At 62.6% G+C, this 55,754-nt stretch carries 56 protein-coding genes, 1 tRNA gene and 1 pseudogene (2 of these 58 running past the window's edge); 31 read left to right on the forward strand and 27 right to left on the reverse strand.

The window, feature by feature from the left end:
• Positions 1-1,366, reverse strand: the 5' portion of a protein-coding gene (gene pnp, locus AXA74_RS03100) for a polyribonucleotide nucleotidyltransferase (RefSeq protein WP_029579091.1). 794 nt of this gene lie to the left of the window's left edge; 1,366 of the gene's 2,160 nt are visible here — the first part of the coding sequence; its start codon is at positions 1,364-1,366; its stop codon lies off the left edge, out of view.
• Positions 1,367-1,455: 89 nt separating this feature from the next.
• Entirely contained in the window at positions 1,456-1,725 is a 270-nt protein-coding gene (rpsO, locus tag AXA74_RS03105; RefSeq protein ID WP_012418311.1) for a 30S ribosomal protein S15, read from the reverse strand.
• Positions 1,726-1,975: 250 nt separating this feature from the next.
• On the opposite strand from rpsO, the gene AXA74_RS03110 reads away from it, so the two are divergent.
• Positions 1,976-2,494 (forward strand): hypothetical protein, encoded by a 519-nt coding sequence (locus AXA74_RS03110; RefSeq protein WP_029579090.1) that lies wholly within the window; start codon positions 1,976-1,978, stop codon positions 2,492-2,494.
• A 49-nt stretch (positions 2,495-2,543) separates the two neighbouring features.
• Here AXA74_RS03110 and pssA read toward each other — a convergent pair whose 3' ends face one another.
• The 4 genes from pssA to AXA74_RS03130 all read right to left on the reverse strand — a co-directional run bounded on the left by pssA (position 2,544) and on the right by AXA74_RS03130 (position 7,164).
• Positions 2,544-3,311, reverse strand: a complete 768-nt coding sequence (pssA, locus tag AXA74_RS03115) for a CDP-diacylglycerol--serine O-phosphatidyltransferase (protein ID WP_029579089.1) — start codon at positions 3,309-3,311, stop codon at positions 2,544-2,546.
• Positions 3,312-3,477: 166 nt separating this feature from the next.
• Complete coding sequence (gene ilvC / locus AXA74_RS03120) at positions 3,478-4,494, reverse strand: ketol-acid reductoisomerase (RefSeq protein ID WP_029579088.1); 1,017 nt, start codon at positions 4,492-4,494, stop codon at positions 3,478-3,480.
• A 65-nt stretch (positions 4,495-4,559) separates the two neighbouring features.
• On the reverse strand, positions 4,560-5,051 hold the full coding sequence (gene ilvN / locus AXA74_RS03125; RefSeq protein WP_029579087.1) for an acetolactate synthase small subunit: 492 nt from the start codon (positions 5,049-5,051) through the stop codon (positions 4,560-4,562).
• 10 nt (positions 5,052-5,061) lie between these two features.
• The gene (locus tag AXA74_RS03130; RefSeq protein WP_267461115.1) at positions 5,062-7,164 is read right to left on the reverse strand and encodes an acetolactate synthase 3 catalytic subunit; all 2,103 of its coding nucleotides are present in this window, start codon (positions 7,162-7,164) and stop codon (positions 5,062-5,064) included.
• Between the two features lie 106 nt (positions 7,165-7,270).
• Here AXA74_RS03130 and AXA74_RS03135 point away from each other — a divergent pair, with 106 nt between their 5' ends.
• Positions 7,271-9,478 (forward strand): FUSC family protein, encoded by a 2,208-nt coding sequence (locus AXA74_RS03135; RefSeq protein WP_032978773.1) that lies wholly within the window; start codon positions 7,271-7,273, stop codon positions 9,476-9,478.
• On the opposite strand, the gene yaaA is transcribed toward AXA74_RS03135, so the two are convergent.
• The 3 genes from yaaA to AXA74_RS03150 form a co-directional block, all read right to left on the reverse strand.
• A complete protein-coding gene (gene yaaA / locus AXA74_RS03140; RefSeq protein ID WP_032978775.1) occupies positions 9,475-10,248 on the reverse strand; it encodes a peroxide stress protein YaaA in 774 nt (257 codons plus the stop codon). The genes AXA74_RS03135 and yaaA overlap by 4 nt on opposite strands.
• A 19-nt stretch (positions 10,249-10,267) precedes the next feature.
• On the reverse strand, positions 10,268-11,050 hold the full coding sequence (locus tag AXA74_RS03145) for a 3-hydroxybutyrate dehydrogenase (protein ID WP_032978778.1): 783 nt from the start codon (positions 11,048-11,050) through the stop codon (positions 10,268-10,270).
• A 72-nt stretch (positions 11,051-11,122) separates the two neighbouring features.
• Positions 11,123-12,319, reverse strand: coding sequence for a cation:proton antiporter domain-containing protein (locus AXA74_RS03150; RefSeq protein WP_029579082.1), 1,197 nt, complete (start codon positions 12,317-12,319; stop codon positions 11,123-11,125).
• 213 nt (positions 12,320-12,532) lie between these two features.
• Here AXA74_RS03150 and AXA74_RS03155 point away from each other — a divergent pair.
• Positions 12,533-12,622: transfer RNA gene (locus tag AXA74_RS03155), tRNA-Ser, on the forward strand.
• A 389-nt stretch (positions 12,623-13,011) separates the two neighbouring features.
• Complete coding sequence (locus tag AXA74_RS03160; RefSeq protein ID WP_032978781.1) at positions 13,012-13,230, forward strand: helix-turn-helix domain-containing protein; 219 nt, start codon at positions 13,012-13,014, stop codon at positions 13,228-13,230.
• A gap of 407 nt (positions 13,231-13,637) precedes the next feature.
• Here the strand turns inward: AXA74_RS03160 and AXA74_RS03165 are convergent, their stop codons facing one another.
• Positions 13,638-14,114 (reverse strand): hypothetical protein, encoded by a 477-nt coding sequence (locus AXA74_RS03165; RefSeq protein ID WP_032978784.1) that lies wholly within the window; start codon positions 14,112-14,114, stop codon positions 13,638-13,640.
• Positions 14,115-14,380: 266 nt separating this feature from the next.
• On the opposite strand from AXA74_RS03165, the gene AXA74_RS03170 reads away from it, so the two are divergent.
• Positions 14,381-15,103 (forward strand): hypothetical protein, encoded by a 723-nt coding sequence (locus AXA74_RS03170; protein ID WP_126623670.1) that lies wholly within the window; start codon positions 14,381-14,383, stop codon positions 15,101-15,103.
• A 112-nt stretch (positions 15,104-15,215) separates the two neighbouring features.
• Here AXA74_RS03170 and AXA74_RS23750 read toward each other — a convergent pair whose 3' ends face one another.
• The 6 genes from AXA74_RS23750 to AXA74_RS23765 form a co-directional block, all read right to left on the reverse strand.
• A complete protein-coding gene (locus tag AXA74_RS23750; protein WP_080700938.1) occupies positions 15,216-16,592 on the reverse strand; it encodes a Fic family protein in 1,377 nt (458 codons plus the stop codon).
• 104 nt (positions 16,593-16,696) lie between these two features.
• Complete coding sequence (locus tag AXA74_RS23755) at positions 16,697-17,158, reverse strand: ankyrin repeat domain-containing protein (protein WP_221772250.1); 462 nt, start codon at positions 17,156-17,158, stop codon at positions 16,697-16,699.
• Between the two features lie 505 nt (positions 17,159-17,663).
• Positions 17,664-18,641: a replication initiation protein gene (locus AXA74_RS03180; protein ID WP_051593939.1), complete on the reverse strand. Its 978-nt coding sequence runs from the start codon at positions 18,639-18,641 to the stop codon at positions 17,664-17,666.
• A 620-nt stretch (positions 18,642-19,261) separates the two neighbouring features.
• On the reverse strand, positions 19,262-19,561 hold the full coding sequence (locus AXA74_RS03185) for an H-NS histone family protein (RefSeq protein ID WP_032978790.1): 300 nt from the start codon (positions 19,559-19,561) through the stop codon (positions 19,262-19,264).
• Positions 19,562-19,601: 40 nt separating this feature from the next.
• Positions 19,602-21,266 carry a TIGR02391 family protein gene (locus AXA74_RS23760; RefSeq protein ID WP_197723097.1) on the reverse strand — a complete coding sequence of 555 codons (1,665 nt, stop codon included), beginning with the start codon at positions 21,264-21,266 and terminating at the stop codon, positions 19,602-19,604.
• Positions 21,241-22,308, reverse strand: coding sequence for a DNA cytosine methyltransferase (locus AXA74_RS23765; protein WP_032978793.1), 1,068 nt, complete (start codon positions 22,306-22,308; stop codon positions 21,241-21,243). Before AXA74_RS23765 ends, AXA74_RS23760 begins: the two co-directional genes overlap by 26 nt.
• A 247-nt stretch (positions 22,309-22,555) precedes the next feature.
• Here AXA74_RS23765 and AXA74_RS23770 point away from each other — a divergent pair, with 247 nt between their 5' ends.
• Positions 22,556-22,972, forward strand: a complete 417-nt coding sequence (locus tag AXA74_RS23770; protein ID WP_080700941.1) for a very short patch repair endonuclease — start codon at positions 22,556-22,558, stop codon at positions 22,970-22,972.
• Positions 22,973-23,362: 390 nt separating this feature from the next.
• On the opposite strand, the gene AXA74_RS03190 is transcribed toward AXA74_RS23770, so the two are convergent.
• The gene (locus tag AXA74_RS03190) at positions 23,363-23,719 is read right to left on the reverse strand and encodes a hypothetical protein (protein ID WP_032978808.1); all 357 of its coding nucleotides are present in this window, start codon (positions 23,717-23,719) and stop codon (positions 23,363-23,365) included.
• A gap of 82 nt (positions 23,720-23,801) precedes the next feature.
• Positions 23,802-24,821 (reverse strand): NADP-dependent oxidoreductase, encoded by a 1,020-nt coding sequence (locus AXA74_RS03195; RefSeq protein ID WP_032978811.1) that lies wholly within the window; start codon positions 24,819-24,821, stop codon positions 23,802-23,804.
• Positions 24,822-24,908: 87 nt separating this feature from the next.
• Here AXA74_RS03195 and AXA74_RS03200 point away from each other — a divergent pair, with 87 nt between their 5' ends.
• The gene (locus AXA74_RS03200; RefSeq protein WP_032960831.1) at positions 24,909-25,463 is read left to right on the forward strand and encodes a TetR/AcrR family transcriptional regulator; all 555 of its coding nucleotides are present in this window, start codon (positions 24,909-24,911) and stop codon (positions 25,461-25,463) included.
• 129 nt (positions 25,464-25,592) lie between these two features.
• Here AXA74_RS03200 and AXA74_RS03205 read toward each other — a convergent pair whose 3' ends face one another.
• Positions 25,593-26,021, reverse strand: coding sequence for a Rid family hydrolase (locus AXA74_RS03205; RefSeq protein WP_029579078.1), 429 nt, complete (start codon positions 26,019-26,021; stop codon positions 25,593-25,595).
• Positions 26,022-26,102: 81 nt separating this feature from the next.
• Here AXA74_RS03205 and AXA74_RS03210 point away from each other — a divergent pair, with 81 nt between their 5' ends.
• From AXA74_RS03210 to fauA, 12 genes are all read left to right on the forward strand, one after another.
• Positions 26,103-26,861 carry a nitroreductase family protein gene (locus tag AXA74_RS03210; protein WP_029579077.1) on the forward strand — a complete coding sequence of 253 codons (759 nt, stop codon included), beginning with the start codon at positions 26,103-26,105 and terminating at the stop codon, positions 26,859-26,861.
• Between the two features lie 35 nt (positions 26,862-26,896).
• Complete coding sequence (locus AXA74_RS03215) at positions 26,897-27,637, forward strand: FadR/GntR family transcriptional regulator (RefSeq protein ID WP_048939895.1); 741 nt, start codon at positions 26,897-26,899, stop codon at positions 27,635-27,637.
• A 34-nt stretch (positions 27,638-27,671) separates the two neighbouring features.
• Positions 27,672-29,012: an aromatic ring-hydroxylating oxygenase subunit alpha gene (locus AXA74_RS03220; RefSeq protein ID WP_029579075.1), complete on the forward strand. Its 1,341-nt coding sequence runs from the start codon at positions 27,672-27,674 to the stop codon at positions 29,010-29,012.
• Between the two features lie 13 nt (positions 29,013-29,025).
• Positions 29,026-29,565 (forward strand): aromatic-ring-hydroxylating dioxygenase subunit beta, encoded by a 540-nt coding sequence (locus tag AXA74_RS03225; RefSeq protein WP_032954882.1) that lies wholly within the window; start codon positions 29,026-29,028, stop codon positions 29,563-29,565.
• Positions 29,566-29,692: 127 nt separating this feature from the next.
• Positions 29,693-30,688 (forward strand): Bug family tripartite tricarboxylate transporter substrate binding protein, encoded by a 996-nt coding sequence (locus AXA74_RS03230; RefSeq protein WP_032954881.1) that lies wholly within the window; start codon positions 29,693-29,695, stop codon positions 30,686-30,688.
• A gap of 3 nt (positions 30,689-30,691) precedes the next feature.
• Positions 30,692-31,858: an NAD(P)/FAD-dependent oxidoreductase gene (locus tag AXA74_RS03235; protein ID WP_032977770.1), complete on the forward strand. Its 1,167-nt coding sequence runs from the start codon at positions 30,692-30,694 to the stop codon at positions 31,856-31,858.
• A gap of 1 nt (position 31,859) precedes the next feature.
• Positions 31,860-32,186, forward strand: a complete 327-nt coding sequence (locus tag AXA74_RS03240; protein WP_032954880.1) for a 2Fe-2S iron-sulfur cluster-binding protein — start codon at positions 31,860-31,862, stop codon at positions 32,184-32,186.
• A gap of 11 nt (positions 32,187-32,197) precedes the next feature.
• On the forward strand, positions 32,198-32,407 hold the full coding sequence (locus AXA74_RS03245; protein ID WP_029579070.1) for a hypothetical protein: 210 nt from the start codon (positions 32,198-32,200) through the stop codon (positions 32,405-32,407).
• A 31-nt stretch (positions 32,408-32,438) separates the two neighbouring features.
• The gene (locus tag AXA74_RS03250) at positions 32,439-33,437 is read left to right on the forward strand and encodes a 2-hydroxyacid dehydrogenase (RefSeq protein ID WP_032977773.1); all 999 of its coding nucleotides are present in this window, start codon (positions 32,439-32,441) and stop codon (positions 33,435-33,437) included.
• Positions 33,438-33,447: 10 nt separating this feature from the next.
• Complete coding sequence (locus AXA74_RS03255; RefSeq protein WP_032954878.1) at positions 33,448-33,954, forward strand: 2,4'-dihydroxyacetophenone dioxygenase family protein; 507 nt, start codon at positions 33,448-33,450, stop codon at positions 33,952-33,954.
• A gap of 98 nt (positions 33,955-34,052) precedes the next feature.
• Entirely contained in the window at positions 34,053-35,009 is a 957-nt protein-coding gene (locus tag AXA74_RS03260; RefSeq protein WP_032954877.1) for a helix-turn-helix transcriptional regulator, read from the forward strand.
• 115 nt (positions 35,010-35,124) lie between these two features.
• Entirely contained in the window at positions 35,125-37,323 is a 2,199-nt protein-coding gene (gene fauA, locus AXA74_RS03265; protein WP_051593902.1) for a TonB-dependent alcaligin siderophore receptor FauA, read from the forward strand.
• 11 nt (positions 37,324-37,334) lie between these two features.
• Here the strand turns inward: fauA and ppk2 are convergent, their stop codons facing one another.
• Complete coding sequence (gene ppk2 / locus AXA74_RS03270; protein WP_029579065.1) at positions 37,335-38,393, reverse strand: polyphosphate kinase 2; 1,059 nt, start codon at positions 38,391-38,393, stop codon at positions 37,335-37,337.
• A 76-nt stretch (positions 38,394-38,469) separates the two neighbouring features.
• Positions 38,470-39,609: pseudogene (locus tag AXA74_RS23775) on the reverse strand (MFS transporter).
• A 102-nt stretch (positions 39,610-39,711) separates the two neighbouring features.
• Between AXA74_RS23775 and AXA74_RS03285 the strand changes: the two are divergent.
• Positions 39,712-40,635 carry a LysR family transcriptional regulator gene (locus AXA74_RS03285; protein WP_029579063.1) on the forward strand — a complete coding sequence of 308 codons (924 nt, stop codon included), beginning with the start codon at positions 39,712-39,714 and terminating at the stop codon, positions 40,633-40,635.
• Positions 40,636-40,742: 107 nt separating this feature from the next.
• Positions 40,743-41,405 (forward strand): MarC family protein, encoded by a 663-nt coding sequence (locus AXA74_RS03290; protein WP_029579062.1) that lies wholly within the window; start codon positions 40,743-40,745, stop codon positions 41,403-41,405.
• A gap of 108 nt (positions 41,406-41,513) precedes the next feature.
• On the opposite strand, the gene AXA74_RS03295 is transcribed toward AXA74_RS03290, so the two are convergent.
• Positions 41,514-41,759 carry a hypothetical protein gene (locus tag AXA74_RS03295; RefSeq protein WP_029579061.1) on the reverse strand — a complete coding sequence of 82 codons (246 nt, stop codon included), beginning with the start codon at positions 41,757-41,759 and terminating at the stop codon, positions 41,514-41,516.
• 290 nt (positions 41,760-42,049) lie between these two features.
• Between AXA74_RS03295 and AXA74_RS03300 the strand changes: the two genes are divergently transcribed.
• Positions 42,050-42,733, forward strand: a complete 684-nt coding sequence (locus tag AXA74_RS03300) for a GGDEF domain-containing protein (RefSeq protein WP_080666544.1) — start codon at positions 42,050-42,052, stop codon at positions 42,731-42,733.
• Between the two features lie 7 nt (positions 42,734-42,740).
• On the opposite strand, the gene AXA74_RS24085 is transcribed toward AXA74_RS03300, so the two are convergent.
• Positions 42,741-42,944 carry a hypothetical protein gene (locus tag AXA74_RS24085; RefSeq protein ID WP_162230775.1) on the reverse strand — a complete coding sequence of 68 codons (204 nt, stop codon included), beginning with the start codon at positions 42,942-42,944 and terminating at the stop codon, positions 42,741-42,743.
• Between the two features lie 282 nt (positions 42,945-43,226).
• Here AXA74_RS24085 and AXA74_RS03305 point away from each other — a divergent pair, with 282 nt between their 5' ends.
• A complete protein-coding gene (locus tag AXA74_RS03305; protein ID WP_032954875.1) occupies positions 43,227-43,550 on the forward strand; it encodes a hypothetical protein in 324 nt (107 codons plus the stop codon).
• A gap of 63 nt (positions 43,551-43,613) precedes the next feature.
• Here the strand turns inward: AXA74_RS03305 and AXA74_RS24090 are convergent, their stop codons facing one another.
• The 3 genes from AXA74_RS24090 to serS form a co-directional block, all read right to left on the reverse strand.
• Positions 43,614-43,754, reverse strand: coding sequence for a hypothetical protein (locus AXA74_RS24090; RefSeq protein WP_155271596.1), 141 nt, complete (start codon positions 43,752-43,754; stop codon positions 43,614-43,616).
• A complete protein-coding gene (locus AXA74_RS23780) occupies positions 43,741-43,989 on the reverse strand; it encodes a hypothetical protein (RefSeq protein ID WP_080666543.1) in 249 nt (82 codons plus the stop codon). Before AXA74_RS23780 ends, AXA74_RS24090 begins: the two co-directional genes overlap by 14 nt.
• 244 nt (positions 43,990-44,233) lie before the next feature.
• The gene (gene serS, locus AXA74_RS03310) at positions 44,234-45,583 is read right to left on the reverse strand and encodes a serine--tRNA ligase (RefSeq protein WP_029579059.1); all 1,350 of its coding nucleotides are present in this window, start codon (positions 45,581-45,583) and stop codon (positions 44,234-44,236) included.
• Between the two features lie 354 nt (positions 45,584-45,937).
• Here serS and AXA74_RS03315 point away from each other — a divergent pair, with 354 nt between their 5' ends.
• A complete protein-coding gene (locus AXA74_RS03315) occupies positions 45,938-47,302 on the forward strand; it encodes a hypothetical protein (RefSeq protein WP_048939890.1) in 1,365 nt (454 codons plus the stop codon).
• Positions 47,303-47,308: 6 nt separating this feature from the next.
• Here the strand turns inward: AXA74_RS03315 and AXA74_RS03320 are convergent, their stop codons facing one another.
• A complete protein-coding gene (locus AXA74_RS03320; protein ID WP_029579057.1) occupies positions 47,309-48,646 on the reverse strand; it encodes a replication-associated recombination protein A in 1,338 nt (445 codons plus the stop codon).
• A 144-nt stretch (positions 48,647-48,790) separates the two neighbouring features.
• Between AXA74_RS03320 and AXA74_RS03325 the strand changes: the two genes are divergently transcribed.
• The 7 genes in view from AXA74_RS03325 to AXA74_RS03355 are tightly spaced (at most 54 nt apart) and all read left to right on the forward strand, a layout consistent with a single transcriptional unit that may run on beyond the window.
• A complete protein-coding gene (locus AXA74_RS03325) occupies positions 48,791-50,050 on the forward strand; it encodes an amino acid deaminase (protein ID WP_029579056.1) in 1,260 nt (419 codons plus the stop codon).
• Positions 50,051-50,087: 37 nt separating this feature from the next.
• Positions 50,088-51,632 carry an ABC transporter substrate-binding protein gene (locus AXA74_RS03330; protein WP_032977779.1) on the forward strand — a complete coding sequence of 515 codons (1,545 nt, stop codon included), beginning with the start codon at positions 50,088-50,090 and terminating at the stop codon, positions 51,630-51,632.
• 54 nt (positions 51,633-51,686) lie between these two features.
• Positions 51,687-52,628 carry an ABC transporter permease gene (locus AXA74_RS03335; RefSeq protein ID WP_029579054.1) on the forward strand — a complete coding sequence of 314 codons (942 nt, stop codon included), beginning with the start codon at positions 51,687-51,689 and terminating at the stop codon, positions 52,626-52,628.
• Position 52,629: 1 nt separating this feature from the next.
• Positions 52,630-53,502, forward strand: a complete 873-nt coding sequence (locus tag AXA74_RS03340) for an ABC transporter permease (protein ID WP_029579053.1) — start codon at positions 52,630-52,632, stop codon at positions 53,500-53,502.
• A gap of 3 nt (positions 53,503-53,505) precedes the next feature.
• Positions 53,506-54,507 carry an ABC transporter ATP-binding protein gene (locus AXA74_RS03345; protein ID WP_032977782.1) on the forward strand — a complete coding sequence of 334 codons (1,002 nt, stop codon included), beginning with the start codon at positions 53,506-53,508 and terminating at the stop codon, positions 54,505-54,507.
• Positions 54,507-55,481 (forward strand): ABC transporter ATP-binding protein, encoded by a 975-nt coding sequence (locus tag AXA74_RS03350; RefSeq protein WP_029579051.1) that lies wholly within the window; start codon positions 54,507-54,509, stop codon positions 55,479-55,481. Before AXA74_RS03345 ends, AXA74_RS03350 begins: the two co-directional genes overlap by 1 nt.
• Positions 55,482-55,488: 7 nt before the next feature.
• On the forward strand, positions 55,489-55,754 hold the 5' portion of the coding sequence (locus AXA74_RS03355; protein ID WP_029579050.1) for a MurR/RpiR family transcriptional regulator. 607 nt of this gene lie beyond the right edge of the window; 266 of the gene's 873 nt are visible here — the first part of the coding sequence; it begins with the start codon at positions 55,489-55,491; its stop codon lies off the right edge, out of view.

Raw genomic sequence — 55,754 nt, forward strand, 5'->3', positions numbered from 1 at the left:
TCATGGCCAGCGAACCGCCGCAGACCGAAGCCATGGACGACGAGCCGTTGGACTCGGTGATTTCCGAGACGATGCGGATGGTGTACTGGAAATCCTCGGGCTTGGGCAGCACCGACACCAGCGAACGCTTGGCCAGGCGGCCGTGGCCGATTTCACGCCGCTTGGGCACACCGATGCGGCCGGTTTCACCGGTGGCGAACGGAGGCATGTTGTAGTGCAGCATGAAGCGGTCGCGGTACTCGCCCATCAGGGCGTCGATGATTTGCTCATCCTGCTTGGTGCCCAGCGTGGCCACCACCAGCGCCTGCGTTTCACCGCGGGTGAACAGGGCGCTGCCGTGGGCGCGCGGCAGCACGCCCAGGCGGATGCTGATCGGACGCACGGTGCGGGTGTCGCGGCCGTCGATGCGGGGCTCGCCGTTCAGGATCTGGCTGCGCACCAGGCGGGCTTCCAGGTCGAACAGGATGTTGTCGACGGTCACGCCATCGGGCGCTTCCTGGCCGGCGGCGGCGGCCTGCTCGGCCAGCTTGGCCGACACTTCGGCGTAGACTTCGCGCAGCTTGGCCGTGCGGGCCTGCTTTTCGCGGATCTGGTAGGCGGCGTTCAGGCCTTCCTGGGCGGCGGCGGTCACCGCGCTGATCAGGGCCTCGTTCTTGGGCGCGGGCGCCCAGGTCCACTCGGGCTTGCCGGCGTCGCGCACCAGGTCATGGATGGCGTTGATGGCGGCCTGCATCTGTTCATGGCCGAACACCACGCCGCCGAGCATGATGTCTTCGGACAGCTGCTGGGCTTCGGATTCCACCATGAGCACGGCGTTTTCCGTGCCGGCGACCACCAGGTCCATCTTGGAGGTCTTGAGCTGCGAAGCGGTGGGATTGATGACGTACTGGCCATCGATATAGCCCACGCGGGCCGCGCCGATGGGGCCGTTGAACGGGATGCCCGAGATGGCCAGCGCGGCCGAGGCGCCGATCATGGCGGGGATGTCGGGATCGATTTCCGGATTGACCGACAGCGTGTGGATGACCACCTGGACTTCGTTGTAGAAGCCTTCGGGGAACAGCGGACGCAGCGGGCGGTCGATCAGGCGGGAGGTCAGCGTTTCCTTTTCGGAGGGCTTGCCTTCACGCTTGAAGAAGCCGCCGGGGATGCGGCCGGCCGCGTAGGTTTTTTCGATGTAGTCGACGGTCAGCGGGAAGAAGTCCTGGCCAGGCTTGGCCTTCTTGGCGGCGACGACCGTGGCCAGCACGACGGTGTCCTCAACGGACACAAGCACAGCGCCGGAGGCCTGGCGAGCGATCTCGCCGGTTTCCAGTACGACCGTGTGCTGGCCGTATTGGAAGGTCTTGGTCACTTTATTGAACATGACGATGGTTCCTTGCAAATGAAAAACCGTGGCCGTCGCGACAGCGTCGCAGCGACCACGGTTGCGTCATGGGGAGCCAGCCCCGTCGATCACTTGCGCAGACCGAGTTTTTCGATCAGAGCGCGGTACGAATCGGGATTGCGGCCCTTGAGATAGTCGAGCAGTTTGCGACGACGGCTGACCATGCGCAGCAGACCGCGGCGCGAGTGGTGGTCCTTCGCGTGTTCCTTGAAGTGACCGGTCAGTTCGTTGATGCGGGCGGTGAGCAGAGCCACCTGGACTTCGGGGGAACCGGTATCGCCTTGCGCGCGTTGGAACTGCGAAACGATTTCGGCTTTTTTGATGTCAGCAACAGACATTATTGACCTCTACGGACATGCGTCAGGGCCGAGGTGCCCGGACGTGGGTTGAAAAAACACTTCTTTATCATCGATACGGCGATGCGTTTCGAGGCGCCTCGCCCGACCACGCATCCCATGGCTTTCCATGCATGGAAGATGCGGATCGCGAGGGATTATAGCCGATTCGCTAAAATGGATCGCAGCGCCCTGCCCGGCCTGCGCCGGGAGAAGGCAAAATCGGGGCCGGTCCCCGTTCAGGAGAATACCCATGTCCCGCCTGCATACTCTGGCGCGTGCCTTGGCCGCGGGCGCCGCGGCCGCCACCCTGGCCGCCTGCGCGCCCATGACCCAGGTCCCCCCCGGCTCGCCCTACGCCAGCGTGGTGAGCCAATACGGCCAACCCAACTTCCATTGCCAGCTGCCCGACGGGCGCCAGCGGGTGATCTGGACACAACAGCCCATGGGCCAGTTCGCCTGGGGCACCAACCTGACCACCGACGGACGGGTCGAACAAGTCGAAGCCCTGCTGACCGACGCCCATTTCAAGCGCCTGGGCGAAGGCGTCTGGTCGGCCGAGCGCGTGCGCTGCGAATTCGGCCCGCCGGCGGAGATCCGCGAGGCCGGTCTGCCCAGCGTGCGCCAGATCGTCTGGGCCTACCGCTATCGGGAATCCAATGTCTGGAATTCGCTGATGTATGTCTACATGGGTCGCGACGGCCAGCAGGTCACCCGCTTCCATCCCGGGCCGGACCCCATGTACGAAGAGCGCGACCGCGGCTGGTGGTAGGCGCCCCAACGACAAGGCCGCCCCAGGGGCGGCCTTTTTCATGGACGGCTTACTGGCCGCGGCGCTCTTGCTGCAGCTTGCGCGCCCGGCTCCAGCGCCAGGCCATGATCACCCAGCCCGAAAACCCGTAGAGCACGAAAAGGCCGAAGAGCACGACCGGAGGATCGCTGGACACGAAGACGAAGACGGCCACGACCACCAGGATGCCCCAGAAGGGCACGCTGCGGCCCAGCGCGAAACTCTTGCCGCTGAAAAACGGCGCGTTCGACACCATGGCCACGCCGGCGTAGGTCGTCAGGCCAAAGGCCACCCAGGCCATGATGCTGTCATGGATGGGCAGTTTGTTGTCGATGGCCAGCCAGACAAAACCGGCCACCAGCGCGGCGGCGGCCGGACTGGGCAGGCCCTGGAAGAAACGCTTGTCGACGACGGCGATATTGGTATTGAAGCGCGCCAGCCGCAGCGCGGCGCCCGCCACATAGACAAAGGCCGCCAGCCAGCCCCAGCGGCCGAGATCCTGGAGTATCCACTCGTAGGCGACCAAGGCCGGGGCCACCCCGAAGGAGGTCATGTCGGACAGCGAATCATATTGCTCGCCGAATGCCGACTGGGTATTGGTCAGGCGCGCCACGCGGCCGTCCATGCCGTCCAGCACCATGGCCACGAAAATGGCGATGGCCGCGGTCTCGAACCGGTCGTTCATGGCCTGCACCACGGCATAAAAACCCGCGAACAGGGCCGCCGTTGTAAAAGCATTGGGCAGCAGGTAGATGCTGCGATGACGATTCTCGGAATCGCGCATGTTGAAATTGGGCATGGCGTATGGGTACTTCCGCAAGCTTTGTAAGGTGAAAGGTTAACTCATCTGGCCCTGCTTGAGGCAAAGCGGGCTGCCCGCCCCCGAGGCCGGCTTGCCGCCGCCGGGCGCCCCCGGGATGCAAAAAGGCCGCCCGAAGGCGGCCTGTCTTGCCGAACCGGGGCGATCAGTTCTTGGACTTGTCCACCAGCTTGTTGGCGGCGATCCAGGGCATCATGGCGCGCAGCTTGGCGCCCACCACTTCGATCTGCGATTCCGCGTTGATGCGGCGGCGCGAGGTCAGGGTCGGCGCGCCGGCGGCGTTTTCCAGGATGAAGCGCTTGGCGTACTCGCCGGTCTGGATGTCGGTCAGGCACTGGCGCATGGCCTTGCGGGTTTCCTCCGTCACGACCTTCGGGCCGGTCTCGTACTCGCCGAACTCGGCGTTGTTCGAGATGGAGTAGTTCATGTTGGCGATGCCGCCTTCGTAGATCAGGTCGACGATGAGCTTGAGCTCATGCAGGCACTCGAAGTAGGCCATCTCGGGCGCATAGCCGGCTTCGACGAGGGTGTCGAAACCTGCCTTGATCAGCTCCACGGTGCCGCCGCACAGCACGGCCTGTTCGCCGAACAGGTCGGTTTCGGTTTCTTCGCGGAAGTTGGTCTCGATGATGCCGGCGCGGCCGCCGCCGTTGGCGCTGGCGTACGACAGGGCCACGTCACGGGCAGCGCCCGACTTGTCTTGGTAGACGGCCACCAGGTGGGGCACGCCGCCGCCTTGCGAGTAGGTCGAGCGCACGGTGTGGCCGGGCGCCTTGGGGGCGACCATGATGACGTCGATGTCTTCGCGCGGCACGACCTGGCCGTAGTGCACGTTGAAGCCGTGGGCGAAGGCCAGCGCGGCGCCGGGCTTGATGTTGGCGTGCACTTCATTGCGGTAGACCGCGGCGATGTTCTCGTCGGGCAGCAGCATCATCACGACGTCGGCGCGCTTGACGGCTTCGGCCACTTCGGCGACTTCCAGGCCGGCGTTGGCGGCCTTGTTCCAGGAGGCGCCGCCCTTGCGCAGGCCGACCACGACCTTCACGCCGGAGTCATGCAGGTTCAGGGCGTGGGCATGGCCTTGCGAACCGTAGCCGATGATGGCGACGGTCTTGCCTTTGACGAGGGAGAGATCGCAGTCTTTGTCGTAGAAAACTTTCATGGTTGCTCCAGATGCTTATTTTTGAAAATCGTTGAATTCAGGGTGTAGGGTACTGCGGATGCCGGTCAGAGCTTCAGGATGCGCTCGCCGCGGCCGATGCCGGAAACGCCGGTACGGACGGTTTCCAGGATGGCGCTGCGGTCCAGCGCCTCGATAAAGGCCTGCACCTTCTCCTGGTCTCCGGTCAGCTCGATCGTGTAGGACTTGTCCGTAACGTCGATGATGCGGCCGCGGAAAATATCCGCCATCCGCTTGACTTCTTCACGCTCTTTGCCGACCGCGCGCACCTTGATGAGCATCAGCTCACGCTCGATGTGCGCGCCCTCGGTGAGATCGACCACCTTGACCACATCCACCAGGCGGTTCAGGTGCTTGGTGATCTGTTCGATGACCTCGTCGGAGCCGACGGTGACCACGGTCAGGCGCGACAGCGTCGCGTCCTCGGTGGGCGCCACGGTCAGCGTTTCGATGTTATAGCCGCGCGCGGAAAACAGGCCAACCACGCGCGAGAGCGCGCCGGGCTCGTTTTCCATGAGCACAGAAATCACGTGTTTCATGGTGGCCTCCTTACAGATCCTCGGAACCGAGCAGCATCTCGGTCAGCCCGCGGCCGGCCTTGACCATCGGCCACACGTTCTCGGTGCGGTCGGTGATGAAGTCCAGGAAGACCAGGCGATCCTTATGCTTCTTGAATGCCTCGCGCAGCGCCGGCTCGACGTCGGCCGGGCGCTCGATGCGCAGCCCCACGTGGCCATAGGCCTCGGCGACCTTGACGAAGTCAGGCAGCGAATCCATGTACGACTCGGAATAGCGCGAGCCGTAGTCGATCTGCTGCCACTGGCGCACCATGCCCAGGAAGCGGTTGTTCAGGCAGACGATCTTGGGCGTGAGGTGGTATTGCTGGCAGGTCGACAGTTCCTGGATGTTCATCTGGATGGACGCCTCGCCGGTGATCACGGCGATGTCCGTGCCAGGATTGGCCATCTGCACCCCCATGGCGTAGGGCAGGCCCACCCCCATGGTGCCCAGGCCGCCGGAATTGATCCAGCGGCGCGGCTTGTTGAACTTGTAGTACTGCGCGGCCCACATCTGGTGCTGGCCCACGTCCGAGGTGACGAAGGCGTCGCCGCCGGTCACTTCCCAGAGCTTCTCGACCACGAACTGCGGCTTGATGACCTCGTCGGAGGGCGCGTACTTCAGGCACTCGCGCGCGCGCCAGGCCTCGATCTGCTGCCACCATTTGTCCTGGGAGGCCGGCTTGGTCTCCTGGCGCGCCTGTTCGTAATGGCCGATCAGCTCGACCAACACGTCCTTGACGTTGCCGACGATGGGCACATCGACCCGCACGCGCTTGGAAATCGACGAGGGATCGATATCGATGTGGATGATCTTGCGGGCGTTCTGCGCGAAATGCTTGGGATTGCCGATCACGCGGTCATCGAAACGCGCGCCGATGGCCAGCAGCACATCGCAATGCTGCATGGCCATATTGGCCTCGTAGGTGCCGTGCATGCCCGGCATGCCGACAAAGCGATGATCCGTCGCGGGCAAGGCACCCAGGCCCATCAGGGTATTGGTGCAGGGCGCGCCCAGCAGGTCCACCAGCTTGCGCAGCTCATCCGACGAATCGGAGAGGATCACGCCGCCGCCGGTATAGATCATGGGGCGCTCGGCGGCCAGCAGCATCTGCACGGCCTTCTTGATCTGCCCCTGGTGGCCCTTGGTGACGGGCGCATACGAGCGCATGGCAATCTCGCCCTTCTTGGGCGTGTACTTGCACTGCGCGACCGTGATGTCCTTGGGGATGTCGACCAGCACCGGTCCGGGACGGCCCGTGCGCGCGATGTAGAAGGCGCGGCGCATGGTTTCGGCCAGGTCCTTGACGTCGCGCACCAGGAAGTTGTGCTTGACACAGGGGCGGGTGATGCCGACGGTGTCGCACTCCTGGAAAGCGTCCTCGCCGATGGCGGCGGTGGGCACCTGCCCGCTGATGATCACCATCGGGATCGAGTCCATATAGGCCGTGGCAATGCCGGTGACGGCATTGGTCACGCCCGGACCGCTGGTCACGATGCAGACACCGACCTTTTGCGACGCGCGCGAATAGGCATCGGCGGCATGCACGGCGGCTTGCTCGTGGCGCACCAGGATGTGCTGAAACTTGTCTTGCTTGAAAATCGCGTCGTAGATGTAGAGCACCGCGCCGCCGGGATAGCCGAAAACGTGTTCCACGCCCTCTTCGGCCAGGCAGCGCACGACGATATCGGCGCCATTGAGTTCCATGTTGTCTTTCCTTTCTGTACCGGCCCTGTTTCCCTGGCTGTCGCGCGCCCGGATACGGCGGCGACGGAACCCATACCTGGCACGACAGCATGATCCGGCGCTTTGCGGCTCACGGAGCCACGCCACCCGGACACCCTGCCGACCCGGCACACGCTCGTCAGAGACGCAGTGCAAACGCCCAAGAAGGCGTCGGAGGTCGAAATGGAAGCCTTGGCAACACACGCTTGTGGCGCGGCCAACAGCAGGTATTACTGGCGCAGCAGGCCGCGGAAGGTGGCCCGGGCCCTGCTCGCCCGCGCGCCGGATTCGGATAGCAGGCCGGCGCAAGAGGGGGCAATTTACCGCGTTGCGGCATCCTCCGCAAATCGGGGTGTGGCCCAGGCGCATCGACGGCCGTTTTCTGGCGCCGCCGCAAGACCCGCCGCCCCATCCGGCCCCCAAAAATCCGGCCGGATCTCTATACTTGGCATGTCAAGACTCGCCTTCGCCCCCAATGGACCTGCGCATCGCCAGCATCCGGCGCTTTCTCTACAGCCACTATTTCTTTGGCGGCGTGCGCCAGGCGATCGGCATGCTGCTGCCCGTGCTGCTGCTCGGCGGCATCTGGGGGCAATACAGCATCGGCCTGGTGGCCACCTTCGGCGCCCAATGCCTGGCCATCATTGACCAGCCGGGCGGGCCGCAGCGACACCGCAGCAACGAAATGCTGGGCGGGGCCTTGCTCGGCGTGTCCACCGTCACCATCACCGGGCTGGCCTCGACCTACCCGCTGCTGCTCTGGCTGGTGGTGATCGGGCAGTGCTTTCTGTTCTCGATGTTCACCGTCTTCGGCAAACGCGGCGGCCTGATCGGCTTTGCCGGCCTGCTGCTCATGACGCTCACCATGCACTCGCCCATGGCGCCCAGCCAGGTGCTGTGGCATTCGCTGGCCACCCTGGGCGGCTCGCTGTTCTATTTTCTGTTCAGCCTGTGCTTCCGTCATCTCTTCTGGCTGCGCGAAGAACGCCAGGCCATGTCGGTGGCGCTGTTCGCCACGGCCGACTACATGGCCTCGCGCGCCAGCTTCTACGATGAAAACGACGACCTGGAGGAGTCGTACCGCACGCTGATGCAGCGCCAATCCGCCATGACCGACAACCACCAGGCCGCGCGCGACCTGGTCTTGCGCGCCCTGCCCCGGGGCAAGGGCTATCGCGAAAACGACCGGATCATGCTGTGGAATATGTTCGTCGACATGCTGCAGCTGTTGGACACCCTGGTGGCCACCCACACCGACTACGCCTCGCTGCGCCGCTCGCTGGCGGGCAACGACATCCTGATCTTCATGCGCGACGCGCTGGTCAAGATGTCGCTGGAGCTCAACCGCATCGCGCTGGACGTCTCGCGCGGGAGGCCCACGCAATACCGCAGCAGCGCCAAGGCCGAACTGCGCGCCATCGAATACGAGATCGAACAGCTCAAGCAGCAGGGCCTGGGCGAGCGCGAACCCGAGATACTCGCGCTGCTGATCCAGGCGCTGCGCCGCCTGCGCAATGCCGCGCGCATCGTCGACCGCCTGGCCGACCACACCCAGGACCGCCCAGACGCCGTGCCCACCAGCACGCTGCGCATCGACAAATCCCTCACCCGCTTCATGTCGCGCCAGGAAGTGCGGGTGGGCATGATCACCAGCAACCTGCGCCTGGACTCGCCGCATTGCCGCTATGCCCTGCGCGTGACGCTGGCCGCGGCCATCGCCCTGGGCCTGATCGGCAGCTGGCTGCCGCAGAACATGGCGGCCCACAGCTACTGGGTGCTGCTGACCATCGTCATCATCATGAAACCCGGCTTTGCCCTCACCCGCCAGCGCAACGGCTGGCGACTAATGGGCACGCTGATCGGCTGCATGCTGGCCCTGGCCCTGTTCATGACCACCGACAGGCCGGCCGTGCTGTTCGCCGTCTTGCTGGGCGCCTGCATCATGGGCAACAGCCTGGTGCAGCTCAACTACATGGCCAGCGCCATCTTCAATACCCTGTTCGTGGTGCTGGTCTTCCATTTCGTGGCGCCGGGCTCGGTATCGCTGGAAGTGATCGGCGAGCGGGCCATCGACACGGTGCTGGGCTGTGTGCTGGCCCTGCTCTGCAGCTACATCCTGCCCTGGTGGGAAGCGCGCTACATGAAGCCCCTGGCCCGGGCCGCCTCGCGCGCCAACCTCGAATACCTGCGCGCCGGCCTGAACTATATCGACGTGGTGCGCCAACATGGCGGGGCGCCCGCCTCGGAAAGCGACAACGCGGTCGCCGACGCGGACCTCGCCTGGCGCCTGGCGCGCAAAAACGTGCACATCGCCTTCAGCAACTATGCCGAGGCCTTTTATCGCATGATGAGCGAACCCCGGCAGCACCAGGTCAATGTGCCGGAATTCAACAACCTGTTGATCCAGAACCACATCCTGGCCTCCCAGATCACGGCCGCCGTGCCCACGCTGGCCGGCATGCCACAGACGCCGGCCGAGATCCAGCAGGCGCTCGAGGCCATGCTGCGGCTCTTGCAGACCGATGGGCCGGAGCCGGCCGACCTGCCCACGCAGTTCGACACCACGGGCGAAGCCGCCGTCCTGGCCTATCCGGTCAAGCAGATGCTGCGCGCCGCCGTCATGATCCGCCAGGAGCTGACCGCCGTGGCCGACCCCGGCGAACCGGGGCTGGTCACCGCCTAGCTGTACCGGCGCCGGAAGACCAGCTTGTCCGCGCTGGAGGCCGAGGCATCAAAGGCATAGCCCTCGCTGTCAAAGGCCTGCAGCCCTTCGGGCTTGTTGATCTTGTGCTCGATGGCATAGCGCGCCATCAGGCCGCGCGCCCGCTTGGCATGGAAACTGATGACCTTCCAGGCCCCGTTCTTCCAATCCTGGAAGACGCATTGCACCACGCGGGCCCGCAGCGTCTTGAGATCAACCACCTTGAAATACTCTTCCGAGGCCAGGTTGACGATGACCGGCGTTTTTTCGCCCTCCTGCCGCTCATTGAGATAGCCGGCGATGGCGCCGCCCCAATACTCGTAGAGATTCTTGCCCTTGGACGTCTGCAGCCGGGTGCCCATCTCGAGCCGATAGGGCTGCATCAGGTCCAAGGGGCGCAGCGCGCCGTACAGGCCGCTCAGGATGACGACGTGGTCCTGCGCCCAATCCAGCTGCCTGGCCGACAGGCTGGAAGCCTCCAGTCCCTCGTAGACATCGCCATTGAAGGCCAGCACGGCCTGCCGGGCATTGTCCTGGGTGAACGTCTTCTTCCAGCTTGCATAGCGGCCCACGTTCAGCTCGGCCAGCGCCTGGCTCAGGCTCATCAGCTCGGCGATATCGTCGGCCGACTTGGTCTTGAGCACCTTGATGAGCGCGGCAGCCTGGTCCACGAACAAAGGCTGCGTATGCGTCTGCACATGCACCGGCGAGTCGTAGTCCAGCTTCTTGGCGGGAGAAAGCAAAAACAGCATGAGGGCAAAATCCTTGTTATCAGCGGGCGGTCCAGCCGCCATCGACGGAAATCGTCGTACCGGTGATCTGCTCGGCGGCATCCGAAGCCAGGAACACGGCGGTGCCGCCCAGTTGTTCAGGGGTGACGAACTGCAGCGAAGGCTGCTTCTCGCCCAGCAGCTCGCGCGAGGCGGCCTCCTGATCCACGCCGTCCTTGGCGGCCAGGGCCGTGATCTGCTTCTCGACCAAGGGCGTGCGCACCCAGCCCGGGCAAATGGCATTGGCCGTCACCCCGGTGCCCGCCGTCTCCAGCGCCGTGACCTTGGTCAGGCCCACCACGCCGTGCTTGGCCGCCACATAGGCCGACTTCTGGGCCGAACCCACCAGGCCATGCGCCGAAGCGATATTGATAATGCGCCCCCAGCCCTGCTTCTTCATGTGGGGCAACGCGGCGGCCGACCCATGAAACACGGCCGACAGATTCAGGGCCAGGATGGCGTCCCACTTCTCGGCCGGAAAATCCTCGATCAACGCGGTGTGCTGGATGCCGGCATTGTTGACCAGGATATCAATGCGGCCCAGCGACTTCACAGTGTTGGCCACCAATTGACGCACCGCCTCGCCCTTGGACAGATCGGCGCCGTCGTACAGCACCTGCACCTTGTGCTGCGCGGCCAGGTCGGCGCGCAACTTCTCGATTTCCGCGGCATCGCCGAAACCATTGAGCACCACATTGGCGCCCTGCTGCGCGAACGCGCGCGCGATTCCCAGGCCGATACCGCTGGTGGAACCCGTGACGACTGCAACTTTGCCTTTGAGCATGAAGATTCTCCGCTGGGTCAAGACCCGTCAAGTGTATCGCCGCCGCGGCCTTCCCGCATGACAAACCGGCCGTCAGCGCACCGAAGAATCCTCGCGCTCATCGAAACCCGCCGGGCGCACGCGCATCCCGCCTATACCGCCATAGCGCGCCGGCAACAGCTCCGCCAGCTTGAGCGCGCAGGGAATCAAACCCATGGAAACCGCCACGATCACCGACAGCACATCACGCTGCACGACCGTCATCAAACGGTTGCTTGCCGCCTCGGCAAAAATCGCATAGCTGAACTCGCCGCCCTGCGCCAGGACCAGGGCGAACATCAGGCGGTGATAATGCGGCAGCCCGCCCAGGCGCGCCATGCCATAGAGCAGCAAACCCTTGATCAGCAAAAGCGCCACCACCCCCAGGGCCACGTAATGCCAATACTGGTAGACCTCGTGCAAGTTGATCGACATCCCCACCGCCAGGAAAAACAGACCCAGCAACAGCCCCTTGAAAGGCTCGATGGTCTCCTCCAGATCGGCGCGATAGCGCGACTCTGCCAGCAACACCCCCATCAAGAACCCCCCCAGGCCGGCCGACAGCCCCGCCGCATCGAAAAGCTGCGCCGCGCCCAGCACGATCAACAACGTGGCGGCCGTGAACAGCTCGCGCAGTTCAGAGCGCCGGATCCACGTCAGAAAACGCAGCCGATACCCCGCCAGCACCACCAGCACCGCCACCAGCGCCACCCCGAAATGCGGCGGCTCGGCGTCGCCCGAGCCCAACATCCCGGCCGCCACCAGCATGGGGATGGCCGCCATGTCCTGGAACAGCAAAATCCCCAGCGCCATCCGTCCCAAGGGCGCCCGCAGCACCCCACGCTCCTCCAGCAGACGCAAAGCCACCGCCGTCGACGACAAGGCCAGCGACAGCCCGCACAACACCGCCACCGTCACACTCATACCGGCCAGATGACGCAGACCGGCGCCGAACACCACCCCCAACAGCCCCCCCGCCGTCAACACCTGCAAGGCCCCCAGGCCGAACACCTCCGCGCGCATCTCCCACAGCCGGCGGGGCGCCAGCTCCAGCCCGATCACGAACAACATCATGACCACGCCCCACTCCGACACACTCATCATGGCCGGCACATCGGTCACCAACGCCAGGCCCGATGGGCCCACCGCGATACCAGCCGCCAGATAACCCGGGATCGCCCCCAGGCCCAGGCGCTGCGTCAGCGGCACACAAATCACTGCCGCGAGCAACAACAGCGTGATCAGCCCCATGCCCTCGCCTCCCATCCGATCGAAGAAAAATTTGCAGAAAGAAAAATTTTGGGTAGAATAGCGGGCTTTCCTGCTTCGGCAAAAGCCACAGGAAACAAACCGCGTTAAATCATCGGTCTCATTGGTTTTGTGGACACCACACCAAGCAGACCGGGATCGGCACCCAAGGTTCGGACCACGACCGGGACTGAAACAGGTTTGAGCAAGACACCTGGAGAGGTGGCAGAGTGGTCGAATGCGCCGGACTCGAAATCCGGTATACGTTTAGGCGTATCGTGGGTTCGAATCCCACCCTCTCCGCCAGACATTGCAAGCCCCTGATTCGTCAGGGGCTTTTTTCATTGGGCTCACGTCCGTGGTGTACCTCCTTGGGGCACCTCTTCTCCACGGAAGAGCCCAATGAAAATCCCCGCTCGCGTCAGCCAGTCGCGCCACGGCATCTACTACTACCGTTTCCAGTTCACCGCTGCAGGCAAGAGGCAGGAACGGCGGGTACCCACCACCACCAGGATTAGGCCCCCAGGCCCCGTATCGTCGGGGTTCTTGGACATGCGCTGGTTCTCCAGCTCATTGAGAATCAGGAGATCGCTAATCCAGTTGTCGCTCACGTGGACTCCGAGAAGAGTTAAGTCTTTGAAATTTCTAAATTATTCGAAAATCGAATATTCGAATCCAGACTATAGCGTGCATTCATGCTCTATGGTCAACGCTACGAGGCGGTGCGACGCGAACTGCAGCAGGTGCGTCTAGATGCTGGCCTCACTCAGACGGAACTTGCCAATCGCCTTGGCAAGAGCCAGAGCTATGTCTCCAAAGTCGAGCGCGGCGAGCAATACATCGATTTAATCGAATTTATGGCGTGGTGCGAATCTTGCAAAGCCGAGCCCGAGAAGATAGTCAAGAAAATATAGTTAGCAGCTTGACAACTCGAATTCTTGCGTTAGATTAATTCTTGCTGGTCTCTCCCAAAAGGTTCCAGCTCCGTTGTTGTGTTGTTGTTATCAAAAAACCCGCCGAAGCGGGTTTTCTTGTTTATAGGTCCAATGCCTTCATCACACTGGTATCTGATGTGATAGCAATGCCGTGAGTCGTTCGGCCCCATAAGTAGATCTCCTTCTCAAAATCCAAGATACAGTAGCCAGCCTCCTATAGGCGGCGTGCCATATTGTCCGAAACAAGCCACCAACTAAAGATTTCCCTCTCTGGGCTATTTGGATAGTCCCACCAAGCAGGAACCTCTAATACTCCTGTTTTGCCCAGATGGGCTACCAAATGGTTGACACAGCCGTAAAGGTGGGCGTGAAGATAGTCATCACGCTTATTCATCTTCATCCTCCCACACAGGGCAGTCATACAGACCTTCTGACGGAGAGGCACTCCATTGAAGCTCAGGCAGCTCCTTCTCAATGCGCCCCGTAGGGTAGAAGTGTTTCCCTCCTTTGAACTTCACAACGAAAGAGCAAGCGGGAATAGCTTGGGGATGATTGCCAATGCGCTGCTCGTTATCGAGCTGCCATTGAATAGCTTCTTGCGGCTGCATATCAGGCACGACGACACCGCCAACCGCAAAGACCATGGCGACGGCATCTTTGTGAATGATACGGGGATCAAACTTCATCGCGGATTGCCATTGTTCAGTGGTAAGGGCATCAGTCATCATAGGGAAGAAATCCCCGGTAATGATGGCAATCCTAGGATAAAGAACCCCATCATTCTTACGAACGGCCATGCATGCTTGGGCATACATATCAAGCGTTTCCCTATCGTCTTGGTTCATGATTTGTTCAAGTTTCATATTCACTTCTCCTAAAGGTTGGTTTAAATCGAGCTGCGACCACCGCGATTCGATGAAGTGAAGTATGAAATCCGCCACAAAATTTCGATCTGCAGCACACCTACAGCAACTGAGGTACGATGCTGGCTCAGTGCTGTGTTGACAGGGCGAAAAAATCGTGAGTGATTCGGGCTTCTTTAATCAGTTTTTGGCTGACGAAGTGGAACCACCAAAGAAGGTAAAAAACGCCCCGTAGCCAGACGGTTGAGCTCGTGGGTATCGAGGCCATGAAGACCTTGCTCTGGGCTCGTACGGTGATGGCACTCGCGGACTGCGCCCCGAGTGCCATCCAGAACCGCTACAACTTCCAGCAGCAGCGCATCGAGTTCCCCATGTATGCCAAGGGGCAGCGCACACCCTCTGTGCAGACCTTGGTCGATGTGGAAGAGGCAGCGCCGGTTGGAAGGGACAAGGCGAAGCTCAGGCCCTTTGCTGGAACACGCAGGCTCTTTGAGGTGGGACCAGAAGGGATGCCGCTATGGAAGGTGCTGGAAGGCTCCATAGCGACTTGTGAGGGTGTTCTTGATGAGTGGCTTACTGAACGTTGGGCAGCGTCGATAGTGGCCCTCATGGACTTCCCGGAGAAGGTGGATCGCCTAGTGGCAGCCATGCTGCCTGCGGACCTTCTTGTCGAAATGACAGATCCGCATTTCTGGCCCCCACTTGGTCGGTTCTCGTACGGAGTTCAAGTCATGCTCAAGATGAAGGGCTCCATGCTCACCAGTAGGGACGAGTGCCACCTTAGCGAAGAGCTCACTGCGCAATGGCTTACCGTGGTTCTAGCCGCCTGGCAAATGGCCTATGCCCGAAAGGCGAAGCGTAACGAAGCCGATCTGCTTTTGGTGCTGTCGGTCAACGATCTGGAGCAAACCTTGCCGCACATCCATGTGGAGCTTGAGCACTGGTTAGAAGTCGATATGAACCAGAAGATGGCAGAAAGATTTTCGTAACTGCGCACGGTAAAAACAGATGTCCTTTCCCAGGGCCGAGTCTGTAAAAATCGGATAGACCGTCACCCCCTCCTCGATATAATTTTCGTTCGCCACTAGGGAGCTCGCTCCGTTAAATAAGCCCCAATTTAGAAAAAGCCTCCTGAATGAACTGGCTCGCGATTTCGGTTGCGGCGATTTCCTCATCCCATTCGTGTTGGCGCGTCGTTGGATTGTAGCGACGCCGCATGAAAACTCGGCCGTCTAAAACAATCTCTCGCAGCGCGATTCGATCTTCGGTAATTTCGTCCAGACTTTTGTATCCACCTGCACTGTCCTGCACCGATACCAGAAGATTGATAACCCCATCGTCGAAGTTTTTTGTGTCATCTGCTCGATGTATATGACGACCATGCCAAAAGATATACCGCTGATCGATATCTCTCCCATTTATATGTAAGCCGAACAGCCAGGTTCTGGGCGCTTTCCCTTTAGTTCGTAAATTTTGCCATTTCTCGAAGTCTAGCCCACCGTAATCCTTAAATCCAATGCGTATATTGCTCAGCTCCTCACTCAGCAATTTACAAATATTGCTAAACTCCAGCTTTATTGCCTCACTGTTCTTCTGAAGTGAAATGAATTTTCGATGGTCAGTTTGTTTTACTTTCTCTGACGCGGCTCGGGCAATATTTTTTATCCAGTCCGTCTTTGCTTTTTCTGTGCGAATAATAGAGAGATAACGGTCCGCTGTGCGCAAAGTATTCTTCGCCGTAATCTCCAAAAACGACAGTCCGTCACCCTGATCTGCTTGCTCTAATGCATCATAATAATTCCGCTCCCGATCTTCCGGCTGAACCGTCGCAGGCACGTATCTAGCCTTAAGGAGGATAAAGTCTTGCAGCAGTCTCGATAGACGACCATTTCCGTCCACGAAGGGGTGAATTCTAGTAAAGGCCCAATGGACATAGGCCGCGTTCTGAACTGGGTGAGAATCCTTGTTGGAATTGCAAGTGCTTATTGCTTTCTCGACGAGGTTAGGCACGTCCAAGTGGGATGGCGGCAAAACACTGGCCCCAGAGATTGCAACATCCTTAGATCTAAAACGTCCTGCATTCTCGCAATCGATCTTATTCAATAGCTTCTGATGAAGTTCCTTAATCAGTTGGATGGAAAGAGGCTCACCCCGATCAAGGCATTCCTGCAAATAGAAACAGCAATCTGCTAAGTTTATTACTTCCTGCTGTTCTTTTCGCGAGCCAGCCTCAAGAATTCCAGAACTCAATACAGCAATTGTCTCTCGCCTTGATAACCTATTTCCTTCAATCACCGCCGACGAATAGACACGATCATACAGAATCTCCTCTTCAAGTTTTTGGATAATGGCTGACGGAAGGGGCCGCTGCAAGTCAATTTCACGGATGCTCTCGTCTACTTCATCGAGGTAATCCAGCGTTGCCCCAACTGGGAGGAACCTGTCATAGTTTTCGATATCTGACGTAATGTCCTGCATTCGCCTCACTCCCAATAGTAACGGACTGTATTTATAATTTAATATATTTCTCATTGCCCAGCAAGCTTTTCCCGCTTGGTTGAACGCCAGTTGCCCCCAAAACGTTAGCGTCGATGAACAACTGCATCTTTCTCCCCTGTAGCACCAGCATTCGCATCTAGGAAGCTCCTGAGCTTTTCACTTCCATACTCATAAGCAATCCGTGGGTCGGCACCTTGGTCAATGAGGTAGGCGACGACTTTTAGATAGTTATTCTCCGCGCTGTTCTTTAGCGCTTCGTCATTCTCTGCATGGATGTAAGCGCCTTGGCTGACCAAGAACTTCACAATAGGCAAATGCCCTTTTGCTGCGGCTGTGCGCAACGCCTGCTCTGAATGAGCATGGATGTTCGCGCCATGCTTGACAAGTGTCTTGATAGTGCCCAGATTCCCTGACATCGCACACCAGATAAGCGGAAAGCTTCCATGTGCATCTACGTCGGCTCCATGTTCGATGAGACACTTGGCTATCTCCATGTAGCCAGATCGGATAGCCGAGATAAGCGACTCATCCTCGTTAGTATGCACATCGGCACCGCACCCAATAGACGGACTACTGCTTCAAATTTTCCGAACTTAACTGCCGACCTCAGACGCTTATCTAGTTGGTCCGCAATGGCGGGTTCTGAGCGACGCATTTGTGCATAAACCAGCTTATTGATATCTAACTGGCTTCTTATACGAATCTTGTCTGGCTTCATGGTTTCTCCTTTGGTGAATTCTTGGAGAAACTGTAGTTTTGTCTGGCTAGAAGTCAACCACGCCTAGATGAGGCGTTCAATTTTTCGAACTATGGTGGTTTCCCTGGACATGACACAAACGGCGATAAATTCAAATAAAGGGCTCACCGCAATTTCTGTCGCTATTGCTCCTTTCCTACGGATGCTCACCTATTTAAGGGGAAGAGCGTCAGGGTACAACCTACTAATTCCTTACCCTAACGGGATTCTCTCTGCGGGACCCCTTTGGGGTAATTATCTGATGTACACCGTGTGGCACCATAGTTGGGAAATCCAACTAAATAGACTTCCGGTTAAATTTTATAGATCGAGAATTGGTACTCAACTTGACTCCAATTCCTTTTGACGGATCGAAGACTAAGCCCGGAATGGACGGCAATGGAGTTCTGCGTAATTGCGGTTCCTTGAGCCTTTAAGGCGGTCACACTAGCGATGATGCGCTTCTGTGTGTCGTTCATCTTCGCTTCGTTTGTATAGGCGGCGGCCTGTCGCTGTTTCTCTGCAAGCAGCATGTCAGCAGGCAGGGCCATCACACCACGGTTGACCCGCTTGTCATGGCGATGCCGCCAGGTCCAAGTTCCAACACTCTTGGCCGTAGATAGCACTTCCTTGTAGAAAAGTGTCCCTGCTGGGCTGCCTGCGAACTCGGCATTGATATTGAAGGCTTGTGTGTTCACATCCTCTTGGAAGTCCTCATAGGCATCGTAGAGCTTCACGGCGGGATAGGCCCAGAAGCGTAAGTTGTCAAAGAGGGTGCAATTCCTTCCCAGCCCGTTCTGGTAGCGCTGTAGCTCGCGCTGCGATGTTATGTCCACGTACTCCATGAAGTCTTCGAATTCGTAGCTCACACGGTGCTGTAGGACCTTCCAGTGAGGGTGGCAAGGGTTCTTGGTGAAGCGCCCCACATAGGCGGGATCTGCACCAGGCACAGCCCTAGTGAGTGCAATGTCCACAGCCTCATAGAAGCGCTGCGGTGCCCTCCTCCCTGCCTGGGTGTAGATCACTGGAGTTTTGAGCTCCCAGAGGTAGTGGCAGCGGCCTGACTCTGGACTGATGGTAATGATGGTAGGAGCGGGAAGATTCTTTTCTTCCCATAAGAAGGCACTGCTAGGGCTATCTATGTCCAAGACGATGTAGCGTTTATATAGCTGGTTATGCTCAATGTAGCGATAACCCAACGCCTTATCTTTTCTACGGTATTTCGTGCCGTCTTCAAAGTTATCAGTGCTATTTAGCTTGCCAAGCAGACTTTCTATCAATTCCTCTATCAATTAAGTTCTCCGATTCTTTATCGATTGAGAACTTATTTCGCGCAGAGGACTTGACTTTTATTTCATTTTTCGTAGAATATAAATCGTATCAACTGGTTGTGTTCGCCTGGAAGCTCTCAACCGATAAAAAGGCTCCGTTAATTCGGGGCTTTTTCTTTTATGGTTATACAAGAAAAAAACCAACTGTCAAATCTGGCTTTTTAATTGGCTGCCCAAGAAGTCAGCAGTCCATTCAATTTTCTCATTGAGAAGTGAAATTGAAACTCGGCAAAGCCCTAGCAATTGGTCAACAACGAGCATAGACAGAGCATCATCAGAATGGTGTCGGACTGTCTCATTATGCTGAAGGATGGTCAGCACTGCCCCGCCCCCTGTAGCTAATGCCCGTGAATCTTCTACGCAGCTTAAGAGATGCTTGGAGTCAAGGGTTTGATTCTGCGCAGCAGCATGCACTTTCGCTGAGAATCGGAGAATTGCACGATCTGAGAAATTGGGCATTCTGACCTCCAAAGACAGGACAGCGCGATCCTGGCGTACTCTGGAACAGTTGTCATCCCATCAATGAATGCGCACATAAAAAAAAGCACCCCGCAGGGTGCTTTTTGCTAACGAAGGCACGCTCAGACGGCGAAGTCTTCTTTCTTCTTTCCGCCTTCAATCGCGTTGGCTAGCCATTGGGGGCTACGCCCACGTCCCGACCACTCTTCGCCATTGGGACCACGGTACTTGACAGGAGCAGAGCCTGCCGATTTCTTGACACCGCCCTTCTTGGAAGCACCCAAGTCGGCGGTACTGATACCGTACTCAGCCATCTTCTGCTTGATCTCGTTGATGACTTCAGCCATTTCTTTCTGGCGAAGTTCTTCTGCTTCCTGAAGCAGCTTTTCGGCTTTGGCTTTGAGTTCGAGATAGGTTGCCATCTAAAGGCTCCAAGGTTAGTAGTAGCGTAATTCTAGCGCACTACTGCTTGGCGGGCTCGCAATCACGCTTAGCGGCGCCTTCATTCACTGTAGCACTGTCCAATCGTGTTGCCAAATACGATATGAGACTCAGCATGTTCAGGCAGTCTAACTCCGAAATGACAGAAGGGACAACAGTTGCCATAGGCGAGTGATTGACGGGATTACGAAAGCCTGTGATCAATCCACGAGTCAAATACTGCTGTCCCTCTTGCATATTTATGTCCGACTCGGTAACTAGGCCATTAATCTGCACCGTGGGAGCTTTTACGATGGTTTTTTTATCCCGCGCAACCGCAAATAGATCTGCCAACCCGACTCCATCCACGTCCCTCTGAGACAATTTCCGCAGCTTCTCAGCATACAGCTTAACCCCTTGGTCAGCGGCATGGCCAAATTGCTCGTTCTTATAATAAACTGCTACACCGTCCTTTATGCATTCATGAAGATGACGCCAATGAAGTAAAGGATACTCGGGTATAAGCGAGTAAAGGGCTTTAACAACCGGAGCATAAGTTTCCCCTACTTCCTCACTGTCACCCATCTGCTTGACAATCGTTTCGACGGATTGTCGAACGTCGGTTGGAAGTGTATTAAACCACTGCTCCTTGTCGATACCAGTATCGTGCTTGAATTGCCTGTCTTTTTTTTCGGCTCGCCTTTTTCGCCAATCTTGTCCAACACGTGCTATCAGTGCAGATAAATATTCCCTAAAGGCAGCCATTTCTGGATTCTCCCAGTTGATGGATTGCCTGTTGGTAGAAATCACATCCTCATCTAGAAGATCTATGAAATCGGCCTTAATCCAGCCGGTCAAATATTGGTAAAAATGGCTAGATGTGCTGTCTGAAAAATATTCAGGCGAATTTACCAACTTTCCGCGTGAGAAGATTGCAATCCCCCGCAGCCCTGAACTAGGTGGAATTGGCGTCTTTGCGGTAACGAAACTTAGTTCTACCTTACCATAATAATCACTATTGGACTCTATGAGGTCCTTTTCCGTCCACTTAAATTGCTCCTCTACATTTCCGTATCGCCTATCGTTCGTGATGGTGACCGTTTTGCCCTTCGAGTCTTTTAGGATTATTTGAAAAGCGGAGTGAACAATAAAGATCCGGGAAAGGCTATCGGCTATGGCCTCGATATCAAAAGGACTTTTTCGCTTGAGATCGTCTAGTTGAATTGTGGTGCCAGACGTCCTTTTGACGTTTTGATCGACTAAGTCCGTCTGCGGGTTATATACGCCTTGGGCCGCCCTTAGGGAATCCCAATTTAGAGTAAAGCGATTTCTTAGGTTGTTCTTTATGGTATCGACTTTCACCTCTTTAGCGAGCCCAAAAAGGGCTAGCTTTCCCAGCCCCTTTTTCCCGGTGGGAAGTCGTTTAAATTTAGGCGAAGGCTTGTCGCCTTCGTCCTGTCGGCGATTTCTCCCAATCACGAGGAATTTTTTTTGAATGTCCTCAGAGGACATCCCAGTTCCGTCGTCATAAATAGTTATAGCCTTAGGCGTTCCATTTTGCTCAAAAAACTCGACAATTACCTTGCTGGCATCGGCGTCATAAGCATTCGAGATAAGTTCAGCAAGCGCAGGCGGAAGTGTCGCATACATCTTCACGCCCAAATGCTCGATAGTTTTGGGATCAAACCTTAGCTCGTATTTGCTCACGCCTTACTCCCTGTAAGTGGGCTTTGTATTGAACCGCTTGACGCCTAATAAACTCTGGCGGAAGCGCATTCCCTATCATCAATGCAATTGCATCTTTGCCACGCGAGTCCGAAAATCTGTAATTGGACGGAAATGTCTGCAAGAGGGCGGCTTCACGAAGAGTAATAGCCCTATCTTGGTCGGGATGAATAAAACGGCCTTTGGATGGATTGGTACATCCCCCCGTTATCGTCGGGGCCACATCATTCCACGCCATTCGGCCATATACATCGTGATAGCTGTCTGGCCGCCTTAGATGGCACTCCAGCCAATACTCCTTTGGTATATCTGCTCTCGACCCACCGTCTTTTGGCACTAACGCGATAAGATTCTTTACCTTTTCGCTTCTCTGCGCGGGAAAGTCGTGCAAAGGGTCACCGCTGATTCCTGGAGGCAATAGGCCCGATATTGAGTCCAAAACAGTTTTCCGTGTTTTGACTGGCTTAGCATTCGGAATCTCTCCGAATCTAGAGGCTTTCACCAATAGCCTTTTGCGTCGTTGCGGAACTCCATAATCTGCAGCATCCTTCACCTGTGCAAAGGTGTCGTCCACGTAGTAGCCCAGGCTATGAAGTCGTTCTTTGAGCTCCCCAACCCGCCAATCTTTAGCCAATGCTGGAACGTTTTCAAGCATGACAGTTTTCGGCAACATAGCTTCAACGTAGCGGACAAATTCGAAAACGAGATCGTTTCGTTCATCTTCAATAGCAGCAGCTTTGTTGCGTGTTCGGTGCGAAGAAAAACCTTGGCAAGGCGGGCACCCGGCAAGTAGATCCAACTCCCCTCGCTCAAGCCCCAGATCCTGCATGATCTGGAGAGGGTTCAATCTGCGAATATCCGCCTGATATATCTTTGCCTTGCGATTATTCAATCGGTATGTTTCTGCCGCTACGGGATTATTCTCCACTCCGGCAAGAACGCAGAACCCAGCCCTTTTTAGTCCTACCGTTAAACCGCCAGCGCCACAAAACAGGTCAATTGCCGTGTAGATTGTTTTTGACATCGGTCGTTCTAAAGTTTGAAGTAGCATGGATTACCGGTGAGCAATGGTAACAAAAGAGCAAGATTTGGGCGAGAGGATGTGCGAGGATGTACGGGTTCGGTGCCTCTCTGGAATTGCGATAGCCCCGCTACAGCCCCGCCTCAGACGCAAGACGGCTGCAGCACTCCTAGGTACGCTGACCACCATTGGCCCTCTGTCGAAGTCCACACAACTACGACAGCCGACGCGGACTGCAGGACTCGATCCCATGGATAAACTTTTACCGGAACACAGAGGACGGCTAATGAGCCGCGTGGGTACTAAGAACACGGCCCCAGAACTCGCTGTCCGCCAAATTCTATTCGCAATGGGCTTTCGGTATCGGCTCCACGATCAACATCTACCAGGCACGCCAGATATCGTCTTTCGTGGACCGAGGAAAGTCATCTTCGTCAATGGCTGCTTTTGGCATGGGCATGAGGGATGCCGGTATGGCGCGCCGCCCAAGAGTCGAGTCGAATTTTGGACAGAGAAGATTTCCCGCAATCGTTCACGAGATCAGCGAAACATCGAGAGACTTCTGCGAGCAGGCTGGCGTTCTTTAACCGTATGGGAGTGTGAATTGAAGAATGTCCAAGCACTAGCTAAAAAGTTGGTTGGCTTCCTTGAAGACGAAGAGGAGTGAACAGACGTCCGCGAGCCTGAAGAAGTCGAATTCGAAGGAGGAACAGGCATCCACATCGGTTGACGCCCCCTTCCCTTCGCCGGTAGGGTACGGTACCTCACTCAGGTACCTCTTTGGAGGGACTCCCCGGAGAAGGTCCGAGAAAATCTCTCTCGTGCGGTCAGGTTCTTACAATTCGGCGTGGAAGTGTCCCACCCTCTCCGCCAGATTATTGCCCGGGCAAGCCCCGAGCGGCGAGAAACCCCCGTAAGTTCAACGACTTGCGGGGTTTTTTCTTTCCGACGCCCGGCGGCTTCCCAAATCGCCCGCCGCCGTGATCGCAAAGCTGAAGAGCCACGCTTATGCATTGCGCTCGGCTGCGCAGGCCCAACCCGCATTAACTCGCGGAGTTCACCTCACTTCAAGCGTCAGAGCCGTCTCCTCAATTCTGATGAAACGGCCGTCGGAACCCCGCTCGGCAAGCACATAAACCTCTTGGAGGATCCGCTCTCCGTCACGCTTGAGCATGTCAATGACATGGCGCTCTGCGTAACGGCCGCCGTCAGAAAATTCGTCCAGCACGGTGATCGCGGCGTGCGCGACCGTCTCTCGGAGCCTGTCCATCCGCGCAAGAAATCCCGAGCGGTCATCCCATGTCCCGTTCACACGTTGCCGGAAGGAAGGTCCGAAGTGCCGATCCACCGCTTCTTCCGTGGTGAACTGCGGGGCGTTGAAGAGGTCGTTGATGGCGTCTTTGATTGTGGTCATCGAAGTTGTCCGTGGGAGACCTGCATCTTTGGCGGCGGGACTCGCGGGCGAACGCGCCGCGAGTCGCTCGGACAGCCTCGCCTCATCGAACCTTGAGCACCAGCTTGCCCTGGATGTGTCCGCGAGCCGCCCGTTCGTGCGCCTTGCTGGCGAAGGCGAGCGGGTAGGTGCTGTCAATGACGACTCGAATTGTCCCGTCATCCAGCAAGCGGCCGAGTTGCGCAAGCTGGGCGCCGTTTGAGCGCACTTGGGTTGCCGAGACGGTCACGCCCCGCTTCTGGGCCTCTTCGGCGCCGGAAAAGCCCAGGGGGAATACGGGAAACAGCGCGCCACCGCGCTTGAGCGTGCGCATGAAGCGTCCCGTGGCCGGGCCGCCCACCGAATCGACGACGAGGTCGATGTCGCGAAGCACGTCCTCGGGCGTGGTCTTCGTGTAGTCGAGAACCTCGTGCGCGCCGAGCTCGCGCAATAGCGCTTCGTGTCGGCCTGACGCGATGGCGATGACGTGCGCGGCCTTCAGTTTGGCGACCTGCACCAGGAAGTGCCCAACGCCGCCCGCGGCCCCGTTCACGACGACAGTCTTGCCTTCGAGCGGCACGGGCACATGCCGGGTGGGTTGGAGCGGATTGGGCTCGTCATGGCCCAGGTCCACCAGGAACTGCCACGCCGTGAGCAGGGACATCGGCGCACCGGCGGCCCGCACGTGGTCGATTCTGGCCGGTTTGAGTGCGATATCTGACGCCGGCACGCTGACGTACTCGGCATAGGCCCGGCTGCCTCCCGCGGAACCGAGGGGAAACCGAACCATGGAATACACCTCGTCTCCGACGCTGAAGTCCTTGACGTCGTCGGCAACGGACTCAATGACGCCCGAAATATCGGTCCCCAGGACCAAGGGGAAGGACAGCCGCGGCCGCCACTGCGGCGGCAGCATCTTGTAGCCGTCACGCAGGTACCAATCCGGCGGATTGATGCCGACGGCGTGAACGCGCACGAGCACTTCGCCCGGCTTTGCCTGGGGCATCGGCGCATCTTCGTAGCGCAGGACTTCCGGGCCGCCGAATGCATGTTGCTGCACCGCCTTCATTGCCTTGGCTTGCATGGCTTTCTCCTTGAACTGAAATGCGGTATCGTGATCGGAACAGTGCTCCGATTATGTGGAGCACTGTTCCGTTTGTCAAGGAATCCCATGCGTGCCGACGCTCAAAAAAACTACGACCACCTGCTTGCAGTCGCGCGTGAGGTCTTCGCGGAGCAAGGGGCTGATGCCTCCTTGCGCGATGTCGCCCGCCGGGCCGAGGTCGGCCTGGGCACGCTGTACCGTCACTTCCCGACCCGCGAGGCCTTGCTTGAAGCACTTCTGCGCTCAAGCTTCGATGCTCTGGCGGCAAGAGCCAGGGAACTCGAATCGTCGAGCGCTTCCGACAAGGCCTTGGTGACGTGGCTGCAGGAAACCATTGCGTTCACGCACGAGCATCGGGGCGTGATCACGCCAATGATGGGCGCTATCGAGGATGTGAACTCCGCGCTTCATGCGTCGTGCGTCACCCTGCGGGCCGCGGGTGCCTCACTGCTTGCCCGCGCGCAGGCCGATGGCAATGCACGAGCCGACCTGGATGGTTCGGAACTGTTCGACCTTATCGCGGCGCTCGCCTGGCTTCGCGAGCAACCCTCGCACGCGCCACGCGCTGAACGGCTCTTTGGCGTCATTGCCAGCGCGATTCTGGTGAATCGCAAGCGCTAGCCAAATGGCCGCGAATGGCGAACGTCGACTGCGGCCCAAAGGACACTCTCGGCTTTCGTTTGGCTGCAAGATGGAAAAAGGGCGCTTACCTGGAGCCTGGGGCGGTTATGGCTGTCCCACTCCCTCCCCTCAAGCCGCCGCCGCGCACGCCTCGATTTCAATCAGCCAGCCAGGCTTGACCAGCCCGGCGACCTGGACGACGGTGCGGGCGGGGAAGACGGATACGCGCGCCTTGAGGTAAGCGTTGTAGGCGGCGTTGAAGCCGTCGAAGTCCATTTGGCCGGTGTCGGGGTCGGCCACGAGGTAGATCCTGGCGTGGGTCAGTTGTTCCAGTCCCAAGCCCATTTCGGCCAGGACTTTTTCGAGGCGGGCGAGTGTGGTCCGGGTCTGCGTGGCGGTGTCGCCGTAGGCTTGACGGGAGCCGGCCGGGGCTTGGGGGTCGATCACCTCGGGGTACTGGGCGCTGAGTTGGAAGTGGGTCAGGCCCGGGGGGACGCCGACGGCGCGGCTGATGGCGGAGGGGGAGCCGGTGGCGGCGATGTGTTGGAGCAGGGTCATGATGGTGTTTTCCCCGATTCGTGAAAGGTGCGCCAGACTTTATAGTATTTTCACATTAATGCTCAATCAGGGAGAGCCTGGGTGGACGCCTTTCTTCAGCATTTGGCCATGCACCGCAGTGTGCGCGCGTTTGCCAAGCGCGAGGTGGCAGCGGGCGTGCTGGCCCAGGTGTATGCGGCGGCCAGCCGTTGTCCTTCTTGGAACAATGCCCAGAATGTGACTCTGATCGAGGTGCGGGACGCAGCGCGCAAGGCGGAGTTGGCGCGGCTTTGCGGTGGGCAGGAGGCGGTTGCGCAAGCGCCTGTGTTCGCGGTGCTGTTGATGGATTTCCACAGGACGGCCGAGGCGGCGGCGCGGCACGGCCGGCGGCAGGTCGCGCACGAGGATGTCAATGGGCTGCTGATCGGGGCGGTTGATGTGGGCATCATGCTGGCCACGCTGATGGCGGCCGCCCGGGCGGCGGGACTGGCGGTATGCCCCGTCGGAGGGATCCGGCGCGAGCTGGACGCGGTCATCGATCTGTTGGCCCTGCCGCCGTTGACGTTGCCGCTGGCCGGGGTCTGCCTGGGTTATGCGGCCGAGCCGGCCGCCGGGCCGCTGAAGCCCCGGCTGCCCCTGGATGCGCTGCGGCATGCCGAACGTTATGACCGTTCGCGGGTGGAGCCGGCGCTCACGGCCATGGATCGCGATATGGCGGCCTATCGGCAGGCGTCGGGCGCGGCGCCGGCGCCGTCCTGGACCGACGCGGTGTCCTCGCGTTATGCCGCCATGCCCGCCTACGCGGGCGTGGCCCGCGCCCTGCAGCGCCAAGGTTTTCGCTTTCCGGCGTTTGATATGTAAATCATATAATCGGATTTTTGGGACGGAATAGCGATATGGCGCTTCTGAAACGACAGGCCCCCGCAGCCGCTCGCAGCGAGCTGAATCTCACGGACCGCATCACCGAAATGCTGATCGAGGAGATCACCAGCGGGCAGTATCAGCTGGGCGAGGTCCTGCCGCCGGAGCAAGTCATCGCCGACCGCCTGGGGGTTTCGCGCACGGTGCTGCGCGAGGCGGTCTCGCGCTTGAAGGCGGACGGCATCGTGACCAGCAAACAGGGGCGCGGCCTGACGGTCATGCTCAATACCCGCCCTTCGGTGCTGCGCATGCAGGCGGCCGAGGAAGGCAATGTCGAGCAGATCCTGCGCATTGTCGAGCTGCGCCGCGGGTTCGAGATCGAGGCCGCGGCGCTGGCCGCCCAGCGCCGCGACCGGCAAGACCTGGACGACATGCGCGCCGCGCTGGACAAGATGGCCACGGCGCTGGAGTCGGCCGATGTCATCACCGGCGTGGATGCCGACCTGAGTTTCCATCGCGCCATCGCGCGCGCCACGCGCAATGAGCACTATCTGAATTTCTTCGATTTCCTGAGCGTGCTGTTGCGGCGCAATCTGGAAGTCTCGCGTTCGCGTTCGGCCAAGACGGCCGGGCGCGGCGCCCTGGCGCAGTCCGAGCACGAGGCCCTGTACGAGGCCATCGAGCAAGGCGATAGCGAGCTGGCCCGCCAGCGCGCCCGCAATCATATCGAGAACACCGAAAAACGCTTGCATACCACCAGTTTCTTGAAACGCTAGCGGCGCTCATGACCGCTGCATACAAGGGGAAAAAATGGCGAGTAAGTCCATAGACGAATTGGTGATGGCCGACCAGGGCCTGGTCAGCCGCTCCATCTTTGTCGACGAAGAAATCTTCAAGACCGAGCTGGAGCGGGTGTTTTCCCGCGCCTGGCTGTTCGTGGGCCACGAAAGCCTGGTGCCGAATCCGGATGATTACTTCCTGTCCCGCATGGGCACGGAGTCCGTCATCCTGACGCGCGACCGGCAGGGCAATATCCAGGTCATGCTCAACAGCTGCGCGCACCGCGGCATGAAGCTGTGCCGCTATGACCATGGCAACAACCGCACGTTCACCTGTCCGTATCACGGCTGGAGTTTTTCGACCGACGGCAAGCTGGTCGAACGGCCCGGCGAGCTGGTGGGCGTTCCCGGCCATGCCACCCATTACAAGGGCGAGCTGGACAAAAAGGCCTGGGGCCTGAAGACCGTGGCCCAGGTCTGCGTGTACAAGGGCACGGTCTGGGCCACCTGGGATGCCGACGCCCCGCCTTTCCTGGACTATCTGGGCGATATGAAGTGGTATCTGGACGCGGCCCTGGATCACCGCGACGGCAGCCCGGGCGGCTCCGAGGTGATAGGCGGCGTGCAAAAGTGGCGCGTGAAGTGCAACTGGAAGTTCGCGCCGGAGAACTTCATCGGCGATCTTTACCACGATATCAGCCATCGTTCCGTGGACATCGTGGGCATCGGCCCCAGCGGCGGCAAGGGGCGCCGCGACCCCACGCCCAATCGCATGACCATCGGTTTTCCTCGCCGGGGCCATGGGCTGCTGGGCCAGCTGCCTTTCTACGCCGAGCCCGAGTACAAGCCGCTCTATGCCCAGCATCCCGAGGTGGAGGCGTATTACCGCGAGGTGCATGAGGCGCGGGTGCGGCGCTTCGGCGACAAGATGCGCGTGATGACCAGCGTGGGCACCATCTTTCCCAATATGTCTTTCCATGGGCGCCAGCCGCGCACCATCGCGGTGTTTCATCCCATCAGCCCGACCGAAATGGAAATGTGGCGCATGTACCTGGTCGACAAGGACGCCCCGCCCTCGGTCAAGGAAGCCGCACGCCATTATTACCTGCGCTATTCCGGTCCCGGAGGCATGACCGAGTCGGACGACATGGAAAACTGGACCGGCGCCACCGAGGCTTGCCAGGGCACGGTCTCTCGCGAGCTGTATTTCAATTATCAGATGGGCGTGGGCCATGCCCGCGCCGTGCCCGAGCTCAAGGGCTGTGTCGAGAACGGCGAATACACCGAGGAAAACGCGCGCATCTACTACCGGCGCTGGGCCCAGTTCATGAAGGGGTTGAGCTGGGACGCCCTGATGGCCGAGCCGGCGTGAGGAGGACAGACGAATGAGCACGACTTCGATTCCTTCGTCGCTGCTGCAGTGGTGGGAAGTGCAGCAGTTCCTCAGTCATGAAGCCGAATTGCTGGACAGCCGCCGCTTTGATGAGTGGCTGGGATTGTTCGATGAGCGGGCGCGCTACCGCATGCCGCTGGCGCGCAATGTGCGCCGCGACCGTATCGCCACCGAGGAATACACGACCCAGGACCAGGTCGCCTGGATAGACGAAAGCCTGCCCACGCTGCGCCAGCGCGTCGCCCAGCTCAAGACCGGCATCCACTGGGCCGAAGAGCCCGCCTCGCGCACCACGCATATGGTCGCCAATATACGTGTCGCCGAGAGCCTGGAGCAGGACGGCAGGCTGGCCGCGCGCGTGCATTCGCGCTTCATGCTCTACCAGAACCGCCTGCAAACGGAGACCAATGTCTTTGTCGGCAAGCGCAGCGACCTGCTGGTGCGCCATGACGATGGCTGGCGCATTCTCGATCGGGAGATCCATCTGGACCAGAACGTGCTGCAGGCCAAGGCCCTGACCGTTTTCTTCTGACCTTTCCTGTTTCCATATTGTCCTCCGGGATGGCCGCCAGGCCCTCCCCGGGGGAGGCTGTACCCATACCTGCTGTACCGGGGAGACGACACGCCGCGCCGCGGCCTTCCTTACATGGAGTGTTGCAATGAACCGCCGTACTGTTTTGAAGATGTTGGGATTCACCGCCGCCCTGCCCTGGACCCCGCTGGCGCGCGCCGCCGGCGGGGCCTACGCCAGCCGCCCCATCCGCCTTGTCGTGCCCTACCCGCCCGGCGGCGTGACCGACGTGGCGGCCCGCCTGGCCGGCGAGCTGCTGACAGCCAGATATGGCCAGCCGGTCGTGGTCGAGAACCGGCCCGGCGCCAGCGGCCTGATCGGCCAGCAGCTGGTCGCCGCCGCCGCGCCCGATGGCTATACCTTCATCATGGGGGGGCTGGGCGGCAATGTGCTGCCGCCCGTGACGGTGCGCGGTCTGCCGCTGGACGTGCCCAAGACTTTCGTGCCGGTCGCGCAGATCGCCGAGTTCGTCAATGTGCTGGTGGTGGCCAAGGAATCGCCACTGTCCAACGTCCAGGAGTTCCTGGCCTATGCCAAGTCCAAGCCGGCCGGCAGCCTGAGCTATGGCAGCAACGGCATCGGCACGTCCGCCCACCTGACCACGGAGTTTTTTGCGCAGCGCACCGGCCTGAAGATGCAGCATGTTCCCTACAAGGGCAGCAATGAGCTGAACATCGACGTGGCCAATGGCAATCTGGATTTTTGCTTCAGCAATCTGCCGCCCGTGCTGCCCCTGATCAAGAAGGGCAACCTCAAGGCGCTGGCCGTCACCAGCAGCTATCGCAGCAAACAGCTGCCCCAGGTGCCGACGTTCGAGGAAAGCGGCATGGCGGATTTCGACGTCACCAGCTGGCTGGGCGTGTACGCGCCGGCCGGCGTACCCGCGCCCCTGGTACAGGAGCTGGGCAAGGTGATCGCGCAGGGCGTGGACCAGCCCAGTGTGCGCGAGCGCCTGCAGACGGCCGGCTTCGAGCCGCAACCGCGCGACGCCGACGGCTTCGCCGCCCTGAACCAGCGCGAGCTCGAACGCTGGGGCGCCATCGCCAGGCAGGCCAATGTGGTCATCGAATTCGGCAAGGGCTGAGGCATGCAGCCTATCGGTGTATTGATCGTGGGCGCGGGCCATGCGGGCGTGGAATGCGCCTGGGCCCTGCGCGCGGCCGGCTACACGGGCAGCATCCTGCTGGCCGGCGAAGAAGTGCATGCGCCCTATGAGCGTCCGCCGCTGTCCAAGGGCTTGCTGCTGGGCGCCACCGAGCCCGCCCGCCTGCAGCTCAAGGCGCCGGCGCAATACGAGAGCCAAGGCATCATGCGCCTGGCCGGCCAAGCCATTGTCAGCCTGGGCGACGGCGTGGCGCGCTGCGCCGACGGCCGCGAGATCGCCTTTGAGCGCTGCGTGCTGGCCACGGGATCCCGCGCCCGCCGCCTCGCCGGGCTGGACGGCCCGCGCGTGCACGCCATCCGCAACCAGGAGGACGCCTTGGGGCTGCGCCAGGCCATCGCCGCCGGGCAGGGCCTGCTGGTGCTGGGCGGCGGCTACCTCGGCCTGGAAGCGGCCTGTTCGGCCGCCCGCCTGGGCGCCCGCGTGACCGTGCTGGAGCAAGGGCCGTCCCTCATGGGAGGCCGGGTGTCGCCCCACACCGCCCAGGCCATGGCGGCCCTGCACATCGGCGCCGGCATAGACCTGCGCCTGGGGTGCCGCGTGCAGCGCTGGGAGCGGATGGAAGCCGGTTGGCGGGCGCATATCGATGCGCAGCAGCGCTGCGAGGCCGAGCACGTGCTGGTGGCCATCGGCGGCGAACCCAACGACAGCCTGGCGCGCCAGGCCGGACTGGCCTGCGCCGACGGCGTGCGGGTCGATGAGCACTGCCGGACGTCGGACGCGCGCGTTTATGCCATCGGCGATTGCGCCAGCGCCTGGCGGGAAGAACTCGGGCGCCATGCCCGCGTGGAAAGCGTGCAGAACGCGCTGGCCCAAGCCCGCATCGCCGCCGCCCATATCGCGGGCAAACCGCCCCTGGCGCGCCGGACCGCCACGTTCTGGTCCGAACAGCAAGGACGCCGTCTGCAGATGGCCGGCCTGGTCGCTCCCGGCGCGCCTTGCCGCGATGTCGTCCTGTCCACGCCCAAGGGTTGGATCGTGGAACGCCATCTCGGCGACCGGCTTGCCGCCATCGAGGCGGTCGACAGCCCGGCCGAATTCGTCAAGGGCGTGGCGCGCCTGTCCGCGCCGCCCCAACTTCAGGAGAGCTGATATGCCCCAACTCTTTTTCGTGCTGCCGGACGGCAGCGAACAGGCCGCCCAGGCGCCCGCCGACTGGTCGCTGATGGAATGCGCGCGTGACCATGGCATCGAAGGCGTGGTCGCCGAATGCGGCGGCGGCGCGATTTGCGGCACCTGCCACGTCCATGTGGACCCGCAGTGGTTCGCCCAGCTGGAGCCGGCCGGCGCCACCGAGGAGGCCTTGCTTGAAGTGGTCCCCGGCCGCGGGCCCACCAGCCGCCTGGCCTGCCAGATCATGTTGAGCGAGGCGCTCGACGGCATGCGCGTGCGTGTGCCGGCCGAGCAGCTGGCGCTGTAGGAGGACGCGCCATGTCGTCAACCGTCAACCTGGTCGAGCTGCAGCCCGGCGCGGTCCTGCTGATGACCGATGGCGCCGTCGTCGAAGTCATCGAAAACCCGCAGGACGGCATCTGGATCACCTGCCGCTATCTCTCCCATCCCGGCAATCCCGCCTTGGTCAACGGCGAAGAGCAACAGGTCTTCGCCACCGACATCCAAGCCTACGCCGAAGCGCCTTGAGGCGCGCGGTTCGATTTCTCAGGAGTGTTTCATGTCCGCATCATCCCTTCCCACCATTGTCCTGTCCGCCCCGCTGCCGGCCGACCTACGCGAACGGCTGCAAGCCGGCTGCCGCATCCTGGAAGTACCCGCCGGCCAAAGCCCGGCCCAGGCGCTGGATGCCGCGCAACGCGAATCCGTCCAAGGCGTGCTGTGCACCATGAAGACGCGCATCGGCCCGGAAGAACTGGCCGCCCTGCCCCGGCTGCGCGTGGTGTCGAACTTCGCCGTCGGCTTCGACAATATCGATATCCCCGCCGCCACCCAGGCCGGGGTGCTGGTCTGCAACACTCCGGGCGTGCTGGACAAGGCCGTCGCCGACCTGACGCTGGGCCTGCTCATCTGCCTGGCCCGCAACCTGGTGCAGGGCGACGCCTTTGTGCGTTCCGGCCAATGGAGCAAGGGCGCCGCGCCGCTGACGCGTGACATCCGCGGCAAGACGCTCGGCCTGCTGGGCATGGGCCGCATCGGCCGCGAGGTCGCCGGCATGGCCCGGGCGCTGGGCATGCAAGTCCTCTATCACAATCGCCGCCGCGATGAAGCCGCCGAGGGCGAGGGCCTGGCGCAATACCGCGAACGCGACGCCTTGTTCGCCGAGTCGGACTTCCTGAGCATCCATATCCCGCTGAGCGCGGAAACCCGCCACAGCATCGGCGCGCGCGAGATCGGCCTCATGAAGCCCAGCGCCTATCTGATCAACACCGCGCGCGGCGCGGTCATCAACGAGGCCGAGCTGATCGCGGCCCTGCGCGCGGGCGCCATCGCGGGCGCGGGCCTGGACGTCATGGAAAACGAGCCGATCGACGCCGGCCATCCGCTGTGTTCGCTGCCCAACGTCATATTGCAGGCGCATGTGGGCAGCGCCACGACCGAAACCCGCCGCGCGATGATAGACCTGGCGGCGCAGAACCTGCTGGATGCGCTTCAGGACCGCCGGCCGGCCGCCATGGTCAACCCCTCGGTCTGGCAGGCCGGCGCCACCCTGGCGTGAGGAGAACAATATGCAGAAATCCAACCAGGCACTGGTGCAGGCCACCGGCATACAGCCCGAGATCGCCATCGCGGCCATCCCGGACGACGAGCGCGTCTGGGTGCCCCAGGCGCCGCAGGTCTGGTACCGCCCCCTCTTCCTGAACACCGTCACGGGCGGGTGGTGCAACCTGCTGCGCGTGCGCCGTTCAGGGGTGCTCAGCCGCCATATCCACCCGGGCATGGTCTTCGGCTACGTGATCAAGGGTTCATGGCGTTATCTGGAGCACAGCTGGGTGGCGCGCGCCGGCAGCTTTGTCTATGAGCCGCCGGGCGAGATCCACACCCTGGTCGTCGATGAAGGCGCCGAACAGGAAGAAATGATCACCTTCTTCAACATCAGCGGCGCCCAGGTCTACCTCGACGAACAAGGACGCCAGGTGGGCTATGAAGACGTCTTCAGCAAGATAGAGATGTGCCGCAAGCACTATATCGAAGTCGGCCTGGGCGCCGACTATGTCGATCAATTCATCCGTTAGCGGCGCGCCGTCCGGGCCGGCCGGCGGGGCGATGACATTCAAATGAGAATCCATGCTATTCTCATTTGATAATCATTCAAGCGCCGGCAGGCCCGCCCATGACGACTCCTTCTCCGACGGCAAGGTTCACGGTCGCCGACTTCGACCGCATGGGCGGCCCGGCGGGCTTTCGCTATCGCCTGCCGGCGCTGGGCGCTTGCGGCACCGAGGATCTGTGCATCGCCGAAGGCCGCGTGGAGGAGCATGAGATCCGGCCCGGCGTGAGCCTGGTGACTTCGGATGTGCGGGTGCACCATCATTATGAGTCGACCTCGATGACGGCGCCCCGCTTCTGCGCCATTGTGATGGTCCAGGGAGAGGCGCGCACGCGGCTGGACCGCCGGCCCGAGGCCCGCCTGGCCGCGCATGGCGGCGTCAGCGCGGTCCATGGGGACACGGTGGCCATGACGGGCATTCATCCGGCCGGGCAGCGCATACGCAGTGTCAACCTGTCGCTGTCCCGGCCCGAGGCCGTCGGCGACGAGCAGCTCAGCGAACGGCTCTGGAAAGCCATGCGCGCGCCCGATCCGCGCCTGCGCGGCTGGGCGGTGCCGGAACACCTGCTGCGGGCGGTCGAACACCTGCTGGATTGCGGCTGGGACCATCCCCTGCGCAATATGCTGCGTGAAGGCGTGGGCATGCAGCTGCTCGCGCATGCCCTGGCCTCGCTGGACCCGGCCCCGGCGCCGCGCCCCAGCCTGACGCAGCGCGACCGGCAATTGCTGGAACGGGTACGCGAACGGCTCCACGCCTGCCCCGGCGAAGACCATACGCTGGAGTCCCTGGCCCGGTTGGCCTGCATGAGTCCCAGCACCTTGCGCGTCAAGTTCCAGGCCATGTACCAGCAATCGGTCTTCAGCTGGCTGCGCGAGCGCCGGCTGGAGGTGGCCCGCGAGCACCTGGCCCGGGGCTGGAGCGTGCAGCAGACCGCGCATTTCGTGGGCTACCGCCACGCGACCAACTTTGCCACCGCTTTCCGCGAGCGTTACGGCATCGCCCCCAGCGAACTGGCCTGAGCTTCGGCGCCATCGGCGGCATCCGCCATACGCATCCCGTCAGCCGGCATACATCGCTCCCGGCACAAAAATTAATAATTCTTATTTCCGATACTTACTGCCCGAGAGCCTTGTCATGTCTTCTGCCCTGCGCGCGGCGCGGCCGAGCCGTTCCCTGGTCCATACCCTGAACACCGCATTGCTATGCTCGGTCTTCGTCCCTCCGCAAGCCGCCGCCCAGCGGGCGGCGGACGACGAAGTGGCCCAGCTGCCCGCCGTCAGCGTCACCGGCCGGGAGATCACCGGCACCACCGAGGGCACCCAGGCCTACACGACCGATGCCATGAGCACGGCCACGGGCCTGACGCTCTCGCCGCGCGAAACGCCGCAATCCGTGAGCGTGGTCACCCGGCAGCAGATCGAAGACCAGGGCTTGACCGACACCGGCGCCATCCTGGCGACAGCGCCCGGCATCTCCGTCACGCGCAGCGACAGCAACCGCTATTCTTTCTCGGCGCGCGGCTTCGCCATCGACAACTTCCAGTTCGACGGCCTGGTATCGCCCATCCTGAGTCAATGGAACTATGGCTCGACCGATATGGACGCGGCCATCTACGACCGCGTGGAGATCGTGCGCGGCGCCACCGGCCTGATGACAGGCTCGGGCAATCCTTCGGCCGCCGTGAATTTCGTGCGCAAGCGTCCTTTGCGCGAGTTCGCGGCCACTGTCAATGCGGCGGTGGGCAGCTGGAACTATGTGCGCGGCGATGCGGACATCTCCGTGCCCATCACGGACGACGGCCGGATACGGTCGCGCCTGGTGGCCGCCTACAGCCAGGGCGACAGCTATGTGAGTTTCCTGGATACGCGCCGCCGCACGTTTTATGGCGTGATCAGCGCCGACCTGACGCCGGATACGGTGCTGACCGCCAGCGTGGAATACCAACGCAACCAGAGCAATGGCTTTGGCAGCGGCTTTCCGCTGTTCTATAGCGACGGCTCGCGCACCGACTTCAACCGCACGGTGGCCAACAATGCGCCCTGGGCGCGGCTGGATACCGAGACCACGACGTACTTCGTGGACCTGACGCACCGCTTCGCCAATGACTGGAAGCTGCGCGCGGCCTACAGCCACACCGATGGCAGCTATCTCATGAAACAGGTGTACCGCGGCGGCTATCCCAACCGCGACACGGGCGTCATCACCGCGCGCCCTTCGTTTGCCAATTACGACGGCGACCGCGACCGCGACGACATCCACCTGTCCTTGTCCGCCCCCTTCGACGCCTTTGGCCTGCGCCACGAGATCGCCCTGGGCTGGATGAGCATCGACGACCACAGTGACATCCAGCAATACGCCATGGTCGGCCCGGCCCCGGCCATCGGCAGCTTTTTCAATTGGAACCGCGCGCATATCCGCGAGCCAGAATGGTCCAGCACCCTGTCGCCGGCCGATGACGTGCGCACCAAGCAGACCGGCGCCTATCTGGTCGGCCGGTTTGCGCTGGCCGAACCCCTGCACCTCATCGTGGGCGGCCGCTGGAGCAACTGGGACACGAAGCAGACCTATTTCGGCTCGCGGCGCGCGTACAAGATCAATGACCAATTCACGCCCTATGCCGGCCTGACCTACGACATCGACAGCACCTATACGGTCTATGCCAGCTACACGGAGATCTTCCAGCCACAGAACGCCCGCGACACCAGTGGCGGCATCCTGCCTCCCATCGAGGGCAAGAGCTATGAGCTCGGCCTGAAAGCCGCCTACCTCGAAGGACGGCTCAACGCCTCGGCCGCGCTCTTCCAGACGCGGCAGGACAACCTGGCCCAGGTCATCCCCGGATCCTCCATCCCGGGCTTTCCGAATATGCAGGCTTCGCGCGCCGTCTCCGGCGCCAAGGTCGAGGGGATAGACCTGGAGGCCAGCGGCCAGGTGCTGCCGGGCTGGAATATCAGCGCCAGCTACACGCACTTCACCGCCAAGGACGCCAACGGCAACCCGATCAACACCAGCCATCCGCGCAGCCTGTTCAAGCTCTACACCACCTACCGCCTGCCGGGCGCCCTGCACCGGCTGACGGTGGGCGGCGGCGTGGACTGGCAAAGCCGCATGTACCAGTCCGCGGCCAGCCCGCGCGGCAATGTCGACGTTGAACAGGGCAGCTACGCGCTGGTGAACCTGATGGCGCGCTTTGACTTCAGCAAGCAGCTGTCGGCCACCTTGAACGTGAACAATGTGTTCGACAAGAAGTACTACGACCAGATCGGCTTCTTCAGCCAGGGGTGGTGGGGTGCGCCGCGCAACGTGATGCTCAACCTGCGGGCGCAGTACTGAGGCCGCCCCGCCTAGAGCGCCCGGCCGACGATCAGCGGATCGGTGGCCAGATCGGGGCTGCTGCCGCGGCCCTCGTAGGGCAGGCGATTCAGGACGTAGCGCATGGCGTTGAGCCGCGCGCGCTTCTTGCAATCGGACTTGACCACGATCCAGGGCGCGTCGGCCGTGTCGGTATGGGCGAACATGGCCTCTTTGGCCCGTGTGTAATCATCCCATTTGTCCAGCGAGGCCAAGTCCACCGGGCTCAGCTTCCATTGCTTGAGCGGATGGACCTTGCGCTGCTGGAAACGCCGTTTCTGTTCTTCCTGGCTGACCGAGAACCAGAACTTGACGAGATGGATGCCGCTGTTGACCAGATGGCGTTCGAAATCCGGCACCTGACGCAAAAACTCCAGGTACTCCGCGTCGCTGCAAAAGCCCATGACGCGCTCCACGCCGGCGCGGTTATACCAGGAACGGTCGAACAGCACGATCTCGCCGGCCGTAGGCAGGTGCTGGACATAGCGCTGGAAATACCACTGGCCGCGCTCCGTGTCGGAGGGTTTCTCCAGCGCGACCACGCGCGCGCCCCGAGGGTTGAGGTGCTCCATCATGCGCTTGATCGTGCCGCCCTTGCCGGCCGCATCCCGCCCTTCGAAAACGATGATGACGCGCTGCCCGGTGGCCTTGACCCAGGCCTGCAGCTTGAGCAGCTCGACCTGCAGGCGGTACTTCTGCTTCTCGTAGTTCTTGCGCAGCATGCGATGCCGGTAGGGATAGGCGCCGTCGCGCCAGTCGCCGGCCAGCTCCAGGTCGGGATTGCGCGGCGAGGGCCGCGCCGCCGCCTGCACCAGCGCCTGGTGCACGGCCCGCGCATCGTCCGGCGATAGCGCCTCGATGACCGAACGCAAGGCCTCCTTGGCTTCGCCCTCGGCCTGGACGCGGGAGGCGATGTCCGCCATGACCGACATCGCTTCTTCGCGCGCGGCCTGCATGCGGGCCTCGGCCTGGGCGCGCCCGGGGTCCAGGACCGGCGCCTCGGGGGGCAGGCCGGTCTTGCGAGGCGTACGGGAGCGAGGCTTGTCAGTCATGGCGCGAAACTCCTTAATCAAGCACAGCGGAAACCGCAACCCTAGACCATCGCCGAATCCGCGCCTTTGCGCAAGATCAAGCGGCCCGCCGACGCAGCCCCAGCCCGGCCAGCAACAGCAGAACAGCCGCTCCCCACGGCAGGATCCGCGCGCCGCCCTGATCCAGCAGCATGGCACCGGCCAGCCCGCCGCCGGCGATGGCCAGATTCCAGGCGGTGACCAGCATGGACTGCGCCACATCGGCCGCCTCGCCGGCCGCGCGCACCAGCGCCGTCTGCAACAAGGTGGCCGCGCCGCCGAAGGCCAGGCCCCAGAGCAGGATGCCTGACAGGACCGCGCCCGGATCGCCCGGGGCGGCGGCCAGGATCAGCGCGGCCAGCAGGAACAAACCCACGCTCAGGCTCATCAGCAGCCGGGGACGGCGGTCCACGCCGGCCGCCGCCACGCCGATGGACAGCAGCGAACTCAGGCCGAACAGCAGCAGCATCGTCGCGGTGCGCTCGCGCAGGCCCGCCCATTCCAGCAAGGGCGCGATCTAGGTGTAGAGGATGTTGTGCGCCAGGACATAGAACAACACCGTCATCAGCACGGCCGCCACGCCCGGCAAGGCCAGCACCTGCGCCAGGCTCCAGCGCCGCCCGGCCGCCTGCCCCGGCGCATCCGGCAGCGCCAGGCGCAGCCAGAGCACCAACAACAGCGCCATCACGCTCATCAGGGCGAAAACCATGCGCCATCCCAGCCAGCCGCCCAGCCAGGTCCCGAGCGGAATCCCCAGCGATAGGGCCAGCGGCGCGCCCATCATCGCCACAGCGATGGCGCGGCCCTTCATGGCATCGGGCACCAGGCGCGCGGCATAGCCGGCCAGCAGCGCCCAGACCAGGCCTGCCGACACACCGGCCAGGAAGCGCGCCGCCAGCGTCAGCGAAAACACGGGCGAAATGGCCGTCACCAGATTGACGGCGGCAAAACCGGCGATGGCGGCCAGCAGCAAGGGGCGCCGCCGCCAGCCCTGGGTCGCCGCCACCAGCGGCATGGCGGCCAGGAGCGATCCCAGCGCATAGGCCGTGATCGACTGGCCGGCCCAGGCCTGGGAGATGTCCATGCCCGCCGCGATCTGCGGCAACAGGCCGGCCGGCAAGGCTTCGGTAAGAACGGTCAGAAAGCCGGCGCAGGCCATGGCGATCAGGGCGGACCAGGGAAAGGCAAGGGAAGACATCGGGGTACTCACGCGGAAGCAGAAAGCCGCATGCTAGAAAAGTCGCCATGAAAGAAAAATACGCTACAGTTCCTTTCACTTCGGACTTTTTTTCCGTAATCCATGCACAGCGACAAGCTCTCCGCCCTGGGTACTTTTGTGCAGGCCGCGCAGACGCTCAGTTTCACGGCGGCGGCCCGGCAGCTGGATATATCGGCCTCGGCCGTGGGCAAGGCCATCGCCCGCATGGAGGCCCGCCTGGAGGTGCGGCTTTTCCATCGCAACACCCGCAGCATGACGCTCACCGACGAAGGCCGGCGGCTGCTGGAGCGCGGCCTGCGCATCCTGAGCGAGGTGGAGGCCGCCGAAGCCGACATCGGCCGCAAGACGCCGCAGGGCGGGCTGCGCGTGGGGCTCCCACTGGCCAGCCATCTCTTCATGCCCCCGGTGCTCGATTTCATGCGCCGCTATCCCGGCATCGAGCTTGAGCTGGACTTCAACGAAGCCTTCGTCAATCTGGTCGAAGAAGGCTATGACGTGGTCATCCGCGTGGGCAAGCTGCGCGACTCGGGCCTCATTGCCCGGCCGCTGGCGCGCTTCCGTTACCGCATCGTGGGCGCGCCGGGCTATTTCGCCGCGCACGGCCAGCCGCGCCGGCCGCAGGACCTGCCGCGGCACGCCTGCATCCACTATCGCGCGCCCAGCAGCGGCAAGCTCCTGCCCTGGCCCCTGGTGGTCAATGGCAGCGCAGCCCGTCCCAAGCTGCCGCGCTCGGCCATCGCCAGCACGCTGGAGCCGCAGCTTTGCATGGCCGAACAGGGTTTCGGCCTGGCCTGCCTGCCGAGCTTTGCGGTTGACACCGCCATCGAACAGGGACGCCTGGTGCCGGTGCTGGACAAATACCTGCCGCTGGATGTGCCCTTGCAGGCCGTCTGGCCGGCCAGCCGCCAGCCCTCCCCGCGCATCCAGGCCTTCGTCTCGCACATGCAGGCTGCGCTGGTCCGCCAGCCCGGCCTGCGGCCCGCGCACGGCGCCCCCGCTGTCTGAGCCGCCGCGCCAGGCCGGACCGCAGCCGGGTTGCCAAATCCGGCAAAGCCATCGACACTAGTGCCGCGCGGTGGACCGGCCACCGCCCTGTCGTGTCGCGAGGCCTCATGAGCCAGTTTGTCTCCGAAATCCTGTTCGGCTATACCACGCTCATCAGCATCATCAACCCGGTCGGCCTCGCCTTCATCTTCCTCAACAAGACCGCCACCCTCACCGTCGAGGAAAGGCGCAAGCTCGCCTACAGCGTCGCGCTGAATTCTTTTTTCGTCCTGATCGTGGCTTTCTTCCTGGGCACCTTCGTGCTGCACATGTTCGGCATCACGCTGGAGGCGCTGCGTATCGCCGGCGGGCTGGCCGTGGCGGTGTCGGGCTGGACCATGCTCAACGCGCCGGAAATCCACAACAAGGATGCCCAGACTGTCCAGCAGATCGCGCCCAGCCAATTGGGCGAAATGGTGTTTTTCCCGCTGACGGTACCGCTGACTACCGGGCCCGGCACGGTGGCCGCGGCCATCGCGCTGACGGCCAACCGGACCAAGGAGCTGCGCGAGTTCGTGCTCGGCAGCCTGTCCTCGATTGCGGTCTCCACCCTGGTCGTCGTGACGATCTATCTGGTGTATAGCCGGGCGGACTCGCTCTCGCGCTTTCTGGGCGCCGGCGGCACCCGGGTGGTGACCCGGGTCTCCGCCTTTTTGCTGCTCTGCGTCGGTGTGCAGATTATTCTTACCGGCATCAGCCAGTTTATCAGCCCCTTGCTCGCCGGCTCTTGAACCGGGCTTTACCGGGCACCATCGAATGATTATCTTTTTGACCGGCCATGATTAACCATGGCCGGCTCATGGATTTATCCGCCTGCGTTCCCGCAAACGGCCCGGATATCAGTTGTGATGCCGCGCGCGCGGCTCGTCGGGACCGGTCGCCGGCCCATGAACCGCCGTGATGCGCTTGGGCCGCCATATCTTGCAGGCATGTTCCAAGCTCTTACCCTGCTGCAGGAATCTGGCGAATCCCATCGCCTGCTCGACCGTCAGAAACTCGTACTTGCGGGCTGAACAGCAGACAGCCCGGCCTTCCCGAATCACTTGCAAAAGAGCCTCCCTGTTGTTGGACCAATGATCAAACATATACCACGATTCAAACCTGAATCCTGTTATCTATTTAACGCAATGTTCCCTCCAAGGGGCATGGCGAGGCAGTTATCGCATATATAAAAGATTCTCTACAAAACACACAAAATCATGGGTGCCGATTAATCGCAAATTTGCGACCAAGATGCAGCATGTGGCAGATAAATCGGTGCTGCCGCAAAGCTTGACAATCGTTGACACTAGTTTTCTGGAGAAACATCTGGAAACGCCGTAGCCTTGAGTCTGAGCCTAACCCAAGCAGGCCCACACGAAAGATGCGCTTTGCCATGATCTCCTCAGACAAAACCTCTCGCGCCCACCGCATCCCCCTGCGCAAGCGCGTCTCCACCCTGGCTTCGCGCCATTCCGGACCGAGCCTGCCGGCGCGGTGCCCGGCCGCGCTGTGTCAGCCGGCGCTGCGCCGCAAGCTGACCGAGCTGGAGGCGGAGAACCGCCGCCTGCGGCGCCTGGTGGTGACCGATGATTTGACGGGCATTTTCAACCGGCGTTATTTCGCCAAGCGCCTGCGGGAGGCGCTGCATGCGCCGCAACGCGGGCTGGGCGTGGCGCTCTGCCTATTTGACCTGGATGATTTCAAGGCCATCAACGACAGTCTGGGGCACGCCGCGGGCGACCGCCTGCTGCATGCGGTTGCCCAGGCGGTCAAGCTGCAATTGCGCCGCAACGACGATTGCGTCTGCCGGGTGGGTGGTGATGAGTTCGCGGCGATTTATTCGGCGGACTCGCCGGAGAAAGCCCTGCGCCAGGCCGAAGGCCTGATGTCGGCCATCCGCCAATTGAACTGGGGACAGACTGGGGCGGTCAGTGCGACGTTTGGCCTGGTATGGCTGCCCCCGGGAGTGATGGTGGACTGGCAGCACGCCTACGCCCGGGCCGATGACGCGCTGTACCGCGCCAAGCACAGGGAAAAGGGCGGCATCACGCTGCTGGATGCGGCCCAGGCGGTTTGAAGCGAGGTCAGTCGCGGGAGAGCTCGGGCGGTTCGATCCAGAAAAAGCGCTCACCCTGCCGGATCATGCTGGCGACGCCTTCGGGTTCCATGCGGAAATCCGTGCCCATGAGCGTGGCGCCCCCATCCGCATGGATGTGGATGATGGCCAGGGGATCTTTTTCCATGGTGTACCAGTAGTACCCAGGCTTGAGGTCGTGAGCGGTCGTCATGGGTCGAGTATACCGATAAGCCCCGCGAAACGCTTGCGCTGGCGCAAGCCGGCGCATGTTGGTGATCGGATGTAACTCGCCCGCCGGGCGATTTGATTTCAGCCGATGTCAAGTCCCTTCTTTCCCCTCTGGGCCGGCAATGGCGCGGCGCAGCACCGGCGCGCCCGCTGGTTGCGCTTTGTCGCCATTGCAATACCCACCGGGGAAGCTTTCGCCGCGAAAAGGACGAAAATACGATCGACGCAATCTCAAGACTGCATGTGCAGCAAGGCAGGTGAAATCATGAAGAAATGGCTAGTCGCCGGTTTGGGCGCCGCCGCCCTGACGATGTCAGCTGCGGCAATGGCGCATGTGGACATCGGCGTGTCCATCGGCATTCCCGGTATTGCGGTCGCCCCCGCCCCGGTCTACGTGGCACCGCCCCCGCCGGTCTATATGGCCCCGGCCCCGGTCTACGTCGCCCCGCCGCCGCGCTACTACGCGCCGCCGCCGGTCTATGTCCGTCCGGTGGTCGTGCCGGCTCCGGTCTATTACGGCGGCCCGCGTTGGCATGGCGGCCCGCGCCATTACGGCCCACCCCCGCGCGGCCACTGGCGCCGCGACTGAGGCGCGCAGGACAAACAAAAAGCCGCCCGAGGGCGGCTTTTTCCATGGCCGGCCTGGGCCGGATCAGGCATTGGCCTGAGCCGGCTTGGCCGGCAGGGCGGCAGCGGCCTCTTGCGAGGACGGTTGCCGTGCGGCAGCGCGCATGGCGTCGAGCCAACGGCGCGGGGTGCTGGTGTTCTTCCACCAGCCATTATGCGGTCGCATGTGCAAACTCCGGTTCACCATTAAAACGAACACCATTGATCTTCGAGAAGATTTCCTGACTGCCTGCTTCCGCCTCGCTGAGGCTGCGGTAGGTGGCCAGGTTGGGAAGATCCCACGCTTTTTCGGGAGCCGTGCCGCCCACGCGGCGCGTCCATATCCGCACACCGAAGGACTGCCCCTCTTTCGGGACAACAGTGCAACGAACGCGAAAATCGCCAATCATTCGTGAAGTCATGGTTAGCTTCCTCTATTGAAATGAAGGGACACGAGGCCAAGCAGACATATTGTGCCGCAAGATGCGGCCCTTTTAATCGCTCATTCACATTTGTTCACATCAATAGCGCAAGACAAAGATACCGGTCAAAGGCTACAGAATGATTTCGGCCACGGAAACGGAATGTGGCAAACCATTATCGGAACAATAAATCGATAAATAAAAAAACCCGGCCGCGGGCCGGGTTTTCAGGTTTGCTCAAGCCTCAGGGCTTGAGCACCTCGATGCCGCCCATATAGGGACGGAGCACCTCCGGCACTACGACACTGCCATCGGCCTGCTGATAATTCTCCAGCACGGCCACCAGGGCGCGCCCGACCGCCAGTCCGGAGCCATTGAGCGTATGGACGAACTCGGGCTTGCTCTTGGCGTCAGCGCGGAAACGCGCCTGCATGCGGCGTGCCTGGAAACTCTCGCAGTTGGAGACCGAGGAAATCTCGCGCCAGGTGTTCTGCGCCGGCAGCCAGACCTCCAGGTCATAGGTCTTGGCCGCGCCAAAGCCCATGTCGCCGGTGCACAGCAGCATGACCCGGTAGGGCAGGCCCAGCCGGCGCAGCACGGCCTCGGCATGCCCGGTCATCTGCTCCAGCGCCTCGTAGGACTGTTCGGGATGGACGATCTGGACCATTTCGACTTTGTCGAACTGATGCTGGCGTATCATGCCGCGCGTATCGCGCCCGCCGCTGCCGGCCTCGGAGCGGAAACAAGGCGTATGCGCGGTCATGCGCAAGGGCAAGTCGGCGCCGGGCACGATGGTGTCGCGCACCACGCTGGTCAGCGTGATTTCCGACGTCGAGATCAGGTATTGGTCTTCGCGCACGAAAGCCTTGCCATGCTCGTCGACCTTGGGGTCATCGTCGCCGCCGCCCTTGGTCACGAAGAACATATCGTCCTTGAACTTGGGCAATTGCCCGGTGCCGTACAGCGTGGAGCTGTTGACGATATAGGGCGTGTAGCACTCGGTATAGCCGTGCTCGCCGGTCTGCAGGTCCAGCATGAACTGCGCCAGGGCGCGGTGCAGGCGGGCCATCTGGCCGCGCATGAAGGAAAAGCGCGCGCCCGACAGCTTAGCGGCGGTGTCGAAATCCAGGCCCAGGGGCTCGCCGACGGCGACGTGGTCGCGCGGCTCGAACCCCAGCGCGGCGGGGTTGCCGTCCGGGCCGGCCTGGCCGGGCAGCCAGCGGCGGACTTCGACGTTCTCGTCGCTGGACGCACCCACCGGCACGCTGGCGTGCGGCAGGTTGGGCACCGACATCAGCAGCTCATTGAGCTGCTGCTGCAGCATCGCCAGCTCGTCCTCCAGCTGCTTGAGCCGGGCGGGCAAGGCCTGCGATTCCGCCATCACGGCCGAGGCATCCTCGCCCTTGGCCTTGAGCTGGCCGATCTGCTTGGCCAAGGCATTGCGGCGCGCTTGCAGGGACTCGGTCTCGGTCTGCACGGACTTGCGGCGGGACTCCAGATCGTTGAACCGTTCCGTGTCGAAGGCGACGCCCCGGCTCCGGAGGCGGTCCACGACGGTTTGCAGGTCTTTGCGCAGCAGTATCGGATCTAGCATGGTGATGGCGATTGAGTTGGGAAACGCGCCGCCGGCCGCGGGGACCGGGCGCCTTGGGTCGCGGCACGAAGCGCCGGCAACCCCGGGGATTTTACCCTCCCCGCCGGATGGGCTTGCCGCGCCCTGGCCGTCTGGCGGCCAACAGGACGCAAGGGATGACAAACCATGCGGATAAGGACTACTGATAAGGGTCGCAGGTCACGCTAGTCTAGAACCATCAAAAAAGCGACCGGGCAGCCAGTGGGTTGCGGGATCGTACTCAAAAGCGGCGGGAGGCAAGGAAACAGGATGCGTGTAAACCCATGCATCAGCGCATGACGCAGCACGTGGTCAAAGACGACATACGCCACCCGCATGTTGATGTGCCTAATCAAACCCTCGCGCCTGCATATTATTTTCCTGCACCGATTTGCCGCCCTCACCCTGCTGCTGGTGCTGCTGCACCAGAGCATGATTGCCGCGTCGGCCTATTTCCTGACCGAGGCGATAGGGCAATTGCAGGCTGGCCAGGCTTTCCAGCTGTCGCTGCTGCTCTATTTCGCCAGCATGATTCTGCCCTTCGTCCCGGGCTGCCTGTCCTACGTGACCATGCAGGCCTGGGCCAACGCCGCCCATGCCCGCTTGCTGCGCATGTTCGAACTGCGCTTTCAGGGCAGGACCGCGCGCTATCGTGATGCGGCCAGCCGGGAGGAGGTCGATTCCGTCGTCTCGCGCAATGCGTTTTCGGCCACCTTCGGCTACATCGCGCATATCTATGGCTTTGCGAGCTTCAGCCTGAACAGCCTCCTCAGCCTGGTGGTGATCGCCTACTTGCTCCCGCCCGGCATCTGGCAAGGCTATGTCATCAGTGTGATCGCCTGCGCCGCGGTGATCGCGGTCTTCAACCCGGGCATCTCGCGCCTGTCCGAGACGTCCCAGGCCGGCCTGGCCGGCTATGGGCATATCCTGGGCCGCTTCTGGAGCAACGTTACCCTGGGCAACCGCCACAATCTCGCCCACTGGCAAGCGCAGGCCGGCACCACGGGCCGTCTTTACTATCGTTCCTTGATCAGGCTGGAATGGCTCAAGCAATCCAGTAATTTCCTGCTCGGCCTGGTGACGCTCATCCCCACCTCTTATCTGATCTATGAGACGGTGACGGCGCCGGATATTGAACCGGCCCTGATCGCGGCCACTCTCGTGAACCTGACACGGATATTCCATATCCTGAATTCACTGGGCGCCCTGGTCTACCAAATCCTGGAGTTCGGCGCCGCCGATGCCGCTTTCAAATATCTGCTGAAGGCCGCCCGGCTTACCGAGGTGCCGCCGGCCGGCAGCCCGGCCATCGCCGGCATACGCATCAACGACGTGCCGGTCGCCGACCCGCGGGCCAGCGCCAGCGCCATCCAGGCGGCCAAGCAGGGCCGGTTCACGGTGCGCGGGCCCAATGGTTCGGGCAAAAGCACTTTCTTGCTTGAGCTGAAGGGTGCGAATCCCGACCAGGTCTTCTATCTGCCGTCGTCCTTCGAACAACTGGTCTGGCAAGGCAAGCAGGACGGGCTGTCCACCGGACAGCGCATGATGCGCATCCTGGCGGAAATCCGGCAGATGGATGAGGTGAAAGTCCTGCTGCTCGATGAGTGGGATGCCAACCTCGACCAGGAGAACACCCGCCTGGCGGATGATTTCCTGGATGCGCTGGCGCGCGAAAAAGTCGTCGTGGAAGTGCGGCACTAAGCCGCGCTAGCGCTTCTTGTCGCGGGCCTGGGCGTCGAGTTCGCGCAGAAACGCCAGTTTCTGCTGGATTTTGGCCTCCAGCCCGCGGTCCGTGGGTCGATAGAAAGTCGGGTTCAGGCCATCGGGGAAGTAGTGCTCGCCCGCGGCGTAGGCATGGGGCTCGTCGTGGGCATAGCGATAGGTGCGCCCATGGCCGAGCTGCTTCATGAGCTTGGTCGGCGCGTTGCGCAGATGCAGGGGCACGGGCGCGCTGCCGTGCTCGGCGGCGAATTTGCGGGCGGCGTTGTAGGCGTTGTAGACCGCGTTGGATTTGGCCGCGCAGGCCAGGTAGACCACGGCCTGGGCCAGGGCCAGCTCACCCTCCGGCGAGCCCAGGCGCTCATAGATATCGGCGCCCTGCAGCGTCAGCTCGGTGGCGCGGGGATCGGCCAGGCCGATGTCCTCCACCGCCATGCGGACCAGGCGGCGCGACAGGTATTTGGGATCGGCGCCGCCGTCGAGCATGCGGGCGAACCAATACAGGGCGGCGTCCGGGTCCGAGCCGCGCACCGCCTTGTGCAAGGCGCTGATCTGGTCGTAGAAGGCGTCGCCGCCCTTATCAAAGCGGCGCAGGTTCTGCGACAGCGAAGTCTCCAGCCAGGCGGCATCGACCTCTTCGCGGCCGGCGGCTTCGGCCGACTCGGCCACGACCTCGACCGCGCTGATCAGGCGCCGGGCGTCGCCATCGGCCCAGGCCGCCAGTTGCTCGCGCGCGGCCTGGTCAAACCGTATCGGCTTGTCGTCGCGGCCCTCATTGAAGGCCGCCACGGCGCGGTCCACCAACAGCGTGAGCTCCTCGGCGCTGAGCGATTGCAGCACGTAGACGCGGGCGCGCGACAAGAGCGCCGAGTTGACCTCGAAAGAAGGGTTTTCGGTGGTGGCGCCAATGAAAGTGAACAGCCCGCTTTCCACATAGGGCAGGAAGGCGTCCTGCTGGGCCTTGTTGAAGCGGTGGACTTCGTCGACGAACAGGATGGTGCGGCGGCCCTGCCCTTGCGCGATCTGGGCGGTGGCGACGGCGTCGCGGATGTCCTTGACGCCGCCCAGCACGGCCGAGATGGCGATGAACTGGGCATCGAATCCATCGGCCATCAGCCGCGCCAGGGTGGTCTTGCCCACGCCCGGCGGCCCCCAGAAGATCATGGAATGCGGCCGGCCCGATTCGAAGGCCACGCGCAGCGGCTTGTCCGGCCCCAGGAGATGGGATTGCCCGACCACGTCGGCCAGCGTGCGCGGACGCAGGCGCTCGGCCAGGGGCACATAGGGGCGGTGGGCGGGGTCGGCGGAAAACAGATCGTTGCTCATGGCAGCGGAAAACAGAAGGGCAGCGTCCAGGCGGCCATTACACCATGAGCGCGGCTAGGGGAAAGTCCTAGCTCCCGCCTGTAAATTTCTTTCAAGATAATCTTCCTACGAAAGATTATTGGTAAAAATTTTCAAGGAACCCGCATGGCAGAGGCGACGCCGCTGGACCCCGACGGCAAGGGACTGGGTCAATTTCCCGCAGGCTGTACCACCGCCCAGGCGGCCGGCCTGGGCTGGAATCTGCTGCGCGAGGACGTGAGCCTGCCGGCGGCCGTGCTCTATGAAAGCCGCATGCGCCACAACCTGCAGTGGATGCAGCGTTTCATGGAGGCCTATCAGGTCAAGTTGGCGCCGCACGGCAAGACGACCATGAGCCCGGCACTGTTCGCCCGCCAGATCGAGGCCGGCGCCTGGGGCATCACCCTGGCGACGGCGCCGCAGACCCAGGCGGCCTATCACCACGGCGTGCGCCGGGTGATCATGGCCAACCAGCTGGTCGGCCGCGCCAATATGGCCATCATCGCCGGGCTGCTGCGCGACCCGGCCTTCCGTTTCTGCTGCCTGGTCGACTCGGCCGCCAACGCCGCGCAGCTGGGCGCCTACTTCCGCCAGGCCGGCCTGTGCCTGCCCGTGCTGCTGGAGCTGGGCGTGGCCGGCGGACGCACCGGCGCGCGCGATGCCGTCCAGGCGCAGGAAGTGCTGGACGAGATCGCCCGCTGGCCGGACGCCCTGGCCCTGGCCGGCGTGGAGATCTACGAAGGCGTGCTGCAGGACGAGGCGGCCATCCGCGGCTTTCTGCGGCGCGCGGCCGATACGCTGCGCCGCCTCGCCGCCGAGGGCCGGCTGCGCGCGGAAGGCGCCGCCATCCTGACCGGGGCGGGCTCGGCCTGGTTCGATGTGGTGGCCGAAGAGTTCTCGGGCCTGGACATCGGCCGCGGCCTGGACATCGTACTGCGACCGGGCTGCTATCTGAGCCACGACGTGGGCATCTACCGCGGCGCCGCCGAACGCATCGCCGCGCACAATCCCGTGGCCCAGCGCCTGGAACCCGGCCTGCAGCCCGCGCTGCAGGTCTGGGCCTATGTGCAATCACTGCCTGAAGCGGGCCGGGCCATCATCGGCCTGGGCAAGCGCGACGCCGCCTTCGATGCGGGCCTGCCTGCCCCGGCCCGCCATTACCGGCCCGGCGCCGCGCTGCCGCAGGACGCGCCCGGCCACTGGAAGCTGACCGCCATGATGGACCAGCATGCCTTCATGTCCATCGGGCCGGATGACGATATTGCCGTGGGAGACATGATCGCCTTCGATATTTCCCACCCCTGCCTCACTTTCGACAAGTGGCGCCAGATCCTGCTGCTGGATGATGCCTACAGCGTCACGGGCGTGGCCGCGACTTATTTCTAACCGGCAGTTTGTTGTTGACTCCCCTGGAGACAAGCTCATGAATCTGCGCACCACCCGGCTGGCCAGCCTGTTTGCGGCCGGCATTCTCGGCCTGGGCCTGCACGCCACGGCCCTGTCGGCCGCCCCGGCCGAGGGCGGCACCATCTCGGTGGCCACCATCGGCGAGCCGCCGACCCTGGACCCGATGACCAGCACGGCCGACCTGGTCGGCATTCTGACGCAGCACATCTTCGAGACGCTGTACACCTTCGATGCGAAGTGGAACCTGACGCCGCTGCTGGCCGAGAAATTGCCGGAGGTCAGCGCCGATGGCCTGACCTACACCATCAAGCTGCGCCAGGGCCTGACCTTCCATGACGGCGCCAAGGTGAGCTCGGCCGATGCCGTGGCTTCGCTCAAGCGCTGGACCGAGATCGCCTCGCGCGGCAAACAGGCCGCCAAGTTGATCACCGCCATCGAGGCGCCCGACGCCGACACCATCAAGATCACTCTCAAGCAGCCCTATGCGCCGTTGACGGCCCTGCTGGCGATGAACAACAGCGCGGCCATCATCTTGCCGGCCAAGAACATCGCTCCCACCTTGACCACGTTTGTCGGCACGGGCCCCTATCAGCTCAAGGCGCGGGTGCCCGACCAGTACATCCAGCTCACGCGCTTCGAGGGCTATCAGTCTCGCGCGGGCGAGCCCGACGGCTACGGCGGCGCGCGCAAGCAGTATCTGGACGAAATCCGTTTCGTGCCGGTCAGCAACGCCAATACCCGCGTGGAATCGGCCATCGCCGGCCAGTTCGATTACGTCGACTCGCTGCCGGTCGAATCGCTGGCCAAGCTCAAGGGCGGGCGTTCGGACCCGGTCATGCTCAAGCCCTTCGGCTGGCCGCGCCTGGTGCTCAACACCAAGCAGGGCATCATGTCCAACCTGGCCGTGCGCCAGGCCGTGCAGCTGGCCTTGAACGAAGAGGACATGCTGTTCGCCGCCTTCGGCAACAAGGAGTTCTACAAGCTCAATGGCGACCTCTATCCCGAAGGTTTTCCCTGGGCGACCCGGCTGGGCGACAAGGTCTACAACAAGGGCGATGCGGCCGCGGCCAAGAAACTGGTCGATGGCGCCGGCGTGCAGGACCGCAGCATCCGCATCCTGACCAGCCAGCAATATGAGTTCCATTACAAGATGGCGCTGGTGGCCGCCGAATACCTCAAGGCCGCGGGCTTCAAGGTGGACATGCAAGTGGTGGACTGGGCCACGCTGACGCAGCGCCGCCAGGATCCGGCGCTATGGGATATCTTCATCACCCACAGCCCCTTCCTGCCCGAGCCGGCGCTGATCGACTTCCCGTCCAAGGATGCGCCGGGCTGGTGGGACACGCCGCGCCGCAACCAGGTGCTCGACGCCTTCAACCAGGCGCGCACCCAGGAGGAGCGCGTGCAGCGCTGGGCCGATGTGCAAAAGGCGGTGTTCGACGAAGTGCCCTTCATCAAGGTGGGCGATTTCAATGCCCAGGCGGCGCGCTCGCCGGCGCTGCTGGGCGTGCAGCCCGCCCCCTGGCCTTATTTCTGGAACGCCTGGAAGGCGGCCAAATAAGCGCCGCGGCGGCCCGCGCGGCCGCCGCCGTCCAACCCGAGCGAGGAACCCGCTGTGTCGCGTTACCTACTGAACCGGCTGATCGGCCTGGTCGCGGTGATGTTCATCGTCGCCACCATCGTCTTTGTGATCATCCGCGTGACCCCTGGCGATCCGGCCGCCGTCATGCTGGGCCCCGAAGCCAGCCAGCAGGACATCTCGGCGCTGCGGGCCCGCCTGGGCCTGGACCAGCCCCTGCCGGTGCAATACCTCACCTGGCTGGGCCAGCTGGCGCGGGGAGACCTGGGCCAGTCCATCTTCCTGAACAAGCCCGTGCTGTCGGCCCTGGCCGACCGCGCCGAACCCACTTTCTGGCTGACGCTGATGTCGCTGCTGATCGCCAGCGCCATCGCGCTGCCGGTGGGCATCTTGTCGGCGGTCAAGCGCGGCAGCACGCTGGACCAATCCGTGCTGACGTTCTCCATGTTCACCTCCAGCGTGCCGAGTTTCTGGCTGGGGCTGATCCTGATGCAGATTTTCTCGGTCAAGCTGGGTTGGCTGCCGGTGGCCGGCTACGGCGGCCCCGACGCCTCGATCGGCACGCGGCTGTCCCACCTGATCCTGCCGGCCGTGGTGCTGGGGCTGGTCAATTCGGCGCTCATCACCCGCTTCATACGGGCCAGCATGCTGGACGTGCTGCGCGACGACTACGTGCGCACGGCGCGCGCCAAGGGCCTGCCCGAGCGCCGCGTCATCCTCAAGCACGCGGTGCGCAACGCCCTCATCCCCATCCTGACGGTGCTGGGCTTGACCACCGCCCTGCTCATCAGCGGCGCCGTGGTCACGGAGACCGTCTTCGGCCTGCCCGGGGTGGGCAGCCTGGTGGTCTCGGCCGTGCTGCGCCGCGACTACCCCGTCATCCAGGGCGCCCTGCTGGTGATTGCCGCCATCTACGTCCTGATCAACCTGTTCATCGACCTGCTCTACCTGCTGGTCGATCCCCGCGTGCGGTACTGATATGGCCATCGCGACCCCCATGACCGCCGGCGGCAGCGACCGCTGGCAGATCCTGCGCCTGCTGGTGGCGCGCAAGACCGTCCTTATCGCGCTCATCGTGCTGGCGGTGCTGGTGCTGGCGGCCCTGCTGGCGCCATGGATCAGCCCCTACGATCCCTACAAACTGTCCATCATGAACCGCCTCAAGGCGCCGAGCGCCGCGCACTGGTTCGGCACCGACGACTTCGGCCGCGACGTCCTGAGCCGCGTCATCCATGGCGGGCGGCTGTCCCTGACGGTGGGCTTTGCCGTCGTGCTGCTGTCCAGCGTGCTGGGCATCGCCCTGGGGCTGGCCGCCGGTTTTTTCCGCTCGGCCGACAAGTTCGTCTCGCGCCTGATCGACGCCATGATGGCCTTCCCCGACATCCTGCTGGCGATTTCGCTGGTGGCCGCGTTGGGGCCATCGCTGGTCAATGTCGTGATCGCCCTGGGCATTGTGTACACGCCGCGCCTGGCGCGCATCGTGCGCGCCTCGACCCTGGTGATCCGCGAACTGCCCTTTGTCGAGGCCGCGCGCGCCCTGGGGGTGTCGACCTGGCGCATCGTCACCGTCCATGTCCTGCGCAACCTCGTCTCGCCCATCCTGGTGCAGGGCACATTCATCTTCGCCTACGCCATCCTGGCCGAAGCCGGCCTGTCCTTCCTGGGCGTCGGGGTCTCGCCCGACATCCCGACCTGGGGCACCATGATCAATGCCGGCCAGCAATACATGGGTTCGGCGGATTGGATCATGCTTTTCCCGGGCATCGCCATCGTACTGTCGGTGCTCTCGCTGCAACTGGTCGGCGACGGCCTGCGCGATGTGCTGGATCCGCGCCTGCGCAAGGAGCTGTAGACCATGAGCGGCAAAGAAATCGTCCTGGCCGTCGACGGCCTGAAAACCTGGTTCCACAGCCGCGACGGCGTGGCCAAGTCGGTCGACGGCGTGACCTTCGAACTGGCACGCGGCGAAACCCTGGCCATCGTGGGCGAATCCGGCTCCGGCAAATCGGTCACCAGCCTGTCCATCATGGGCCTGCTGCCCAAGCCGGCCGGCCGCATCGAAGCCGGCGCCATCCGCTTCAAGGACCGGCATGGCAAGGAACATGACCTGGCGCGCGCCGATGCGGCCACGCTGCGCCGTATCCGCGGCGCCGAGATCGCCATGATCTTCCAGGAGCCCATGACCAGCCTCAACCCGCTGTTCACGGTGGGCGACCAGATCGCCGAGGCGGTCCTGCAGCATGAGGGCGGCTCGCATGCCGCCGCCATGCGGCGGGCCCGCGAGATGCTCGAGCGCGTCGAGATCCCTGCCGCCGCGCGCCGGGTCAACGAGTACCCGCACCAGATGTCGGGAGGCATGCGCCAGCGCGTGATGATCGCGCTGGCCCTGGCCTGCAATCCTTCGGTGCTCATCGCCGACGAGCCCACCACCGCGCTGGACGTGACCGTGCAGGCGCAGATCCTGGACTTGCTGCGCCGGCTGCAGCAAGAAAGCGGCATGAGCATCCTGTTCGTCACGCACAACCTGGGCGTGGTGGCCGAGATCGCCCATCGCGTGGCGGTGATGTATGCCGGGCGCGTGGTGGAGGACGCCGATGTGTATTCCCTCTTCGAGCGCCCCACCCATCCTTATACGCGCGGCCTGCTGTCCTGCATCCCGACGGCCGCGCTGCTGGCCTCGCGCCAGCGGCTGCAGGCCATCCCCGGCAATGTGCCCAGCGTCCTGTCGCTGCCGCCGGGCTGCACTTTCGCGCCGCGCTGCCCCCTGGCTGACGAGGGCTGTGCCGCCGCCGTGCCCGAACTGCTCGCCGTCCAACCCGCGCACCGCGCCCGATGCTTCAAGGTAGCCGCCGCATGATGACCCGCGCCGCCGATCCGCTGCTTTCCGTCGAAGGCCTCAAGGTCCACTTCCCCACCGGTTCGGGCGCCCACGCGCCCGTGGTCCGGGCGGTGGACGATGTCAGTTTCCAGGTGCCGCGCAACAGCATCGTCGGGCTGGTGGGAGAGTCCGGCTCGGGCAAGACCACCACCGGACGCGCTCTGCTGCGTCTGTTCGCGCCCACGGCCGGGCGCATCGTTTTCGATGGCACGGACATCACGCACTTCGACGAGAAGCGCATGCTGCCCATGCGGCGCCGCATGCAGATCGTGTTCCAGGACCCCTATGCCAGCCTCAATCCGCGCATGACGGTCTCCGAGATCCTCGGCGAGGCGCTGGACACCCATGGCCTGGCGCGCCAGCGCCGCGACGCCCGCATCATCGAGCTGCTGGAGCGCGTGGGCCTCAACGGCGACCACAGGCTGCGCTATCCGCATGAGTTCTCCGGCGGCCAGCGCCAGCGTATCGGCATCGCCCGCGCCCTGGCCGTGCAGCCGGATTTCATCGTCGCCGATGAGCCCGTCTCGGCCCTGGATGTCTCGGTCCAGGCGCAAGTGCTCAATCTGCTGCAGGACCTGCAGCGGGACCTGGGCCTGACCATGCTCTTCGTGGCGCATGACCTGGCCGTGGTGGACTATCTCTGCGACGAGGTCGTGGTGATGTACCTGGGCCGCGTCATGGAGCGCGGCCCCACGCGGGCGGTCTACGGCCGGCCGCGCCATCCCTACACCCAGGCCCTGCTGTCGGCCGCCCCGGTCCCCGACCCGCGCGCCGCGCGCAAGCGTATCCTGCTCAAGGGGGAAATCCCCAGCCCCGTCGATCCGCCTTCCGGCTGCGTCTTCCGCACGCGCTGCCCGCATGCGGCCGACATCTGCGCCAGCGCGCCGCCCGCGGCGCAGGACCTGGGGCAAGGCCATTTCGCGGCCTGCGCCCGCCTGGACGAACTTGGATGAACCACTCATGAACTCGCACCGCGACATCGTCTACCAGATCCGCAGCTGCCGGGATGCGCTGAGCGCCACCGAACGCAAGGTGGCCGACGCGATTCTCGATGACATCGCCCAGGCATCGGGAGCCACCGTCGACCAGCTGGCGCAAAAGGCCGGCGTGAGCATCGCCACCATCTCGCGCTTCGCGCGCTCCGTGGGATGCGAAGACACGCGCGATCTCAAGCTGCGCCTGGCGCAGGCCAGCGCCATCGGCGAACGCTTCCTTGACCGCGCCAC

Source organism: Bordetella hinzii LMG 13501 (assembly GCF_001548475.1).
Lineage (GTDB): Bacteria > Pseudomonadota > Gammaproteobacteria > Burkholderiales > Burkholderiaceae_B > Bordetella > Bordetella hinzii.

Bases quoted from the DNA above. Each gene is read 5' to 3' on its own strand.
- rpsO (WP_012418311.1), bottom strand. From the start codon at position 1,725: ATGTCTGTTGCTGACATCAAAAAAGCCGAAATCGTTTCGCAGTTCCAA.
- AXA74_RS03110 (WP_029579090.1), top strand. From the start codon at position 1,976: ATGTCCCGCCTGCATACTCTGGCGCGTGCCTTGGCCGCGGGCGCCGCG.
- pssA (WP_029579089.1), bottom strand. From the start codon at position 3,311: ATGCCCAATTTCAACATGCGCGATTCCGAGAATCGTCATCGCAGCATC.
- ilvC (WP_029579088.1), bottom strand. From the start codon at position 4,494: ATGAAAGTTTTCTACGACAAAGACTGCGATCTCTCCCTCGTCAAAGGC.
- ilvN (WP_029579087.1), bottom strand. From the start codon at position 5,051: ATGAAACACGTGATTTCTGTGCTCATGGAAAACGAGCCCGGCGCGCTC.
- AXA74_RS03130 (WP_267461115.1), bottom strand. From the start codon at position 7,164: ATGCGCCTGGGCCACACCCCGATTTGCGGAGGATGCCGCAACGCGGTA.
- AXA74_RS03135 (WP_032978773.1), top strand. From the start codon at position 7,271: ATGGACCTGCGCATCGCCAGCATCCGGCGCTTTCTCTACAGCCACTAT.
- yaaA (WP_032978775.1), bottom strand. From the start codon at position 10,248: ATGCTGTTTTTGCTTTCTCCCGCCAAGAAGCTGGACTACGACTCGCCG.
- AXA74_RS03145 (WP_032978778.1), bottom strand. From the start codon at position 11,050: ATGCTCAAAGGCAAAGTTGCAGTCGTCACGGGTTCCACCAGCGGTATC.
- AXA74_RS03150 (WP_029579082.1), bottom strand. From the start codon at position 12,319: ATGGGGCTGATCACGCTGTTGTTGCTCGCGGCAGTGATTTGTGTGCCG.
- AXA74_RS03160 (WP_032978781.1), top strand. From the start codon at position 13,012: ATGCTCTATGGTCAACGCTACGAGGCGGTGCGACGCGAACTGCAGCAG.
- AXA74_RS03165 (WP_032978784.1), bottom strand. From the start codon at position 14,114: ATGAAACTTGAACAAATCATGAACCAAGACGATAGGGAAACGCTTGAT.
- AXA74_RS03170 (WP_126623670.1), top strand. From the start codon at position 14,381: ATGAAGACCTTGCTCTGGGCTCGTACGGTGATGGCACTCGCGGACTGC.
- AXA74_RS23750 (WP_080700938.1), bottom strand. From the start codon at position 16,592: ATGCAGGACATTACGTCAGATATCGAAAACTATGACAGGTTCCTCCCA.
- AXA74_RS03185 (WP_032978790.1), bottom strand. From the start codon at position 19,561: ATGGCAACCTATCTCGAACTCAAAGCCAAAGCCGAAAAGCTGCTTCAG.
- AXA74_RS23765 (WP_032978793.1), bottom strand. From the start codon at position 22,308: ATGTCAAAAACAATCTACACGGCAATTGACCTGTTTTGTGGCGCTGGC.
- AXA74_RS23770 (WP_080700941.1), top strand. From the start codon at position 22,556: ATGGATAAACTTTTACCGGAACACAGAGGACGGCTAATGAGCCGCGTG.
- AXA74_RS03190 (WP_032978808.1), bottom strand. From the start codon at position 23,719: ATGACCACAATCAAAGACGCCATCAACGACCTCTTCAACGCCCCGCAG.
- AXA74_RS03195 (WP_032978811.1), bottom strand. From the start codon at position 24,821: ATGCAAGCCAAGGCAATGAAGGCGGTGCAGCAACATGCATTCGGCGGC.
- AXA74_RS03200 (WP_032960831.1), top strand. From the start codon at position 24,909: ATGCGTGCCGACGCTCAAAAAAACTACGACCACCTGCTTGCAGTCGCG.
- AXA74_RS03205 (WP_029579078.1), bottom strand. From the start codon at position 26,021: ATGACCCTGCTCCAACACATCGCCGCCACCGGCTCCCCCTCCGCCATC.
- AXA74_RS03215 (WP_048939895.1), top strand. From the start codon at position 26,897: ATGGCGCTTCTGAAACGACAGGCCCCCGCAGCCGCTCGCAGCGAGCTG.
- AXA74_RS03220 (WP_029579075.1), top strand. From the start codon at position 27,672: ATGGCGAGTAAGTCCATAGACGAATTGGTGATGGCCGACCAGGGCCTG.
- AXA74_RS03225 (WP_032954882.1), top strand. From the start codon at position 29,026: ATGAGCACGACTTCGATTCCTTCGTCGCTGCTGCAGTGGTGGGAAGTG.
- AXA74_RS03230 (WP_032954881.1), top strand. From the start codon at position 29,693: ATGAACCGCCGTACTGTTTTGAAGATGTTGGGATTCACCGCCGCCCTG.
- AXA74_RS03235 (WP_032977770.1), top strand. From the start codon at position 30,692: ATGCAGCCTATCGGTGTATTGATCGTGGGCGCGGGCCATGCGGGCGTG.
- AXA74_RS03240 (WP_032954880.1), top strand. From the start codon at position 31,860: ATGCCCCAACTCTTTTTCGTGCTGCCGGACGGCAGCGAACAGGCCGCC.
- AXA74_RS03245 (WP_029579070.1), top strand. From the start codon at position 32,198: ATGTCGTCAACCGTCAACCTGGTCGAGCTGCAGCCCGGCGCGGTCCTG.
- AXA74_RS03250 (WP_032977773.1), top strand. From the start codon at position 32,439: ATGTCCGCATCATCCCTTCCCACCATTGTCCTGTCCGCCCCGCTGCCG.
- AXA74_RS03255 (WP_032954878.1), top strand. From the start codon at position 33,448: ATGCAGAAATCCAACCAGGCACTGGTGCAGGCCACCGGCATACAGCCC.
- AXA74_RS03260 (WP_032954877.1), top strand. From the start codon at position 34,053: ATGACGACTCCTTCTCCGACGGCAAGGTTCACGGTCGCCGACTTCGAC.
- fauA (WP_051593902.1), top strand. From the start codon at position 35,125: ATGTCTTCTGCCCTGCGCGCGGCGCGGCCGAGCCGTTCCCTGGTCCAT.
- ppk2 (WP_029579065.1), bottom strand. From the start codon at position 38,393: ATGACTGACAAGCCTCGCTCCCGTACGCCTCGCAAGACCGGCCTGCCC.
- AXA74_RS03285 (WP_029579063.1), top strand. From the start codon at position 39,712: ATGCACAGCGACAAGCTCTCCGCCCTGGGTACTTTTGTGCAGGCCGCG.
- AXA74_RS03290 (WP_029579062.1), top strand. From the start codon at position 40,743: ATGAGCCAGTTTGTCTCCGAAATCCTGTTCGGCTATACCACGCTCATC.
- AXA74_RS03295 (WP_029579061.1), bottom strand. From the start codon at position 41,759: ATGTTTGATCATTGGTCCAACAACAGGGAGGCTCTTTTGCAAGTGATT.
- AXA74_RS03300 (WP_080666544.1), top strand. From the start codon at position 42,050: ATGATCTCCTCAGACAAAACCTCTCGCGCCCACCGCATCCCCCTGCGC.
- AXA74_RS24085 (WP_162230775.1), bottom strand. From the start codon at position 42,944: ATGACGACCGCTCACGACCTCAAGCCTGGGTACTACTGGTACACCATG.
- AXA74_RS03305 (WP_032954875.1), top strand. From the start codon at position 43,227: ATGAAGAAATGGCTAGTCGCCGGTTTGGGCGCCGCCGCCCTGACGATG.
- AXA74_RS24090 (WP_155271596.1), bottom strand. From the start codon at position 43,754: ATGCGACCGCATAATGGCTGGTGGAAGAACACCAGCACCCCGCGCCGT.
- AXA74_RS23780 (WP_080666543.1), bottom strand. From the start codon at position 43,989: ATGACTTCACGAATGATTGGCGATTTTCGCGTTCGTTGCACTGTTGTC.
- serS (WP_029579059.1), bottom strand. From the start codon at position 45,583: ATGCTAGATCCGATACTGCTGCGCAAAGACCTGCAAACCGTCGTGGAC.
- AXA74_RS03315 (WP_048939890.1), top strand. From the start codon at position 45,938: ATGTTGATGTGCCTAATCAAACCCTCGCGCCTGCATATTATTTTCCTG.
- AXA74_RS03320 (WP_029579057.1), bottom strand. From the start codon at position 48,646: ATGAGCAACGATCTGTTTTCCGCCGACCCCGCCCACCGCCCCTATGTG.
- AXA74_RS03325 (WP_029579056.1), top strand. From the start codon at position 48,791: ATGGCAGAGGCGACGCCGCTGGACCCCGACGGCAAGGGACTGGGTCAA.
- AXA74_RS03330 (WP_032977779.1), top strand. From the start codon at position 50,088: ATGAATCTGCGCACCACCCGGCTGGCCAGCCTGTTTGCGGCCGGCATT.
- AXA74_RS03340 (WP_029579053.1), top strand. From the start codon at position 52,630: ATGGCCATCGCGACCCCCATGACCGCCGGCGGCAGCGACCGCTGGCAG.
- AXA74_RS03345 (WP_032977782.1), top strand. From the start codon at position 53,506: ATGAGCGGCAAAGAAATCGTCCTGGCCGTCGACGGCCTGAAAACCTGG.
- AXA74_RS03350 (WP_029579051.1), top strand. From the start codon at position 54,507: ATGACCCGCGCCGCCGATCCGCTGCTTTCCGTCGAAGGCCTCAAGGTC.